Annotated in this window: 47 protein-coding genes and 1 pseudogene; 14 read left to right on the top strand and 34 right to left on the bottom strand. The window is 59.4% G+C overall.

Translation table 11 applies throughout. The features are described from left to right. Positions 1-279 precede the first annotated feature (279 nt). The 3 genes from AB4Y87_RS22130 to AB4Y87_RS22120 form a co-directional block, all read right to left on the bottom strand. Entirely contained in the window at positions 280-1,458 is a 1,179-nt protein-coding gene (locus tag AB4Y87_RS22130) for a thiolase family protein (protein WP_442006406.1), read from the bottom strand. Between the two features lie 282 nt (positions 1,459-1,740). Further along, positions 1,741-2,628, bottom strand: a complete 888-nt coding sequence (locus AB4Y87_RS22125; protein WP_442006405.1) for an SDR family oxidoreductase — start codon at positions 2,626-2,628, stop codon at positions 1,741-1,743. A 232-nt stretch (positions 2,629-2,860) separates the two neighbouring features. Next, entirely contained in the window at positions 2,861-3,649 is a 789-nt protein-coding gene (locus AB4Y87_RS22120; protein ID WP_442006404.1) for a citryl-CoA lyase, read from the bottom strand. A gap of 427 nt (positions 3,650-4,076) precedes the next feature. Here AB4Y87_RS22120 and AB4Y87_RS22115 point away from each other — a divergent pair, with 427 nt between their 5' ends. Then, complete coding sequence (locus tag AB4Y87_RS22115; RefSeq protein ID WP_442006403.1) at positions 4,077-5,060, top strand: acyl-CoA thioesterase domain-containing protein; 984 nt, start codon at positions 4,077-4,079, stop codon at positions 5,058-5,060. Between the two features lie 191 nt (positions 5,061-5,251). On the opposite strand, the gene AB4Y87_RS22110 is transcribed toward AB4Y87_RS22115, so the two are convergent. The 19 genes from AB4Y87_RS22110 to AB4Y87_RS22020 form a co-directional block, all read right to left on the bottom strand. Further along, complete coding sequence (locus AB4Y87_RS22110; RefSeq protein ID WP_442006402.1) at positions 5,252-6,655, bottom strand: cytochrome b/b6 domain-containing protein; 1,404 nt, start codon at positions 6,653-6,655, stop codon at positions 5,252-5,254. A gap of 110 nt (positions 6,656-6,765) precedes the next feature. Further along, positions 6,766-7,755, bottom strand: a complete 990-nt coding sequence (locus AB4Y87_RS22105; protein WP_442006401.1) for an electron transfer flavoprotein subunit alpha/FixB family protein — start codon at positions 7,753-7,755, stop codon at positions 6,766-6,768. A 51-nt stretch (positions 7,756-7,806) separates the two neighbouring features. Continuing rightward, positions 7,807-8,580 carry an electron transfer flavoprotein subunit beta/FixA family protein gene (locus AB4Y87_RS22100; protein ID WP_442006400.1) on the bottom strand — a complete coding sequence of 258 codons (774 nt, stop codon included), beginning with the start codon at positions 8,578-8,580 and terminating at the stop codon, positions 7,807-7,809. A gap of 166 nt (positions 8,581-8,746) precedes the next feature. Continuing rightward, positions 8,747-9,499, bottom strand: a complete 753-nt coding sequence (locus tag AB4Y87_RS22095) for an enoyl-CoA hydratase/isomerase family protein (protein ID WP_442006399.1) — start codon at positions 9,497-9,499, stop codon at positions 8,747-8,749. Beyond that, a complete protein-coding gene (locus AB4Y87_RS22090; RefSeq protein ID WP_442006424.1) occupies positions 9,499-10,674 on the bottom strand; it encodes a thiolase family protein in 1,176 nt (391 codons plus the stop codon). Before AB4Y87_RS22090 ends, AB4Y87_RS22095 begins: the two co-directional genes overlap by 1 nt. A gap of 120 nt (positions 10,675-10,794) precedes the next feature. Beyond that, complete coding sequence (locus AB4Y87_RS22085; RefSeq protein WP_442006398.1) at positions 10,795-11,520, bottom strand: nitroreductase; 726 nt, start codon at positions 11,518-11,520, stop codon at positions 10,795-10,797. A 167-nt stretch (positions 11,521-11,687) separates the two neighbouring features. After that, entirely contained in the window at positions 11,688-12,890 is a 1,203-nt protein-coding gene (locus tag AB4Y87_RS22080; RefSeq protein WP_442006397.1) for a CaiB/BaiF CoA transferase family protein, read from the bottom strand. Positions 12,891-12,953: 63 nt separating this feature from the next. After that, positions 12,954-13,751, bottom strand: coding sequence for an enoyl-CoA hydratase/isomerase family protein (locus AB4Y87_RS22075; protein ID WP_442006396.1), 798 nt, complete (start codon positions 13,749-13,751; stop codon positions 12,954-12,956). A 136-nt stretch (positions 13,752-13,887) separates the two neighbouring features. After that, positions 13,888-15,033 carry an acyl-CoA dehydrogenase family protein gene (locus tag AB4Y87_RS22070; RefSeq protein WP_442006395.1) on the bottom strand — a complete coding sequence of 382 codons (1,146 nt, stop codon included), beginning with the start codon at positions 15,031-15,033 and terminating at the stop codon, positions 13,888-13,890. Next, positions 15,030-16,100, bottom strand: coding sequence for an acyl-CoA dehydrogenase family protein (locus tag AB4Y87_RS22065; RefSeq protein ID WP_442006394.1), 1,071 nt, complete (start codon positions 16,098-16,100; stop codon positions 15,030-15,032). Before AB4Y87_RS22065 ends, AB4Y87_RS22070 begins: the two co-directional genes overlap by 4 nt. Next, positions 16,093-16,875: a TetR/AcrR family transcriptional regulator gene (locus AB4Y87_RS22060; protein WP_442006393.1), complete on the bottom strand. Its 783-nt coding sequence runs from the start codon at positions 16,873-16,875 to the stop codon at positions 16,093-16,095. Before AB4Y87_RS22060 ends, AB4Y87_RS22065 begins: the two co-directional genes overlap by 8 nt. Before the next feature lie 272 nt (positions 16,876-17,147). After that, the gene (locus AB4Y87_RS22055; RefSeq protein ID WP_442006392.1) at positions 17,148-19,325 is read right to left on the bottom strand and encodes a 3-hydroxyacyl-CoA dehydrogenase NAD-binding domain-containing protein; all 2,178 of its coding nucleotides are present in this window, start codon (positions 19,323-19,325) and stop codon (positions 17,148-17,150) included. Between the two features lie 288 nt (positions 19,326-19,613). After that, positions 19,614-20,042, bottom strand: a complete 429-nt coding sequence (locus tag AB4Y87_RS22050) for a MarR family winged helix-turn-helix transcriptional regulator (protein ID WP_442006391.1) — start codon at positions 20,040-20,042, stop codon at positions 19,614-19,616. Between the two features lie 208 nt (positions 20,043-20,250). Continuing rightward, positions 20,251-21,990, bottom strand: coding sequence for a 2-isopropylmalate synthase (gene leuA, locus AB4Y87_RS22045; RefSeq protein ID WP_442006390.1), 1,740 nt, complete (start codon positions 21,988-21,990; stop codon positions 20,251-20,253). A gap of 77 nt (positions 21,991-22,067) precedes the next feature. After that, positions 22,068-22,220, bottom strand: coding sequence for a hypothetical protein (locus tag AB4Y87_RS22040; protein ID WP_442006389.1), 153 nt, complete (start codon positions 22,218-22,220; stop codon positions 22,068-22,070). Between the two features lie 206 nt (positions 22,221-22,426). After that, positions 22,427-25,339 (bottom strand): FAD-binding and (Fe-S)-binding domain-containing protein, encoded by a 2,913-nt coding sequence (locus AB4Y87_RS22035; protein WP_442006388.1) that lies wholly within the window; start codon positions 25,337-25,339, stop codon positions 22,427-22,429. A 387-nt stretch (positions 25,340-25,726) separates the two neighbouring features. Then, on the bottom strand, positions 25,727-26,434 hold the full coding sequence (locus tag AB4Y87_RS22030) for an NUDIX hydrolase (protein WP_442006387.1): 708 nt from the start codon (positions 26,432-26,434) through the stop codon (positions 25,727-25,729). A 34-nt stretch (positions 26,435-26,468) separates the two neighbouring features. Then, the gene (locus AB4Y87_RS22025; RefSeq protein WP_442006386.1) at positions 26,469-26,963 is read right to left on the bottom strand and encodes a MaoC/PaaZ C-terminal domain-containing protein; all 495 of its coding nucleotides are present in this window, start codon (positions 26,961-26,963) and stop codon (positions 26,469-26,471) included. Between the two features lie 23 nt (positions 26,964-26,986). Beyond that, on the bottom strand, positions 26,987-27,829 hold the full coding sequence (locus AB4Y87_RS22020) for a citryl-CoA lyase (protein ID WP_442006385.1): 843 nt from the start codon (positions 27,827-27,829) through the stop codon (positions 26,987-26,989). A 593-nt stretch (positions 27,830-28,422) separates the two neighbouring features. Here AB4Y87_RS22020 and AB4Y87_RS22015 point away from each other — a divergent pair. From AB4Y87_RS22015 to AB4Y87_RS21985, 7 genes are all read left to right on the top strand, one after another. Beyond that, a complete protein-coding gene (locus AB4Y87_RS22015; RefSeq protein ID WP_442006384.1) occupies positions 28,423-29,202 on the top strand; it encodes an SDR family NAD(P)-dependent oxidoreductase in 780 nt (259 codons plus the stop codon). A 116-nt stretch (positions 29,203-29,318) separates the two neighbouring features. Continuing rightward, entirely contained in the window at positions 29,319-30,371 is a 1,053-nt protein-coding gene (locus AB4Y87_RS22010; RefSeq protein ID WP_442006383.1) for an NAD(P)H-dependent flavin oxidoreductase, read from the top strand. Positions 30,372-30,474: 103 nt separating this feature from the next. Then, complete coding sequence (locus AB4Y87_RS22005; protein WP_442006382.1) at positions 30,475-32,019, top strand: class I adenylate-forming enzyme family protein; 1,545 nt, start codon at positions 30,475-30,477, stop codon at positions 32,017-32,019. A gap of 80 nt (positions 32,020-32,099) precedes the next feature. Further along, on the top strand, positions 32,100-33,326 hold the full coding sequence (locus tag AB4Y87_RS22000) for an NAD(P)/FAD-dependent oxidoreductase (protein WP_442006381.1): 1,227 nt from the start codon (positions 32,100-32,102) through the stop codon (positions 33,324-33,326). A gap of 46 nt (positions 33,327-33,372) precedes the next feature. After that, positions 33,373-33,870, top strand: a complete 498-nt coding sequence (locus tag AB4Y87_RS21995; RefSeq protein WP_442006380.1) for a MaoC/PaaZ C-terminal domain-containing protein — start codon at positions 33,373-33,375, stop codon at positions 33,868-33,870. Positions 33,871-34,045: 175 nt separating this feature from the next. After that, positions 34,046-34,861, top strand: a complete 816-nt coding sequence (locus tag AB4Y87_RS21990) for a polysaccharide deacetylase family protein (RefSeq protein ID WP_442006379.1) — start codon at positions 34,046-34,048, stop codon at positions 34,859-34,861. A 5-nt stretch (positions 34,862-34,866) separates the two neighbouring features. Continuing rightward, positions 34,867-35,514 (top strand): adenylate kinase, encoded by a 648-nt coding sequence (locus AB4Y87_RS21985; RefSeq protein WP_442006423.1) that lies wholly within the window; start codon positions 34,867-34,869, stop codon positions 35,512-35,514. A gap of 578 nt (positions 35,515-36,092) precedes the next feature. Here the strand turns inward: AB4Y87_RS21985 and AB4Y87_RS21980 are convergent. The 4 genes from AB4Y87_RS21980 to AB4Y87_RS21965 all read right to left on the bottom strand — a co-directional run bounded on the left by AB4Y87_RS21980 (position 36,093) and on the right by AB4Y87_RS21965 (position 39,617). Further along, complete coding sequence (locus tag AB4Y87_RS21980) at positions 36,093-36,398, bottom strand: 3-methyl-2-oxobutanoate hydroxymethyltransferase (protein WP_442006378.1); 306 nt, start codon at positions 36,396-36,398, stop codon at positions 36,093-36,095. Beyond that, positions 36,295-36,825, bottom strand: a complete 531-nt coding sequence (locus tag AB4Y87_RS21975; RefSeq protein WP_442006377.1) for a 3-methyl-2-oxobutanoate hydroxymethyltransferase — start codon at positions 36,823-36,825, stop codon at positions 36,295-36,297. Before AB4Y87_RS21975 ends, AB4Y87_RS21980 begins: the two co-directional genes overlap by 104 nt. A gap of 96 nt (positions 36,826-36,921) precedes the next feature. After that, positions 36,922-37,737, bottom strand: a complete 816-nt coding sequence (locus AB4Y87_RS21970; RefSeq protein ID WP_442006376.1) for an alpha/beta fold hydrolase — start codon at positions 37,735-37,737, stop codon at positions 36,922-36,924. A 212-nt stretch (positions 37,738-37,949) separates the two neighbouring features. Beyond that, positions 37,950-39,617 (bottom strand): PucR family transcriptional regulator, encoded by a 1,668-nt coding sequence (locus AB4Y87_RS21965; protein WP_442006375.1) that lies wholly within the window; start codon positions 39,615-39,617, stop codon positions 37,950-37,952. A 360-nt stretch (positions 39,618-39,977) separates the two neighbouring features. Here AB4Y87_RS21965 and AB4Y87_RS21960 point away from each other — a divergent pair, with 360 nt between their 5' ends. From AB4Y87_RS21960 to AB4Y87_RS21935, 6 genes and pseudogenes are all read left to right on the top strand, one after another. Then, a complete protein-coding gene (locus AB4Y87_RS21960) occupies positions 39,978-41,216 on the top strand; it encodes an NAD(P)/FAD-dependent oxidoreductase (RefSeq protein WP_442006374.1) in 1,239 nt (412 codons plus the stop codon). A 297-nt stretch (positions 41,217-41,513) separates the two neighbouring features. Further along, positions 41,514-42,419, top strand: a complete 906-nt coding sequence (locus AB4Y87_RS21955; protein WP_442006373.1) for a nitrilase-related carbon-nitrogen hydrolase — start codon at positions 41,514-41,516, stop codon at positions 42,417-42,419. Between the two features lie 20 nt (positions 42,420-42,439). Continuing rightward, positions 42,440-42,820: an acyl-CoA thioesterase gene (locus AB4Y87_RS21950; protein WP_442006372.1), complete on the top strand. Its 381-nt coding sequence runs from the start codon at positions 42,440-42,442 to the stop codon at positions 42,818-42,820. 113 nt (positions 42,821-42,933) lie between these two features. After that, positions 42,934-43,296, top strand: coding sequence for a hypothetical protein (locus AB4Y87_RS21945; RefSeq protein WP_442006371.1), 363 nt, complete (start codon positions 42,934-42,936; stop codon positions 43,294-43,296). 2,011 nt (positions 43,297-45,307) lie between these two features. After that, positions 45,308-45,745, top strand: a pseudogene (locus AB4Y87_RS21940) (IS110 family transposase); the annotation flags it as partial. Positions 45,746-45,957: 212 nt separating this feature from the next. After that, positions 45,958-46,353: a transposase gene (locus AB4Y87_RS21935; protein WP_442006370.1), complete on the top strand. Its 396-nt coding sequence runs from the start codon at positions 45,958-45,960 to the stop codon at positions 46,351-46,353. 660 nt (positions 46,354-47,013) lie between these two features. Here AB4Y87_RS21935 and AB4Y87_RS21930 read toward each other — a convergent pair. The 8 genes from AB4Y87_RS21930 to AB4Y87_RS21895 form a co-directional block, all read right to left on the bottom strand. Beyond that, positions 47,014-48,843, bottom strand: coding sequence for a dipeptide ABC transporter ATP-binding protein (locus AB4Y87_RS21930; RefSeq protein ID WP_442006369.1), 1,830 nt, complete (start codon positions 48,841-48,843; stop codon positions 47,014-47,016). Continuing rightward, complete coding sequence (locus tag AB4Y87_RS21925) at positions 48,840-49,736, bottom strand: ABC transporter permease (protein WP_442006368.1); 897 nt, start codon at positions 49,734-49,736, stop codon at positions 48,840-48,842. The genes AB4Y87_RS21930 and AB4Y87_RS21925 overlap by 4 nt, the downstream gene beginning before the upstream one ends. Beyond that, the gene (locus AB4Y87_RS21920) at positions 49,733-50,740 is read right to left on the bottom strand and encodes an ABC transporter permease (protein WP_442006367.1); all 1,008 of its coding nucleotides are present in this window, start codon (positions 50,738-50,740) and stop codon (positions 49,733-49,735) included. Before AB4Y87_RS21920 ends, AB4Y87_RS21925 begins: the two co-directional genes overlap by 4 nt. Before the next feature lie 55 nt (positions 50,741-50,795). Continuing rightward, positions 50,796-52,397: an ABC transporter substrate-binding protein gene (locus AB4Y87_RS21915; protein WP_442006366.1), complete on the bottom strand. Its 1,602-nt coding sequence runs from the start codon at positions 52,395-52,397 to the stop codon at positions 50,796-50,798. A gap of 319 nt (positions 52,398-52,716) precedes the next feature. Continuing rightward, positions 52,717-54,381 (bottom strand): carboxylesterase/lipase family protein, encoded by a 1,665-nt coding sequence (locus AB4Y87_RS21910; protein ID WP_442006365.1) that lies wholly within the window; start codon positions 54,379-54,381, stop codon positions 52,717-52,719. 292 nt (positions 54,382-54,673) lie between these two features. Beyond that, positions 54,674-55,138 carry a CBS domain-containing protein gene (locus tag AB4Y87_RS21905; protein ID WP_442006364.1) on the bottom strand — a complete coding sequence of 155 codons (465 nt, stop codon included), beginning with the start codon at positions 55,136-55,138 and terminating at the stop codon, positions 54,674-54,676. Between the two features lie 96 nt (positions 55,139-55,234). Next, positions 55,235-56,635: an MFS transporter gene (locus AB4Y87_RS21900; protein ID WP_442006363.1), complete on the bottom strand. Its 1,401-nt coding sequence runs from the start codon at positions 56,633-56,635 to the stop codon at positions 55,235-55,237. Positions 56,636-57,245: 610 nt separating this feature from the next. Next, on the bottom strand, positions 57,246-57,671 hold a 426-nt coding region (locus tag AB4Y87_RS21895; RefSeq protein WP_442006362.1), incomplete at its 5' end, for a GMC oxidoreductase.

Here is a 57,671-nt window from a genome sequence, read left to right as displayed (position 1 = left end):
TGTGAGGGCATTAAACCAGGTGGACCGAGCGATATCCCGGTCCCTCAGCTTAAAGTTGCTTGAGCGCGTCAACGCTTCTGGGCCAACGGCGCCGGCCGCTCAACCGGCAGGGATCCTTCAGTGCTACGGGAGTACAACGACCAATCCCAGCTAGGTAACTGCAGTCCACAAAGGGGATGCGGACAGCGCCGCATCCCCTCTTGAGGACAATCCGCCCGGTTACCCCGACCTTAGACCAAGGCCGCCAGGCTCGTTAGTCATGCTGGCAGCGAAAGAAACCTAGGCTACGAGGATTGAGACCACCGCTGCAGCAGAATCTCCGCCAACCTGCCCGCCAGAATTCTGCGCTACGGCGACCTTTGCCGACTCCCGTTGCCGTGCACCCGCTTCCCCGCGCAGTTGTTGAACCAGTTCAAAAATCTGAGCGGTTCCCGTGGCGCCAATCGGGTGGCCCCTGCTGAGCAAACCACCGCTCGGATTGACAGATATCCTTCCGCCAAGGTCCGTCGCACCACTGCGCAACAGTTCCGCAGCACCCCCCGGCGCACAGAACTGCATGACTTCGTAATTGATTAGCTCACCAGGGGCCGATGCGTCGTGAACCTCTGCCACATGGACGTCCTCGGGACCAATCGAAGCTGCCTCGTAAGCCACCTTCGCAGCCCGAGACGAAGCGTTCGGCTTCGTCGGATCTGCTGAGCCCGAAACAAGCGCCGAACTTGCTACCCAAACAGGCCTGAACCTTGAGAGCTTGGACGCCACACGAGCCGAACACAGGACCACCGCTGCTGCCCCATCGCCGATTGCAGAGCACATAGGAAGCGTCAACGGTTCACTGATCATCCGACTTGCCAGCACTTCCTCGACCGTCGTCTCTTTACGAAACTGCGCGAAGGGGTTGAGCGACGCAGCGTGACGACTCTTGACGGTTATTCGAGCAAAATCGGCTGGCGTCGTTCCCGTGGCGTCCATGTACCTGCGAGTACGTTCTGCGTAAATGTCCATAAAAATGGAGCCGCTGCCGGAGCCAACATGCGAGGGCAGTTCTTCTTCCTTGTCTACCGCACCTCCGAACGCTGCGATTGAGACGGTCTTGTCTGCATGGCTCAGCTTCTCCGCTCCCACTGCCAGCACAACATCTGCCTGGCCACTGGCCACTGTCTGCCACGCCAGATGGAACGCTGTGCTGCCCGTAGCGCAAGCGTTTTCCACATTGATTATGGGCTTGCCCATGAGGCCCGTGTTCCTGAGCGCGGCTTGGCCTCGAATCATCTCCTGCCCGGTGATGACTCCAGACGCCGAGTTGCCGAAGTAGACGCGGTCTACTTTGTCCGCATCGATTCCGGCATCCTCCAGCGCTATTCTCACAGCTTCCTCGGAGAGACTCTTCACCGATCGATCAAGAAACTTCCCAAAAGAAGTCATTCCAATTCCAGCGATCGCTACGCGGTCGGTCATAGTTACTCCAATTCACTCTCTCAACAAAAACGAAAAGGCTCCGCTCCAGTGCGGGTTGTTTGCTCAAGTAGCCTTTGGGTAGTCTAACACTTACTGGTTGGTAATCAAGTGTTTGGATCGACTTCCGAATCAGGCGACTCTTGCCAACGTCTCGGTCAGCAGTTTTCCACCGCGACGAAACGCACCTGTCCCCTCACCGGTGCGGGGACGCAAGCACCTGTGTGAGCAGGCGAATTCGGGCACGGAGCCTCTCCCGTTCGGCAATGGAAGGACGCGTTACGCTCAGGCTTCTTGGGCGACGGGCTCGACTGCGACGCCGACAAGTGCCTGCTCGATCTGCGGCACACTCCAGCGGCTACCGTTCTCGAATGTCTCTACGACCCGCCATCCTTCGTAGACTCCGATCAGATCACCCACCACACGGAACATATGGCCGGAGAGGGCGCAGCGCTCGGCCGCCAGGAACGCGACCAGCGGCGAGATATTTCCGGGGTGCCAGCTGTCAAACTCCGTCTCGGATTCGGGCTCCGCAACCCGTTCACTGAGCCCCGGCGTAGACAGAGTCAAGTGGGTCCGCGCAGCCGGCGCAATACAGTTGACCCGTACGCCATACCTCTTGAGCTCTTTTGAAGCGACCTGCGTCATGGCAGCGATTCCTGCCTTCGCTGCGGCGTAGTTCGTCTGGCCTGCCCCAGGCTGTAGACCCGCGGCCGAGGAGGTATTGATAATCGCCCGGTCTGCGGCCAACCCCAATTTTGATTGGTTACGCCAATACGCAGCCGCGTGCCTGCTGACAGCGAAAGTACCCTTTAGATTGACGTCCACCACCGAGTCAAACTCCTCCTCGGTCATGTTGATCAACGTTCGATCCCTCATGATGCCCGCGTTGTTTACCACCACATGGAGGTCTCCGAATTCGCGGATGGCGGTTTCGACCAGCCGCTGGGCGCCATCCCAGTCACTGACGCTGTCAGTGTTAGCCACGGCCTGCCCGCCAGCGGATATGATTTCGGCAACCACGTCATGCGCCGGACCATTGTCCGGGCTCGCTCCCCCAACGTCATTTACAACCACACGCGCACCCTCGGCCGCAAGCAGCAGGGCGTGCTCGCGGCCGAGACCGCGTCCGGCGCCAGTCACAATCGCCACTCTTCCATCCAGAACACCCATAAGCCTTCTCCCATTCATTCGATCGTTCTTTAATACTGATGCTCGAGCGAGATTGTCACGAGCCACGCAGCGATGCACTGAAATTCCACGCAGTTGTGTCGTCGCTCAACTGAACACGCAGGAACTCAGACAGCAAGACTTCACATAAGTTGATTGTGAGAAATRCGAAATGACCGCAGCGGCAACGCCAAAAACTGCCACTCGAACCCTGTCATCAGTGTTGGATTACCAATTACGATGGGCTTGGGCCAGTGTAAATTACCTGGTCGGCAGGAACGTGCCGCCAGGTGTTTCCTTGTGCAACCTCCTCCAGGTAGTGGGCTGCAAGGCCGACAGACCGCGGTGCGACCAGGAAGATTCGCGTCGTCTCCCAGGTGAACCCGAGATCAAGAATGAGAGCTGCAATCGCGCCATCGACGTTCGCTGGGATCTTGCGCCCAACCGCTTGACTCAGCTCGTGTTCCAGGTGGGCCAGCAATGTCGAGTGATGGGAGAAGACCCCTTCTTCCTTGGCGATACCCATCAGAATAGGAAAGCGCGGATCCGCACCGTGTTGCGGATGACCAAACCCCTCAAGAGGGGCACGCCTTGCCCTGCTGTCAGCCACAATCTCCTTGGCGGCTCGCTGCAGCGATTCATCGGTGACCTCGCCATCTTCGGCTATTCGATGAACAACAGATTGCAACTTCAATGCCAATTGTTGTCCAGCGCCACCCTGGATGTCGCCGAAGGTGGTTACTCCGGCTGCAATCCCTACTTGAATGGGAACCCCGTATGACGCGAGCATTCTGGTGATGGTACTCGACGGCGATATTCCGTGTTCCATCACCGAGACGAGTAGAGCATCAAGAACGCGAGCCTGACTAGGTGTTGCACGGTTCCCGGTAAGAACCAGGTACATCATCTCAGAATATGAAGTATTCCCGATCAATTGACTCAGACGGTGTCCCCGAATAATTACATCGTCCTTCTCGACTTCCCCTATGTCAGTTTCCCAAGCATTCGTATCACGTGTGGTCACTTGATATCCTCAGTTCTAGTTTTACCTGTAGTTCAATAGCTTGCGCACCGAATGTTCCGAGCGTGCACGCTGGTTTCCTATATCGCGCCTAACAGCCAACGCAGCGAGGTACCAGTTCCGCGATGCGAGCGTCGTGAGTACTGTGGCAGTTCCCCTAGATCGCCCCTTGCAACTCAGGTTGCCGACCCTCGGAGCCGGCGAGCTAGCAACCCCGTGGACTAATCGCCTCGCTTGCCAGCGTGCTGACTGGCTTGAAAGCGGTACTATGCAAGCAGAATAGCACTTACTGATCAACAATCAAGTCTTTAACGAGCGGGCGGACCAAGTTCGACTGGGAGGTTTTGCGGCAGAGACCAGCCGGACGCTCGAGGGCTCATAGATTGCTAAACGGATTCAGGCATAGCGAAGACTGCGATATGTTCGTGGAATGGCTCCTTCAACTCCGGGTATGCACAAGTCCTCCCCGCCCGCCGACCCCCGCACCGCAGCTTCCCGCGGTGCTGTGGCGCCCACGTCGGGGCGCGTCGAGCGGCTCATGCGAACCCGGCTGCGTGGCGCCGTTGACGGCGCGGTACCCGAATGCACCGGTTCCATGGTCACTGGAGTTTGGTGCCTGGACCATGAGGGGCGCCCAACGGGGTTGACGGCCGCCTCCCTGTTGGACCAAACTCTCGCAACTTCTATCCGCGCCGCCGCCCCGGACCTTACTTGGATGGTCACGACGGAGCTGCAACTGAACTTCCTGGCCCCGCTACCTGCTGACGGCACAGTACTGGAGGCTTGGACCAGAAGCGGCTTCGTAGATCCGAGGGGAGGCGTGTCCTTTGGTAGTCTCCGTGGGCCGGACGGCAGGGAGCACGTACATGCCGTTGGCTGGTTTCAAACAGTCGGACCCACCCCTGCCGGGGCACTTGACCATTTTAACCGTATGGGCGCGCTGCCCTTGGGACCCGAATCCGACGTCACGTTGGACAGGCTGCTTGGCATGCGTAGTCCGGCCTCGAGCCCTGCGGGCGGGAAGCCAGCGAATGCCGAAGGTTTCCTTCGGGGACCGGATTTCCCTGCGGTCGATGAGTTTATGAATCGCAATGGGACCGTTCACGGAGGGGCCATGACCATGATGGCGGGACTCGCTGCCCATGCGGCCACTCCGGCTCCTGATCATTTCGATCTCCAGTCCCTTCGGATGGTGTTTCTGCGCCCGTCCACTGGACCGATTGCTACACGCGCACGAATCCGACATGCAGGCCGCTCCCTGTGCAGCGTGGACGTGGAACTGTTCAGCATCCGTACAACTCCATGGAACCCGGCATCACGTGGCTCAGAAACTGCTCGGCGAGAGAACCTTGACAAGGCCTTCGAAACCAAGCCAGTCGCACAAGCCCACGCACTCTTCCGTCCGGCCCGCTGACCGACCCAGAGTGACCAGGCGAACAGTGCCGGTGACTCTGGACGTCAGCGCACCGGGCGTCTTCCGAACGGGAGGTCCCAACCGGAAATGGTCTTTGAGCGGCCTGTTATTGGGTTTGTTCCTGCAGGTCACGCAGGGATCAGCGGTGATTCCTACCCATGCTTCACTCCATCGGGCTGGAGTTCGTTGGACTATTTGGTGACCTTGCCCATACGGTTTGCGATGGGTGTGGTGAACAACGGTTTGGTCAGGAACCAGGCTGCGGCGATGACCAATAGCGAGATCAGGAAGATGACAAGGCCCCACCAGTCCACCACGTCCCGGTTGCCGTACATGTGGTTTAGGTTCTGTAAGGCTCCAGTGAAGAACACCAGGAACACATGCACCACCGTAAACGCAACGAAGTACAGCATCACCGGAAAATGCCATGCCCGCGCCCATTCCACCGGAAATATCATCGTGAGGCGTCGAGCACGTTCGGGCCACCAAGTCGACATCCGGACGCCTGTCAGAACCGCCAACGGAGCGGCGATGAACACCGTGAGGAAGTAGGCCATCACCTGCAGTGCGTTGTAGTGCACCCAGCCGTTTTCGGCCGGCCAGTCCAGCGAGGCATACTGGAGTGCTGCTGAGAGCATGTTTGGGAAGATGTCCCAACTCATCGGTACGATCCGTGTCCAGTGCCCGCTGACAAATAGCAGAGCGACGAAGATTACCCCGTTCGCCACCCAGAGCACATCCAGAGTCTGGTGCAGCCATTGGGACAGTGATACCTTTTTGGGGCTGTTGCCCTTCGGGGAGAAGAACGAGTTCTTCTTCGCCGTCCAGTAGCCGGGAGGCTTACGCTCCGTACGCACCTGAAGGCCGGTGCGGGCAATCAACACGATGAAGAACATATTGAGAAAGTGCTGCCAGCCTAGCCATGCCGGGATTCCGACTGGAGCGCCCTCCGGCTGCCAGGCGTGCCCACTATAAGACACAACGAACTGCTGCACACCCTCAAGGGTGCGCAGCCAGCGCGCGCCGAACACCACCAGTAGGCCCACAATTATCAATACGACGGCAGCGACGGCGGGCTTCCGCCATGCCGGGCCAGCCACGTTCGCCTTACTGACGGCACCGCCCCGGGCGGCTCCCTCCGTGTCGAGGAGGCGAGTCGAAGAAGTCGCTTTGGCTGGCGGCGGCAAACAACCCGTCGGAGTGGCACCAGAACCGCCCCGTAGCGCAGAATCAATCGATGGTCGCGAGACCCCCTCCCCTTCCGCCGAGTGAGGGGCAGTGCCCATCCGGCGCTTGCGTACAGGAGTATGATCAGCGGCGGACTTCGATTGCTCGCTTTCCTGTAGCGCCCGCTCCGCTGGCAAGTCCATTCCCTGAAGCTGCTCTTTGTTGATCAACGCAGTGACATCATCACTGGTTTCCRGCGGCCATGTCACGGCCGCCTCTACAGCCAGCGAATCGCCCGGCTGCTGCACATGCGTCTGTACGCGCTCTGCAGACACGGGCCCGGCATCGGTGCGCTCGGGCGCTAGCGGCGTGTATCCTGCCATGCGGCGCCGTCTGGGTGCCTGGCTGGGGTCTCGCTCGCTAGTCATAGATCTCGGTCCTTTGCCTGGGTATCAACTTCGGGTTCAAATGGCCGGAAGGCCTCCGTCAGACCATTGCTCATGGTCCTCACTGGGTAGCGGACTGCCCGGCACCGGGGTCAGCTGCGTCGGTTGTTGATCTCTTCGATCAGCTGTGGGACCACTGTGAACACATCCCCGACGATGCCGAAATCCGCGACGTCGAAAATCGGAGCATCCTCGTCCTTGTTGATGGCAACGATCGTTTTGGAAGTCTGCATGCCAGCCCGGTGCTGGATGGCCCCTGAGATTCCCAGCGCCACATAGAGTTGGGGGGTCACCGTAACGCCAGTTTGACCCACCTGGTAGGACTGCGGCACGTACCCGGCATCAACGGCGGCACGCGAGGCACCCACAGCGGCACCCAGCACGTCGGCTAGTTCCTCCACCACGCTGAACGCCTCCTTCGAACCAACACCGCGCCCGCCGGAGACGACGTTCTTCGCCCCTCTCAACATCGGCCTGCCTGCCTTCGCCGCAGCCTCGCTGACCTCATCGACCGTGGCCCCAGTCGCCGTCGTGGTTGATATCTGAGCGATCGTGACCGAAGGAGAGGGGACGGCTTCTGCCACGCCCTCGATGGAGCCCGGACGCACTGTAACTACCATTAGGCCACCTTCCACGGTCGACTCGGTCGTGAAGTCGCCGCCGAAAATTGAGTGGGTAGCTATGAGCTCCTGGCTCTCCTCGTCGAAGCGAACCGCGACCGCGTCAGCGGCTACAGAACCGCCAGCCACAATTGCGAGCCGACCTGCCACAGCGTTGGAATCGTTCGTCGCCGGTACCAACACCAAGCCCGCCCCATACGTATGTACGGCGTCTGCCAGGGCACCGACCAGCGCGGACCCCAATTCGGTGGCGGCACTCTCCGATTCGGCCAGGTACACATTGGCCGCGCCCAAGGTCCCCAATTCAGCGACTAGGTCCCCGGACCGGCCCGGGGCAGTAACCGCCACAGCAACGGGCTTGCCGAGGTCGGCAGCCAACCTAAGCAGGCCAGCGGCAGTGGACTTCGGCGACCCCTCCCGGTTGGTCTCGATCAGGACCAGAACGTTTCCGGTATATGGCATGGTGTTTTCCTTCAGCTGTTTAACTTCTGTGTCAGTAGGGTCCGCTCATGTTCAGATGAGGCGGTTCGCCGCCAGGAACTCGGCCAGCTGCGCAGCCGCGGTGCCGTCGTCGACAACCTTCGGCCCGGCTTGCTTCGCTGGGCGGGCCGACGCCGAGACCATCACCGATGCGACTTCCGGAGTTACGGCGATTCCTAGATCACTGAGCGACCAATTCGCCAGCGGCTTCTTCTTTGCCGCCATAATTCCCTTGAAGTTTGGAAAGCGGGCATCGGCGGACTTCTCCGTGACAGACACCACTGCCGGCAAGGCCGATGACAAGCGAAGAGCACCGCCGTCCACCTGCGCCCGGCCCGAGACGGCGTCGGGTTCGATGACGACCTCATCAAGTCCCGGGAGTACAGGCCACCCGAGGATCTCGGCAACCATTGCTGGAACCATTCCACCCCGACCGTCCGTGGCCGCGTTGCCGGCGAGGACCAGATCCACGCCTCCGAGCATTTCGACGGCGGCAGCCAGCACCCGCGCTGTCTGCACCATGTCGGAACCCGCCAAAGACTCGTCCGAGACCAAAACGGCGGAGTCAGCGCCCATCGACAACAGCTTCCGAATGCTCTTGCCCGCGTCCTCCGGCCCCATTGCGACCACCACAATTTCGATATCTTTACGCGAATCCTTTAGTTGAAGGGCGTTCTCCAAGGCCCGTTCATTGATCTCGTCCGGCACAGACTCGGACGCACCGCGGTCCAGCATTCCGGATTCCAGGTCGATTTTACGATCGGACCAGGTGTCCGGTACCTGCTTCGCCAACACAACTATCTTCATGGAGAACCCTCCTCGGTGGGCTAACGCTTTCGCTTTCATATCCCAATCTACGGGGAGTTAGCGAAAAATACTAGTTGCTCGACAACTATTTTGTTAGATCGCCTGTGCAGAATTGCAAAGGTGGTGCGGTTTCGCCCTTCAGAAAACGAAAGCCACAGCCGACCGGTCAGCGACCAAGGAATGCCGGAATGAGGACCTGAGCCTCGTCGGCGGCCATGCGCTCACCGATAGTCACGGACTCGCGTGCACCCACCTCCGCGCGCGAGAGGCCGAGGCCCTGACGCAACAGTCTTCGGACATCGCCGAGCGCACCCGGAGCCCCGGCAACCCAAGCTGCGACCACCTCTTGCGCTCGGTCCATCGGGTCGACGACCACCTCTGAAACAAGTCCCTGGTCGAGCGCCTGACTGGCATTCAAAGGCCGGCCGGATAGGGCAAAGGCCAGTGCGCGGTGTAGCCCCATGGCGCGGGGCAAGCTGGCGGAAGTGCCACAGTCGGGAGTCAGGCCAATGGAGGGGTAGGCAAACACAAAGCTTGTACCTTCCCCTGCGATGATCACGTCAGCGGCCAGCATGATACCAAGCCCACCACCGGCAACGGCCCCGTGAACAGCCGCCACCACGGGCTTCTCCAGAGATTCGAGAGCCTGCACAGCCGCATCAACCGTGGCCGCCAATTCAGTCAGGAACCGCCCCTGGTCTGGGGACTCCGTGAACGCAGAAATGTCTCCACCGGCGCAGAACCGCTTGCCGTTGCCGGTCAGCAAGACTGCCTTAATCGCGTCGTCCTCCGCAACCCGGCTAACCGCCTCTCCGAGCGCTACGGCTAAGGGCATATTTATAGTGTTGGCCGCCTCCGGGCGGTTGAGCTGCAGGTGTCCGACGCCGCCGACCGTAGTTAAAGTTACGGGCTTTGACATCAGATCCTCCGGAAGAGTGCTGCGAGCGCCTGTCCTCCACCGATGCACATGGTGACAATTCCGAGTTCCAGATCCCGGCGTGCCATGTCCTTGGCAAGGCGCAGCGTCAGGATCGCTCCGGTGGCACCGACCGGATGCCCTAGGGCAATGGCTCCGCCGTAGGGATTGACCTGGGCCGGATCGAGGTCGGCGTCCCGGATGACAGCGACAGCCTGTGAGGCAAATGCCTCGTTCAGTTCAATCGAACCGATATCCTTCGGGGTGGTGCCGGTCTTCTCGAACAAGGACCTCAGAGCCAGCGTGGGTGCGTACCCCATGAGTTCGGGTTCCATGGCGGCCGTGGCCACCGCCTCAAGACTAACCAAGCCCTTCAGGCCACGCTGAGCAGCGACGGACTCGCGAGCAAGGACGACGGCGGCGGCGCCGTCGTTGATACCCGATGCATTACCGGCCGTGACTGTCCCACCAGTGGCAAATGCAGGACGCAATCCCGCCAAGGTCTCCATGCTTGTCTCAGGCTTGGGGTGCTCATCCTTGTCAGCTGTGAAAGGCTTTCGACCCGCGACATTGACTGGCGTGATTTCCTCGGCGAACGCTGCCTGGGCCTCGGGCGTAGCGGCGCGGCGTTGTGATTCGACAGCGAACTCGTCCTGTTCCCGGCGTGAGACGTTGTATTTGCTGGCGACGTTCTCGGCAGTGACTCCCATGTGGATGCCGTGCAAGGGGTCGGTAAGCATCATGAGAGTGCCATCGCTGAGGGAACGGTCGCCAAGGCGGTAGCCTTGGCGCGCGCCGAAGTCGTAGTACGGCATCCTTGTCATGGACTCGTTGCCGCCGGCCAGAGCGAAGTCAAGCTGGTTCCACTGCATTTCCATGGCTGCCGACCAGATTGCCTGCAAGCCGGAACCGCACAGCCGGTTGACGTTGTAGGCCGGAACACCCGTTGGAAGTCCCGCCGTGACAGCGACTCGCCGCGCGTTATACGCGTCGGCCCCCACCTGGCCAATGCAACCCATGACGACTTCGTCGATGTCGTCGCCGGTAACATCGGCGCGTTCCAGGGCTGCCCTGCTGGCCGTCGCCCCCAACACATGGCCGGGAACATCCTTGAAGATGCCTCCGAAGCTGCCAATAGGGGTGCGTGCACCGTCCAGGACGATGATTTTCTCCACGATTCGTTCTCCGTTGCTCTTAAGATGAATTGCTGGTGTGACTTTGGCGGTGAAGACCAAGGGCCCCTTGCCAGGATGGAAAAGTCGCATTTTCCCGACTGATCAGGAACTTGACTTTCGAGTTCAAACCCACTGGGTGAAACTATCCACGGTCTCCCGCGGCGTCACGAGTGAGTTCACTGGCGCCGACTCATCGGCGTAGCCAAGTGACATACCGCAAACCAGCGTTTCGTCCGCACCAGCGCCGATGATCGGCTTAATTGTCGACTCGTAGTAGTTCCAAGCCGCCTGCGGGCACGTGTGGAGGCCCCGAGCCCGGGCCATAAGCATGATGTTCTGCAGGAACATGCCGTAATCGATGAGCGATCCTCGCCCCATGACCTTATCGACCGTAAATATCAGCCCCACGGGGGCATCAAAGAAGCGGTAGTTACGCTGTAGCTGAGCGTGCATCTTGTTCTTCTCGCCCCTGCCGATGCCGAGAAGGTCATACAAGCTCCAGCCGTTTTGACGACGCCGGTCGATGTACGGCGAGACCCATTCAGCCGGGTAGAAGTCGACCTTGTCGCGGTGCTTTTCGGCCAAGCCCGGATCAGAAAAGACCGCGTCGTCCACAGCGCACACTTGGTGGACAAGGTTATCCCGCTGATCGCCCTGAAGCACATACACCTTCCACGGTTGCGTATTCGTGCCGGACGCGGATTGGCTGGCGACGCGTAATATTTCTTGGATGTCGCTTCGGGCGACGGATTTGTCCGGAAGGAATGCCCGGCACGAGAAGCGGCTCTCGATGGCAGCTTCCACACTCGCGGGGTCCTGCACTTCAGTCGTGACGCGTGATGATATCAACGCACTTCTCCTAGCAGTGTCTCGATTTCGGTAGTTCTTGCTGAAGGCCTTCATTGGCTATCAGGTGGACTCCGGCAGATCGGCGGTAGCATCGCGCCGGCCGAACCGCCCTGCAACTTCACCTGCAGTCTTCCCAACGTTTTTGCAGCGCAGTGCCGTTCCTGCGCCTAGACGGTGCCCGCTTTGCGCAGTCCTGCGATCTCCTCGGCCGAGAGACCAATAAGTTCACTTAGAACCTCGTCCGTATGCGATCCCAGTTCGGGAGCTGGTCGCATCGCAGGCGCTGGCGTTCGGTTCAGCCTCGGCTGCGGTGCTGGCATTTTGAGCGCACCGTACCGCGGATTCTCGACGGTGGCGATGGTGCCCCGCGCTTGATACTGCGGATCGACAACGATGTCCTCGATCGAGTAAATGAGAGAGTACGCCAGGCCCTTTTCATCGAGGATCTGACAGAGTTCCGGAATGGGCCGAGACTTGATCCACTCCCCCACGAGTCGATTTATCTCCTCGATGTTGGAGATGCGATCCGCGTGAGTGGTGAACCGATCATCACCGATCAGCTCCGGTATTGCTTCGCACAGGCGGCGGAACATGCGGTCCGAGGATACTGTCAGGACGATGTGGCGCCCATCGATCGTTTCGAAGTGGTCCCCCGGCGCGGCCGCGAAATGAAGGTTCCCTGTGCGCTCGCGCCTGTCGCCAAACTTATCGAACGCGGTCACCATCACATCAGTGAATCGGAAGACCGTTTCATACAGCGAAAGGTCGATCTGCTGGCCCTTACCACCGCCAACGTCCCTGTTGTACAGGGCCACCATCGTCCCGAAAGCTGCAAGCACCGCTGTCTGGTAGTCAGCGATGGCAACGCCAACCTTCACGGGAGCCCGATCCGGGTAGCCTGTCGCGTTCAACACCCCGCCCAGCGCCAGACCCATTCGGTCATAGCCCGCTCGAGAGGCATATGGGCCAGTTTGTCCGTACCCGGAGACGCTGAGCATTACCAACCCGGGGTTCACCTGTTCTAGGTCTTCCCAGGCAAGGTTCCATCGTTCCAAAGTACCTGGACGAAAGTTCTCCACCAGGACATCGGCTTTCTTCACCAGCTCCTTCAGGATCCGTTGCCCCTCGGGTTGACGTAAGTCCAGCGTGATCGACTTCTTGTTGCGCCCCTCGACGTTCCACCACAAGCTCTCACCATCGCCCAAACTCGGGCCGATATGACGCAAAGTGTCTCCCTTGCCGGGTTGCTCGACCTTGATCACCTCAGCACCGAAATCGGCCATCAGAGTTGCAGCCACGGGTCCAGCGACCATGGTGCCGACATCGATCACTCGTATGCCTGACAACGGTCCTTTGACGTTCTGTTCCATAGATCTCATTCCTCAAATCTTGAATACGCAGGTGAGGGGCCTCGGCCCGGGACGCATCGTCGTCTATCTACCCTGAAACTGCGGAGGACGCTTTTCCCGGAATGCCGCCAGCCCTTCTACGCGATCGGCAGAGTGGCTATAAACGTTTACCAACGCCCGTTCGTAGCGCAGTCCGATTTGTGCCGGCTGATCCAGAGAGTCATTTAGCGCCTGCTTCATTTTTGCCAACCCAAACGGGCTTTTACCGGCAAGCTTGCTGGCCAGTGCCGATACCGCGTCATTTAGGCCTTCGCCAGGCACGACCTGGCTTACCAAGCCCATCGCCAGCCACTCGCGGGCGCTAGGCATATCGCCCGTGAACATCAGATACTTGGCATTGTTAAGGCCGATCTTGCGCGGCAAACGCACTGTGGCGCCCGCCCCAGGGAACATAGCGTAATTTGAATGGGCGTCGCCGAGGACCGCCGCCTCCGCCGCGATCACAACGTCGCACGCCAGCACCAATTCCAGACCACCGGCGATAGCGATACCATTAATCGCCGCGATCACAGGTTTAGTGCACTCTTCGATGAGGTTCGTGAGTTCACCAATTTTCTTCACAAAACGAGCACCCTCTTCGGTACTGCGCTTTGCACTGTCCTTCAAATCCGCGCCGGCACAGAAAGCCCTACCAGTTCCAGTGAGGACAATAACCCGCACATCTGGATCTTCATCAGCCTCCTGAATGACCTTGGTTAGATCATCAACAAGCGACGCGGTAAGCGCATTCAATGCCTGCGGCCGGTTTAGCCTTAGCCACAAGACGTGCTCGGTCTGCTGCAGATGAAGTTCGTCCGTCTCCGTTGACAGCTCTATAGACATTCGTTTTGCCCTTCTCAATTAGCTACGTTGTGTCATGCCCGGGCATTCCGTTGACGCCCCGCCTTGGGTAGTTGTTGGCCGACCTGGCTCAAGTCCATTGGACGGTGAAACCCTTTTCTTCGTGGCGGGCCACCTCTCATCGCAGTCCCAACCCCTTCGCAACGATGCTGCGCAGCACCTCTTTGGTGCCGCCGCGGATCGTGCAGGAGGGCGCGTTCAAAACCACGTAAGCCAAAGCCGCCCGATATGAGTCAGCGGCGCCCGGGTCTGGCTCGGCTTGCAGCGCGAGCCGCAGGATCTCGGGAATCTCCTGCTCGAAGCAGGTGCCCAGGTCTTTTACCAGCGCGGCGTGCAGTGCGGCATCCTGACCATCGGCGATCATCGTAGCCACACTGCGCGACATCCGCCGCAGCGTGGTGAGGTGGGCCACCAGGCGCCCGAGGGCCCTGGCTCCCACAGCAGACGGTTGGTTCTTCACGACACGAACGAATTCTTCCAACACACTGAGATGCGACAGGAAGCGCTCGGGCCCGCTGCGTTCAAACGCCAGCTCACTCGTCACCTGTTTCCATCCATCACCTTCGACGCCGATGAGCGCCTCGTCCGGGAGAAACGCATCCTGTAGATGCACTTCGTTGAACTCCTGCCCTCCAGCGATGTTTACGATCTGCCTGCACACGATTCCGGGCGTCTTCATGTCGACCAGAAACTGGCTCAGGCCCGCGTGGCGCTCGTGGCTTGCCGGCGAGGTGCGGCAAAGCAGGATCATATAGTGGCTGCGGTGTGCATTCGTGGTCCAGATCTTCGCCCCGTTTACGAGCCAGCCTCCGTCCACCTTCGTGGCGCGGGTGCGTACAGAAGCCAAGTCCGACCCAGAGTCCGGCTCGCTCATGCCGATACAGAAGTAGGACTTGCCGGCGGCGATGCGGGGCAGGATTTCTTCACGCTGGCTCTCACTGCCGAACCGGAGCAGCAGTTGGCCGCTCTGCCGGTCGGCTATGGAGTGTGCAGTGATCGGAGCCCGGGCGGCGAGCAGCTCTTCCATAACCACATAGCGTTCAACGAGGCCGTAGCCGCCACCGCCATAGCGCTGGGGAAAGCCCATCCCTATCCATCCGCGCGCGCCAAGCGCTTCGCTGAATTCAGGATCGTAGCCACCAAAAACGCTGGCTGCATGTGGGTCGCCCCGCCAATCAAAATCGTCCAGGAACTCGCGTACCTCTGCTCGCAGCCGCTCGCCGACCTCCGACTGCCGCGGTGGCGGAAAGGACAGGTTGCTCATCGCGTCGCTCCTATGTCGAGGCTGCTTCTCGTCGGCGCAACTGTGCGCCAGAGGGTCTTCTCAGATTCATTGATGAGGATGCTTTCCCCAAGTAGGTCGGCCCAGAACGCTTCGCTGCCGTATTCGTCGCGCCAGGACCAGAGTCGTTTCGTGAAGCGCTGCAATTCGTGTTCCTCAGTGAAGCCGATCGCCCCGAATACCTGGTGTGCGATGGCAGCGGCTTCTCCGGCTGCTTCCCCAGTGCGGATCTTCGCGCTTGCCACTGCAACGCTGTGCATGAGTGACTCATTCTCGCCAGCGATCCAGTCGTCAATCGCCTCACTCCCGGCTTCGGTCGCTGCACGCGCGGCTGCTGCCTGGGTCGCAAGTACGGCAATGTTCTGCTGGACCGCTTGGAACTTGCCAATCGGCCTGCCGAATTGGACCCGCATGTTGGCGTAATCCACAGTCAGGGTCAAAGCACGTTCGATGGCGCCTGCCATCAGAGCACTGCGCGTGATTGCAGCTACCGCCTGCAGCGAATTCGATTCAAACGGCGCAGGCACCACCGCATGCGGCACTACGCCTTCGAAGGCGATGTCATCGCGCGGCTCCCCTGCGAGATTGTGACCGGGCGTAATTGAGACGCCCGATGCATCGCGGGCAACTACGATCAGTTGGGCTTCCGGGCCCTCACTAATGAATACGATGTGTGTGCAGGCACTGCCCCAAGGCACCCGTACAAGTGCCCCGCCGACGTGCCATTCGTCGCCCGTGCGGGTGAGCCGGACCGGTTCCGAGAGCGACGAAAAGCCGAGAGTCGGCAGTTCCATCTCTTCAACACCTGCAAGATCAACGAGCCAGTGCCCAATCATTGCCTCGGCCATCGGCACGGCAGCTGCGTGCTTGCCTGCGATTGCCAGAAGCTCGCAGGCAACTGCCCAGCTCACGCCCACGCCGCCCTTGCTTTCAGGCACCAATGCCTTGTCAAATCCAACGCTTTTAAGGACCTCCCATAAGTCAGAGGGTCCCTCAGCGAAAATGCTCGCTGCCGTTTGATGGAGCATCTCGCGAGTTTCATCATCCATCGTTTGCTCCTTCCTTCTGTTCGCGATCGGAGGGCGCTGCGAACGTGTGTTCGACTAATCGCACTACCTGATCCTTAATTCCACGTATGTCTTCCGGCGAACCTTGTATAAGACGTTGCGATGCAAGGCCACGAAGCGCGCCCACAACGAACTCAGCTCCGAGCGCTGGATTAATATCGCGGCGCACCTCGCCCTGCTCAATTCCGATGCGAAGGTTGTCCTCCAGCCAGGCAAACATTTCGCGGTTGTATACCGCTACTACGTCGGCCGTCTCCGAGTCTTCGAGCAAGGACTCCGCCAGCAGCAACAGGAGGGTTCGGGTGTTTATCCACTTCGGATCGCTACGCCCCAGGTACACGCGGACATAGCCGAGAACCGCCTGCAGGCCGGCAGGAGGCTTTGGCGCATCTTGCATCTCCTGCGCGAACGACCGATTGATGTGCAGCGTCAGGGCACGCAACAGCGCACCTTTGCTGCCGAAGTGGTGCGCGGCTTGTCCCCGGCTGTAGCCAGCCGTGAGGCCCACCTCCGCCAAGGTCATTCCGACCCATCCTTTGCGCGAGAGCAGGGTCCGCGCTGCCGCAAGAAGCCTCATCTCAGCTTCCTCGCGCCTCTCTTGCTGAGTGCGGCGTTGGGGCGGCGAGGTCTGCGTTTCTTTGCTTGCTACGCGTTTGCTTCCCCGGACAGTCTGCCGCCGTAGCTCAGCCTCTTCTTGAACAGTCCAACTGGGTGAAGGCCATCCCGCTGCTTCTTCGACTTCTTGCCCTTTGCGCACGTCTTACTCCTTAGAACGCCCTTGCAGCATAACAACTTACTGGTCAGCAATCAAGAACTTATTTGTCGACTATCAATCAAAGAAGAATCTAGCAGCCGATCCCGGAATGCGGCTGGGTAAGCAGCGCCTGGTCCGGTGGACTTTTTAGAAGCGAATCAAGGGAGCCAGACAAACCCCGCTCCACCAACCCCCGCGGTCCCTGGTGGGCCTGAGCAGGCATTCACATTGTTGGCGCCGCAACCCGAGAAAACACTTATGACGTCGAAAGTGTCTCAAGGGGTCCCAGGGCAAGATGGGCTCTGCAGCTGGGCCTGCCGCTTGTCCAGGTGAAACCGCTGGCCATTGACTCTTTCGGAGGCGCCCGTCCGGTCCAAATAAGGAGTGATACCACCGAGGTGGAGCGGCCAGCCAGCGCCAGCGATCATGCAAAGGTCCACGTCCTCCGCCGATGCGACCACTCCTTCGTCAAGTAGAAGCCCGATCTCTTGCGCCAAGGCGTCCTGGACACGTTCAAGCAGTTGCTCCGAAGTCGCAGGGCTGTCAGTGAACTCCAGGATTTCCAAGGTGGACCGTGGGATGTGCGGGCTCCCATCGGATTCATCAGACCAGAACGAGGTGATGCCTTGGTCTATAAGTCTCTGGAGATTAGTCGAGATGGGGAACCGGTCGCCGAAGGCGAGATGGAGGGATTCGATAACATGCTGCGCCACAGGAAGACCGATCATGGCCAAAAGCCGAAATGGCGTCATTGGCAGTCCCATGGGCTTGAGTGCCTTGTCGGCGACGTCAGCAGGGGTGCCCGCGTCAAAGGCCCTCAAGACCTCCGCAACCAGCCGCAGTAGTACACGGTTGACCACAAATCCTGTGGCATCACGGATGAGCACCGAGGTCTTTTTCAGCGTGCTACCGAGGACGAACCCTGTGGCCAAGGCTTCATCATTGGTTTTGGCTGCCTGCACAACCTCCAGCAGGGGCATGGCGGCGACCGGATTAAAAAAGTGAAACCCGATGACGCGTTCCGGGTGCAGGAGGTCTGCGGCCATCTCCGTCACCAGCAGCGAGGACGTATTGGTGGCAAGAACGCACTTTTCGGAAACGACGGACTCGACTTCTGCGAGGACCTGCTTCTTGACAGAGAGTTCTTCGAAGACCGCCTCGATCACAAAGTCAGCGTCGGCAAAGGCGGTTTTGGACACCGAGCCGCTAATAAGGGTTCTAAGGCGATCGGCGTCGTCCAGGGAGATGCGTTTGCGGGTGAACAGTTTGTCCACCTGGGCGTGGACGTCACCTACACCTCTATCTACGCGGCCTTGGTCGATGTCCGTCATCACAACGGGTACCTGCAGCTGTCGGGCAAACAGCAGGGCCAGCTGCCCGGCCATCAGTCCAGCGCCGACAACTCCGACCTTGTTGATCGGGCGGGCCAGGGCCGGATCAGGCGCATTCGACGGATTCTTGGCTCTACGCTGTAGAAGTTCAAGAAACGCATACACGGAATCCTTGAACTGCGGTGTCAGGATCAGTTCGCCGAGTGCGTTGACTTCCAAATCCGCGGATTGTGCCTGATCCAGACTCCTCCCCAGTTCGAGCAGATCCAGCAGACGAGCAGGGGCAGGTGAGGCATCGGAGGTCCTGGATGCAACGATGGCCCGACCCGCAGCCACGGCCGCATCCCATTCTTCCCGAGAGGAGCCGGCAACCGAAGCCCGCCGTCGGTCAAGTTCTTCCCGGAATGCCGTATCGGTAATAACCCGGTCAGCCCAGGCCAGTGACTGACTCAGGAAATCGGGACTGTCGAATACAGTGTCTGAAATACCAAGCTCATACGCTGACCTGCCGTCAAGAACCTTGTTGTTAGCCAGTGGGTTCTCGATCATCAACTTCACCGCATTAGCGGGCCCGATGAGCCGGGGAAGTCGGTACACTCCGCCCCAGCCGGGCACCAGGCCGAGGTAGGCCTCGGGCAGAGATATCCCCTTCGCGTCCGATGAAATTGTACGGTAGCGCGCTGCCAACGCGACTTCCAGCCCACCGCCTATGGCGGCGCCATTGATGAAGGCGAAAGTTGGAACTTTTATTGCCGCGAGTGCGCCAAACACCTGATGTCCCAGACGTGCAACAGCTCGGGCCGACTCCAGGTCCTTCACGCATTTCAGCGACTTTAAGTCTGCGCCGGCCACAAAAAAGCGATTCTGGCCGGTGATGCCAACGCCAGCCACGCGTCCTGAGTCGACTCGCTTCGCGACTTCCGCAAGCATCCCGTGGAGTGCCTGCAGCGAATCGGGGCTAAAGGTGGCGGGCTTGCCGTCACCACCGGTCAGAGTGATCAGCGCGAAGTTGCCGGCTCCAGGCAGCTGGACCTCTGTCAATTGCACATAGGGCGAGAGCCCGCCGAGGGGCTTGGCATCCGGATCACCGGATTGAGCTTCCGTGCGAGTCGGGTTTGTCATATGTCATTCCTTAGTCGAGGGAGGCAGTAGTGGCGGTCCGACACCGTCAGATCGGCTCTCTACAGCAGGGCATCGCGAGGTCACCGGGAAACACGGTGGGCGACTTGTGCGGCGGGGATTGCCCGGGAGGACGAGCGCCTACCTTGCGTTAGCGTCTCCGCACCTTGGGAATATAATACTTGCTTAGCAACTATGATATTACTGCAGTTTTTGGCAAGACGAGATTTAGACCGGCGCATGCCCAGGCCCGAGGCGGAACTCTCTCAGCTGAGCATCCGGTACCAGGGCTCAGTCGCTGCTCGCCTCGGACGCCAGCTTTCTGAGAACGGGAATGACCGCCTCGAGCACCCTGCGGTCTTCCGGCGTCAAGCGCTCGCTGACTGTCCGGTCCAGCCAGCCGTACCCAACAGACACCTCCTGAGAAAGTTTTTCGCCGCCCTCCCGCGTAAGTTCGATCCAGACCCGGCGACGGTCCACGTCATCAGGTACGCGCGTCACAAGCTGCAGCCGTTCCAATTCCCGCGCAGCGAGCGAGATGCCCTGAGGGCTGACCCGTCCAGCCACAGCAAGTTCCGAAGTGGTGGCCCGTCCGTGCTCGGACAGATATCTGAGAATGCCCAGCTTTCCAGGCGAGAGGGTCCGTTCTACGTTCAAGCGCGCCAGTAGAGGGTGCAGCGCCTCAAAGAAGGAGTGTGTCATTTTCTTCTGGTCAATCATGCCTCGAATATACAACCGACTTGATCAACCTGCTTGCTCTTTCATGCGAAAAGCCTCTCTGGCAGGGCGCGTATCGACTTCTCGCCCAGAAAGAAAACGATCGCGACGCTGGCCTCATGCGGCAACCGAGCTTGAGGTTTCCGGACACGACTCGTCGGGCGTCCAGCCGTGTCCAGAATCCTGCGAGGCGGTCAACCGACTGCCGAGATCAGGCCTGAGCGTCGCGGATGGCTCGATTCACGGCGGAAATGACAGCCTTGAGAGCGGCCGTGCTTGTGTTGGCGTCGATGCCGACGCCCCACAGCACGCGCTCCCCCACTGCACACTCCACGTAGGCTGAAGCCATCGCGCTACCGCCCTCTGAGAGGGCGTGCTCGCTGTAGTCCAGCACCCTGAGGTCCACACCATCCTGCTGGAGGAGGCTCAGCAGGGCAGCGATTGGGCCGTTGCCGGTGCCGGTGCGCTGAACCTGCACGCCGTCTACGGTGAGTGAGGCGTGAAGCGTCATGCCGCCGTCGTCATCTGTTTCCGTCTTGACCGCGCCCAGCGAGTATCGGCCCCACTGCCCGTCAGCCTCGCGGGAGGGCAGATATTCGTCCTGGAAGATCTGCCAAAGCTGAGCGCCGCTGACTTCCCCGCCCACCGTGTCAGTGCGTCGCTGGATGACGCCCGAGAACTCGATCTGGGCACGTCGCGGCAGATCCAGGCTGTGCTCGGTCTTAAGCAGGTAGGCCACTCCGCCCTTGCCGGACTGGGAATTGACCCTGATGACTGCTTCATAGGAGCGACCCAGGTCCTTGGGGTCGATGGGCAGATACGGAACCTGCCAAGTGAAGTCGGAAACGTCTTTGCCGGCAGCGGCCGCGTCCCGTTCGAGTGCTTCGAAGCCCTTCTTGATGGCGTCTTGGTGTGATCCGGAGAACGCGGTGAAGACGAGATCGCCACCGTAGGGCGAACGCTCCGGGACGGGCAGCTGGTTGCAGTACTCCACCGTGCGGCGGACCTCGTCGATATTGGAGAAGTCAATCATGGGATCGATGCCCTGTACGAAAAGGTTCAGGCCCAGGGTGACAAGGTCCACGTTTCCGGTCCGCTCGCCGTTGCCGAAGAGGCAGCCTTCGATCCGCTCCGCGCCAGCCATGTACCCCAGTTCCGCGGCAGCAACACCCGTTCCGCGGTCGTTGTGTGGGTGCATGGACAGGATGATGCCCTCCCTGGGGTGCAGATGACGGCTCATCCACTCGATCGAATCGGCGTAAACATTGGGAGTAGCCATTTCCACGGTTGCGGGCAGGTTAATGATGACCTGCCGGTCAGCGGAGGCTTCAAAAACATGGGCCACGGCATTGCACACCCTCACCGCGTACTCCAGTTCCGTGCCCGTGAAGGATTCCGGGGAGTACTCATAGATGATATGCGTGTCAACGAGCGTTTCCTCGTATTTTTTGCAGAGCCGGGCGCCTTGGAGGGCGATATCCAAAATTCCGTCCTCGTCTTGGTTGAACACCACGCGGCGCTGCAACACCGAGGTGGCGTTGTAAAGATGGACAATCGCCTGCTTGGCGCCCACCAAGGATTCGTAGGTGCGCTCAATCAGGTGTTCGCGGGCCTGGGTCAGTACCTGGATGGTCACATCGTCCGGGATATGGTTGCCCTCAATGAGCTGCCGGACGAAATCGAAATCGGTCTGGGAGGCGGACGGGAACCCGAGCTCGATCTCCTTGTAGCCCATGCGGACCAGCAGGTCGAACATCTTCATCTTGCGCGCCGGGCTCATGGGATCGATCAGAGACTGGTTACCGTCGCGCAGGTCCACGGCGCACCAGCGGGGCGCCTTGGCGATGATTTTGTCCGGCCAGGTGCGGTCTGGCAGTTCCACCTTGATCTGGTCCTGGAACGGCGTGTAGCGGTGGGCGGGCATTCCTGAGGACTTTTGTGCGTTTTGCATTACGGGAGGCCTTTTCTTGAGATCTTCATTGAAGGGTGGCCGGGTAACACGAACTCCGCGACGAGGATGGCCTTGCGCTAGATTGCGCCTGAGGACTCGCCGCGGCAGCTAAGGGGCGGGAGCTCCGTGCGCACGATCTGAAGGTAGGACGAGTGCTCGGACGAAAGGGCGCTGCTGCTGTTGAGTCGGACACCAAGGGCATGCAGGTCATGGACGACCATGTCGAGCATCGCACTCCTGTCAGTTGACCTGTCGCGGGATCGGTTCCGCGGTCGTCCGCGCCGGGGAGGTGGCTTCTTAGGGCCGGCGAGTTCGGATTGCGGACTTCTGGACGGGCCGTGTTTTGTCAGCTCAACCAATGGATCGAAAAAGAGGGGCAAGCCCGGGGTGTGGGGTTCGACTGGGACCGGAAAGCTTGTTGCTGGCTCTAACTTCTTCACTGCATTTCACCTCCAGGCGCGCGTTGGTCGAGCAGTTCCGCTAAATGCAGGCTCTTGCGGTCCGGGTCCAGCTGCTTGACCTGCATGGCGCAGCTGAAACCGTCGGCCAGAACGGGGACGTCGGAGGCTGTTTTAGACAAGGCCGGAGCCAAGGCCTGTTCGGCCACCTTCATCGAGATGGCGTAGTGGTTGGCTTCAAACCCGAAGTTCCCGGCGACCCCGCAGCAGCCTGTGGCTTCGTTGACGTTTGCGACACCGAGGGCGGCCAAGGCCTTTCGTTGGACGGTGGCCCCGAAGGTGGAGTATTCGTGGCAGTGGGTTTGCACGGTGACGTCCGTCGGCACGGCAGGTGGTGTCCAGCCGCCGTCGACCCATTCCTTCACGGCCTCCGCGAAGCTCCGGATCCTGTGGGAGACGCGTTCGGCCGCTTCGCTGCCGAGCAGTTCGGGTGCGTCCTTCTTCAACGCCGCGGCGCAGCTAGGTTCAATCACCACGATGGGGGTATCGGCCCCGTCGTCGAGCTTCGCGACCGCATTGCCCATGAGCTTCTTGGCGGTGTCCAACTGGCCGGTGGAGATCCAGGTCAAGCCGCAGCAAGCATCGGACTCGCAGCCGACAGTGCGACCTGTGCTTTCCATGACCCGGGCCGCAGCCCCGGCAACCTCAGGCCTGAAGCCCTTGGTGAACGAGTCCACGAAAAGGACCGCATCTGCCGGGGCCGATGAATCCGCGTAGGGCGCCAATTCCTTGCGGAGCATGGCCCGGGAGGCAAACTTCGGCATCTTCCGGTGCGTAGTCAGCCCGCCTGCTGCGGCCACCACCTTGCCCAGCGGACTGGCAAGGACCAGGTTCACGAGCGGGCTGATCAGGGTGGTCAGTTTCAGCCAGCGCGGCAACCAGCCAAGGGAGAAATGCGACATGGGCCGCAGTTTGCCCTCGTAGTAGTGGGAGAAGAACTCCGACTTGTACGTGGCCATGTCCACGCCGGCAGGGCAGTCGTTGGAGCAGGCTTTACACGCCAGGCACAGATCCAGTGTTTCCCGGACATCCTTCGACTTCCAACCTTCGTCGATGCTTTTGGCACCTCGGACCATGTCCTGCAGAGCACGGGAACGACCGCGCGTTGAATCCTTTTCGTCCCCTGTGGCTCGGTAGCTCGGGCACATGACGCCACCGGCATCAGATCGGCACCTGCCCACGCCAATGCAGGACTGGACGGCATGAACCCACGGGTCAGCACCGGCGGCCGCGGCCTCGACCGGACGGAGCTCAAAGTGAGTTCGCCACTCGCGTTGGGGAATACCTTCGTGCGCCAAGTTGGCATCCATGGGGTCCGCATCTGTCATGGATCCTGGGTTCAGGATGCCGGCAGGGTCCCAAAGTCCACGGTAGGTCTCAAATGCTGCGATCATTTTTGGGGAATACATGACCGGCAGAAACTCCGAGCGGGCGCGTCCGTCGCCATGCTCACCAGACAATGAGCCGCCGTGCCGCACTACGAGGTCAGCTGCGGCGTGGGTGAACTTACGAAAGACGCCCCGGCCCTCCTCGCTACGCAGGTCATAAGTGATGCGGATGTGCATGCAGCCTGCACCAAAGTGCCCGTACATAATTCCGGTCAACCCGAACTCAGCCAAAAGGTCACGGAAATCGGACAGATATGCGGCCAGGTTCCGCGGCGCAACAGCTGAGTCTTCCCAGCCTGCCTGTGATTCCCCGCCGCTGGCCGGCCGGGAGGAAAGACCCGCCCCGTCTTCCCGGACCCGCCAGAGGGTGGCGCGCTGGACGAGGTCTGGAACCGCGCGCCCGTCCACCATCCGTCCGTTTGCCGCCAGCCGTTCGAGGAGCCGGGACGCTTCCCCCGCTACCTGCTCGGGGTTGTCCCCGTCCAAGTCCACATAGAGGAAGGCCTTGCCTTCGGGCAGGCCCAGAACTGAATCAGGTCCGCGTCGCAACTTCATTGTGTCCACGATGGCCTCGTCAATGCCCTCGACGGCGGCGGGCGAAAATTCCAGGATGGTCTCGATATCCTTGGCGGCGTCCACGACATCGGCGTACCCGAGACACACGAGGAGGGCGCTGGGTGCTTTAGGGACGAGTTTCATGCGGGCCCGCACGACGATCGCGCAAGTGCCCTCGGTTCCCACGAGGGCTCGGGCCACGTTGAAACCATTTTCAGGCAGGAGGTTGGCCAGGTGGTAACCGGAGACCTGGCGCTGGATACGGCCCAGCTCTACCCGGAAACTTGCCAGGTTGTCCTGGGCGAGTTGCTTAAGCTCCTCCCCCAGCTCAAATGCGCGGGAGACCGAGAACGTATCGGCTGGGTCAGTTGCGCGCAGACCGGTCGCCGTGGCGGTCAACTGTGCGCCGTCGGAAGTGACAACGTCAATCTCCAGCACATGATCAGAGGTGCGGCCGTAGCGTACCGAGTGATTACCGCAAGCATCGTTCCCGAGTGAGCCGCCGATCGTGGCCCGGTTCTTTGACGAAGGGTCCGGTGCGAACGTGAGCCTCCCACCGGTGACCCTCTCTGTCTCAACGGTGAGGTGGGAGAGGACGACGCCGGGGTCGACGTCGGCGGTTTTGGTGGCCTCATCGACGCTGTTGATCCGGTTCATGTACCGGGAGAAGTCCAGAACAATGCCGGGGCCTATGGCGTTGCCGGCCATGGATGTCCCGCCACCCCGGCTCACCAACGGTGTGCCGGTTTCCCGGCATGCGGCCACCGCAGCCACGACATCCTGGACGCTTCGTGGGAAGACCACGGCAACAGGCGGAACCCTATAGTTGGACGCGTCATAGGAATACGCGGCAATACGATGGCCCATTTCTTCGGCAAGCACGCCCGCGGCTTCCAGCCGGGCAAGGACCGGTGCACGGCCCGGTGTGGAGAGGACATCTTGAGTCATAGCGTTATCAGGCTCCAGTTTCGTCCCGGTGAAGCCGGGCACGCACGTCGGATATGCAATATCGAAAAAATCTTCTGGTGACAAACCTGTCCAGTTGGAGAGGAACATCTCCCGGAAACAGCGTGGCTGCCCGCAGCGACGTTGACGCGCTCTGGAGAGCGTCCGTCATCAGAGCGTCCGGATCACCAGCGTGGGCCACACTTGCTCCTTTGTCCTCATGACAGTTTCATCCGCTCTGCGGCACATGCGTCACGCTACGACGACTGCTCCGGCGATGCTACTGGAATTGCACCAACCCCCTCACCCAAACTCTGGTGAAAATATTGGTAGTGGGTTGGCAGTGCGGCATCCCCGAATGCGCAACTGGTATAGGCACGCGAAGCTGTATCAAGAACGCTTCCGGGTATCCGTCATGCTCAGTTGCCGCAGGCGGTGGAACTCCTCTACCTCATCAAGGCGTAGGCACACCGACTCGATTGCCCGTTTCCCCGAAAGCACTTGCTCGGTGGTGCGCATTACTGCAATTTCATCCAGAATTGCCAGCGTTGGGGGGAGGAGCTTAAGCCTTCCGGCAGCTTCGTCTGAAAGGATCCTTCGCACCAGCATCCATTGCGACGATGTTGCCTCCGTCGTGACATGCTGGGGCTCCRGATCGGGCGCTACAGCAGTCACAAAAAAGAACGTATCGAAACGTTTGGGAAAGCCCTCAGGTGTGATCCAATTTGCCCAAGGGACCAAGTCTTCTGGTTGTAGGACAACATCGCATTCTTCTGCCAGTTCACGCACGGCGGCAGACAGGAGGCAAGCGGCAGTTTGGGGCGCACTCGTTGCATCCGTTCCAACCCTGGTCCGCCGCCATGCCACCGCCTGACAGTCCAACAGCGTTCTGCTCAGCGCCGATGGCAAGGAGTCAGCAGCGTCGACGCGGCCTCCCGGAAATGCGACCACACCAGCAGCAAAATCCATCGTTAGTGCCCTGCGTTGGACAAAGACTTCAACTCCGTGCAGGGAATCCCGCATCAGGACCACGCTTACCGCAAGCCGCGGAACCGGTGGGTCCATTGCGCATATCTCCTCACCAGCGGTAATGCTCATTGATTCCTCCTGCCGAGTTGCCCAACTCTCGTTGTCATGGTGTGTAAGCAGCAGACCGATACAGGAGAACGACCCAGAAACCCTCTTGGCAGACTTCGCCTCGCTGATTGAGTATCTGAAGTCTGGTTTTCACAATGCCCCGGTCCGGCTTAGTCGCAGAAGGCCGGAGCTCTACTACCTCTTCCCGCACAGCAATGGTGTCGCCGATGCGAACAGGTGCAATGAGGTTCCAGTCATGAATGCCGAGAAATGCTATGGCCGAACGTTCCTTCCACCCCATTCCCATTTCCAGGCCAAAAGCGATCGCAAGTGTCCCAGGACCGTGGAAAACCCGTTCTCCAAACTGAGTACCACGGGCATACTCCTGGTTGGTGTGTAGGGGGTGCATGTCCCCCGACCACGTCGCGAAGGTAACCAGGTCCGTCTCTGTAATCGTTCGCCCTTGAGACGACCACGAATCTCCTGTTTGGAGATCCTCAAAGAATCGGGTTGCTGAAGGGATCAGATGATTCCCGGCCCCTGCATCCATCTTTGCTCCTGTTCGGTTACCGCCTAGGCCCCGGAAGGGCCCCAGCCGGCTTCGAGTCGATCCGCATTAAAATCACGGCCAGTAGCCCCCTCATAGGATGCTGAATCTCTCGGGACGATTCGGATTGGCTTCCCTCCGGAGAGCTCTTCGGATACGTGGGCGATAACCCCAGGCAGCGTCGAGAGCAAGGCAATACCTGTCCCTTCTTCTGGCGTGAAGCCGAGCCCCAGCAGTATCGCGGCCATAACACCAACGTCATTTATCGGGATGTCCGACTTACCTGGGAGTTTCGTGAAGGCCCTGTGCACTGCCTCGTACACTTCAGCCGCCTGATCCCACAGACCTTCCTGCATAGCAATCGATCGGAGCCGTTCAGCGCGAGGATCAACAACCTTAAAAATGGGGTGCCCCAAGCCCGGGATGCGTTCCCTTGCTTCACGCATGCGGTTTACCTTATCCTCAGCGAAAGCTTCGAGCGTGAGGCCGGATCCCAGAAACTCCGCATGCGTAGCCCGGATGAAGCGGCCGCTGTCTTCAGTCGCCAGCGTGTGCTTCCCGACAGATAAACAGGCGGCTGACATGCCGATAGCCATACTTGGATTGGCGGAGACAGCAAACCTCGCGGCCACTGTCCCGGGCTTTTCAAGACCATAATCCAGGATTCCGCTGAGGACTGCGTCCAGCGCCCGTATCTCATGGTCCGAAGGGATCCGACCACGGATCACGAGAAATATGGCTGCCGTGAAGGGGATTTGCCCGATCAGATCCTCAAGGTCATAGCCGCGAACATAAACGTTCGTATCAGTGACTTGGCTAACAGAGGATGACCAATAAGCCCCAGACTGGTCTGCAGTATCCTTTTGCAATGTTTCTCCCGAACCGTCATGTGTTTCAAAGGGCCTGCGGTGCTAGGCAAGATGACGAGCCAAGCTCCAAAATATGTCGGCCATGTCCTTGAACTTTAGAATCAACCGCGTCATCCTGGCATTGGAGATTTTCTGAAGCCGTGACCTCCAGGCGGAAAATTACTAACGCATCTGCGCAAGTGCTGACGGATCAGTCAAGCGACGAAAACGTGGCACTGCTTGGAGCCGGGTCCCCCAGCGTACGGTCAGTTGGGGGACCCGGGGTTGGTACCGGCATAATCGTTGCCCTTCCCGTTCTGTGGTCTGGGCGCCTTGATTTGCCGGAATCTGGTGACGGTTTGTCGTACCCGCCACCTTAAAGCGACAAGACGGGTACCGGCCCCGGAATTTTTTCAACGGCCGCCACCCGCCCCTAGTCAAAGTACAAACGCAGGGCGCCAGCGCCCATCCTCATCCCTCGCTTGCGAGTCCATGAGTGGGCGGCCCAGATACCGAACCTCCAACCCGGCTCCTGTAGCTTCCACGACAACGTCGACAAAAAGCCGTGAAGATGACAGTTTCACTCGGAAGATCCCCAACGTAGTTTGTAGGGCATGGGAAGCAAAAGCGTAATTATCACCGGATCCGGCTCTGGCATCGGCCGGGCCATTGCCCAGGCATTCGTCGAAGCAGACTACGAAGTCTATGCGAGTGACGTTTCAGAGGAACGTTTGGCGGAGACCCGGCAAGAGCTCGGCTCTCCGGACTCACTGCACACACGGGTCGTAGATGTTAGCGACTACCACTCGGTGTCTGCCTTGGTGGACGAGGTTGTCGAGAAGACCGGCAAACTGGACGTCATGGTCAACAGCGCGGGAGTCTTCGACGGGTATGCCGACGTGCTCGAAACGACGCCCGAGTTGTGGGCCAAGATTATCGGAGTCAACCTGACAGGAACGTTCTACGGCTGCCGTGCAGCGGCGCAGGCAATGACGAAGCAGAACTCGGGTCGCATCATTACAATCGGCTCCGTCGCGGGCCAAAGGGGCGCAGCAGACGGCATCTCCTACGTCGCGTCCAAGGCGGGCATAGAGGGGCTGACCCGTCGTCTCGCCATCGATGTTGCTCCACACGGGGTAACCGCCAACGTTGTCGCCCCGGGCGTCATCAAGACAAATCTTCGTGCGACTTCTGAGGAGATCTTGGGTGATCTCGTTTCGACGCAGCAGCGAGGCATCGGGGTGTCGCCTGAAATTATGGACTTCCTCATTCCGGCAAAGCGATCGGGCGAACCCTCAGAGGTGGCGAGCGTAGTGCTGTTCCTCGCGTCCGACGCTGCTGGTTATGTGAACGGGCAAACGATCCAGGTCGACGGCGGCTGGAACGCGACGTAGTCCTGCCGACCGTGTGGCCTGCTAACAACAGGTACCCCACCAACTCCCCCTTCGGGGCAAACATGAACCAACCGGAAACCAGGATGATCTTGGGCTCCGAAGTGAAAGGTGTATAAGTGATCAAGACAGCATTGACGGAAGCCTTGGGCCTCCAATACCCCGTCTGCTCCGCCGGCATGGCGCGTGTGGCGCAGGCCGAACTCGTCACCGCGGTCAGTAACGCTGGCGGCCTGGGATGCCTGGGCGGCGTCAGCTTCATGCCCGATGACCTTCGCGCCGAAATCAAGAAGATCGAAGCTGGAACCGACAAGCCCTATGCAATTAATCTCCTGCTACCGGACTCACTCACCACTGAAGATGAAGCACAGTGGGCGCCAGTGCGCGAACTGTGGCAATCGCTTTCGGGTGCAGACCAAGAAAAGCTTGCAGGTGTGGAGGCGCTTTTGACGCCTGGGGCCGTTGCAGACCAGGTGCAGATTGTCCTGGATGCCGCACCCTCGGCAGTTGTTTTGACGTTCGCTACACCGGACTGGTTCATCAAAGAGTGCAAGGACCGCGGAATCACGGTCTTCTCTCTTGTCGGCTCCGTGGGCAAGGCCCAGGAGGCCAGCGCAGCGGGTGTCGACTTTATTGTCGCTCAAGGAACTGAGGCCGGCGGCCACACCGGATACGCATCCACTATGACCCTTGTCCCTGCCGTTATTGATGTGGTGGATCAGCCAGTCCTGGCCGCCGGCGGGATCGCCGATGGACGCGGCCTGGCCGCCTCCCTGGCTTTGGGCGCGGCGGGGGTCTGGGTGGGAACGCGATTCATTGCCAGCCCCGAAGCATATGGGCACGACAATTTCAAGAACCGAGTGGTGGAAGGATCCTTCAAGGATAGCACTATCACTTACTCGTACAGCGGTAAGCGTATGCGTGCATTCGAGAACAAATGGACCTCGGAATGGGAGTCTTCTGACAAGAAACCCGCAGGATTTCCTGGACAATACGCCGTCGCCGGCACGCGGGTCGAAACCGGATATCAGGATGGCGACATGGACTTCGGAATGATGCCCGTGGGCCAGACCATGCAGCTTGTCCACGAAATCCTGCCCGCTGGGGAGATCGTCAAGAATATGGCAACGGATGCAGAAAAGATTCTGCGTGGACTCGCCGCCGGCAAATAGCAGGCATCGCCAATAAAAAGGCAAAGGGCCCGTTGAGTTAGACGAGTCCGACTCAACGGGCCAGTTGGAATCTTCCAACTATCAAAAGAAAGTGAAAGCGTAAATGAATGAATCGTCGCCGGAGCTAACGGATCGTGTCTCCGCAGCGCTGGAATCCATCGCCGAGCAATACCCCGATAAGACAGCGATTGTCGACGGCGACACCTTCATGAGCTACAAGGATCTCCAGACATCAATTGAGCATCGCTCAGCCGTGCTGCTTTCGGCCGGGCTCAAGCCGGGTTATCGGGTGGCCCTCGTCGCGGAAAGCTCAGCGGACTATCTCTCCACAGCCCTCGCTGTATGGCGAAGTGGCGGCGTATTGGTTACTGTCTATCCTTCTTCGGGTCCAGAGGACCTTGAATATGCCATCGCCACAAGTGACCCGGCGCTGATAGTCATCTCCGAAAGCGTTGATCGTGCGCATATCGCCCCTGCCTCACGAAATGCCCCGATTGTCGATATCGTTGACTTCCACGTAACCGAGGTTCGGCACGACGCTCTACCCAACCCCGAGGGTCTTCGCGAACCCCTTTCCATGATCTGCTTCTCGTCAGGCACCACGAGCCGCCCGAAAGCGATCATGCTTTCTGCTACAGCCATTTATAACTGCGCGGACACCTACGGCGAAGTCTGGCACCTTTCGTCCGAAGACAATGCCATCATCTGCCTGCCGATGGCATGGCTCTATGGGCTTGCCAGCACATCCCTGGCCGTCCTGCTGCGCGGCGGGACAGTGGTGATAGTCCGGAGGGCTCGCCCGGACATGATAGCTCCGGCCATTGAGGAGCATTCGGCCACATTCCTTGCCGGCGTGACGGCGACTTTCGGAAAGCTGGCCCAATACGCTGAAGCCCGGGCCGGGGATCGGCCGGCTTTCCCATCACTTCGACTGTGCATCTCAGGCGGAGAGCCCAGGAACGAAGCAGCGTTCAGCCGCTGGGAAGCCCAGACTGGACTACCCGTCCTGGATGCGTATTGCGCCTCCGAATGCCTCCCACTGGTGACTTACGACCCCATCGCGAACCCAACCCCTAAGCCAGGGTCGGCGGGCAAGCTTGTGCCCCGGTCGAAGCTAAAGGTTCTCGACGCCGACGGAGCGGAAGTTCCACCCGGGCAGGTTGGGGAGGCGTACTCGACTGGACCGGGGCTTATGCTCGGCTACTGGCGTGATGAAGAACAAACGCGGACAGCCATCACTGATGACGGCTGGTACCGCACAAAAGATCTTGTTCGGGTGGATGAGGACGGTTTCGTCTACGTGGTTGGGCGGCTCTCAGACGTCATCATCCGTGGTGGGACAAACATCTCGCCGGCGGAAGTTGAGCGTGTACTTCAGGAGCACGCCTCCGTTGGTGAAGTGGCCGTTGTTGGTCTTCCCGATGACGTCTACGGCCAGCGCGTGGTTGCTGCCGTCGTCCCCAGGGGCATAGAGCCCCTCGACGAAGCCGACCTGAAGGGATTCGCTGCCGCCCGCTTGTCATCATACAAGGTTCCAAGCGAGTTCATCGCCGTCGACTCGCTTCCAGTGAATTCGACAACCGGCAAAGTCAATAGGCGGGACGTGGCGACACTGTTGACAGCTGAAAAGAGCCAGGGCAGGGCTTAGCAGCCGGCTCCTAGGCCGACAAATCACGAGACGGCCACCCTCATACGTGTTGCATCAAGACGAAGTTAGGACATGACGAAATGAAGCTCGACAAGGCCGGTGTGGTTGTTGTAGGCGGCGGAATAGTGGGTGTATCAACTGCCTATTTTCTTGCTTCAAAGGGGCACGATGTTGTGCTTCTCGAACAGCGGGAACTTGGCCACGGCGCTTCCGGGCGAAATCTCGGCTTCCTCCACATGCAGAATCGCCACGGCGACTACGCCGTCGAACTGACCCGCGCAGGGAGGGCCCTGTACGACGACTTTGCAGACATCCTCGGGCCATCCTTCGAATACAGAAGCAACGGTGCCATGACGTTCTTCTACACGGACGATCAGCGGCGAGTCTATAAGGAATTTGTGGAAGCCCGGATCGCAGACGGATTCAAAGCCGAGCTCCTTGACGACCAGGCCGCTCATGAAGCCGCCCCGATATTGCCGCCCGATGTTATTGGAGCCACGTTCAGCCCCGAAGATGGCCAAATTCGTACCCCGAAGTTCGTCCGTGCCTTGGCGCAGGAATGCCGCAGGCTCGGTGTTCGAATTCATGAAAACACGCCGGTCCTCGGACTCCTGCGGAATGGCTCGAAAGTCGTCGGAGTACGAACAGCCGGCGGCAGCGTTTCAGCGGACAACGTCGTTTGGGCGGGTGGTGTGTGGTCTACAATGCTCGAATCAGAGGGCGTAACCGTACCCATCAAGCCGCACAGGCTGGGTGCTGTCCTACTGGCTCCTGTAGAGGAGAAGCTCGATAAAATCCTCAATGGACCGCTTGCTGCGAAGCAATACGCCCACATCCGGAACCTCCCCAGTTACCGGGACGAGTACTTCACCTCCCCTTCAGAGGACCAATCACAGGGCCTCGAACACATGGAATGTGTGGCCAAGACCGAGGACGGGAATCTATTCATTGGCTGCCCAATGGACTACCCCGACCAACTCGACGACAGGATGCCTGCCGCCGGTCTAAAGCTGGCCATCGATTCATTGCTCAAAACCTTCCCGAACTACAGGTCTCTCGGTATTGAACGTGCCTGGGCTGGCCTCGTCCCCGCCACGGCTGACTCCCTCCCGATCGTTGACGAGGTGGAGGAACTTCCCGGGCTGATTCTGGCCACCGGGCACGTCTACGGCAACTTGGCCGGGCCGATCACGGGAAAGCTGGTGGCCGAACTCATCTCAGGCGACCGCCTCAGCCACTCCCTCGACGAACTTTCCCTCTACCGGTCGTCCCTGACCACCCCGGTAGACGGAGTCATCCGCTATTAGCCCCGGGCACCCGCCCTGCCACAAGAGCACCAAAAACTATACGGAAGTGAAAGAAACATTGACTACTCATCTACTCGGCACGACCAATGAGTCAGCCGTGCGCTACCTGGACGAGTTGGAACTTGGACAGCAGTGGAACTCGGCAGGACGGACCGTCACAGAGTTCGATGTCGTAACGTTCGCCACCTGGTCCGGAGACATGCACCCGCTGCACACCAACGAGGAGTACGCCAAAACGACAGAATTTGGCACCCGGCTCTTCCATGGTCCCGGCGCACTTTCAATTGCCTTTGGGCTGGAAATGGCGCTGGGATGGAAGAACGGCTCAGCAATCGCCTTTCTAGGAATTGACAACTGGAACCTCCGTGCCCCGATCCGTATTGGCGACACCATCAGTGTCCGCGAAGAAGTGATTGGCATCAAGCCGTCTGCCAGCAAGCCCGACCGGGGTGTTGTGACCACTCGGGTTCAAATTCTGAACCAGGACGGCGTGATCTGCCAGGAAGGCGACTGGATCGTCCTTCTTTCCCGGCGGCCAGCCTAGGCTGGCCGCTCGAACCAGAACATTCGGCAAGGCGAACTCCCTTGCCTGAAACAGAAAGTTGCTCGTAGTGCCTCTTCATCTACCCGACGGCAAACGCCTCGCCGTTTCTCTAAGCCCCGACTTTGATGCCCAAAGCGTATGGCTAGGCACTTTTCGATCAACGTCCCAGTCCTTGATGTCCCGAGGTGAATTCGGTGCCTTAGTCGGCGCCCCACGACTCCTTGACGTCTTCCGTCGCTACGGAATCACTACGACGTGGTGTGTGCCCACACACACGATGCAAACGTTCCGCAGCTCAGTGGATGCAATTGTCGAATCCGGCCATGAAATCGGCGCTCATGGTGTCTACCACGAATATGTGCCTTCCCTTGATCGAACCGAGGAGGAACGGCTGCTGGAACTTCAAATAGCCCAGCACGAAAAGCTCCTGGGTAAACGTCCTCGGGGATACCGCTCTCCTGCATTGGATGTTACGGACAACACCCTCGATCTCCTTGCGAAATTCGAGTTTGACTGGGATTCGTCTCTCATGGGGAGGGACTTCGAGCCTTACCGGCCCCGGATGGTGGTCGGCATTAGCGAGGAAGAAGGCAACACCTTCGGCCCGGAGAGCAGCGTACTTGAGTTCCCTGTGTCATGGTTCCTCGACGATTTCCCCGAACTCGAATCTTTCAAGGGAAACGCGCTCATGCAGAGCAACGAGACGGTTCTGGCTCGTTGGATCGACAGTTTCAATTTCGCCTATGAGCGATGTGCCGGGGGCGCAATGACGTGGACACTACACCCGCAGACCATTGGACGGGCACACAACCTTATAATGCTCGAAAAGTTCCTCGACCACGTCACTTCATTTGAAGGTGTATGGTTTCCAACGCTCTCCGAGCTCTTCAACTGCTGGCAAGACGACGCTGCGCCAGCGGCGGCATCCTCCCCCGCAGTTTCCAGAACCGTCCTGAATGACCTCGATCCGCTAGATAGGATGAGTCCGTGATCAGAATGCTTCTCATAGGTCCTCCCGGAGCTGGCAAAGGTACGCAAGCAAGCTACATTGCAAAGAGGTTCGGGATCGTCAGCATTTCAACCGGGGACATCTTTCGCGAAAATGTCAAAAATGAAACACGCTTGGGCCAAACGGCTAAATCATATCTGGATGCAGGGCAATTTGTGCCCGATTCGGTGACGAACGCGATGGTTCGTGAGCGCCTGGAACAAAACGACGCGGACAACGGATTTCTGTTGGATGGCTATCCCCGCACTCTAGGTCAGGTTGACTATCTCGACGTGATCCTTGCAACCAAGGGGCGCGAGCTTGACGTCGTACTGCAGCTCACTGCCGATACAGAAGAACTGGTCCAGCGTTTACTCCAGAGAGCTGAACGCGAAAACCGCTCGGACGACACTGCGGAAGTCATAAGAAACAGGATGAAACTGTATTTCGACCAGACAACCGCCGTTACGTCCCGGTACGGCGAACGCGGCATCTTAACGGAGGTGGATGGGCTGGGAAGTATCTCGGACGTATCCAGCAGAGTTTCGACCGCACTGGATCTTACTCTCGGATTGTCATCAAGGCAGACCACCGCAGTAGCGGCTAATGGCAGACTCGAGCCGGCGCCTGTTCTAGTTGCCACGGCACTCCCCTAAGAATTCGTGTCCTAGTCTCCTTGAGAGGCCTCAGCTCCCGGAACGAACCGAGTGGATAGGACGCTTCCGCCGACATCAACCTCTGCGTGACATTCCTGTCGCTGGTCGGGTTGACACGCCGGCAAACCGATGATCCTTCTGCGGCTGTGCCGTGCCCGCGCCAGAGCTTCAGCGAGCAGACATCGCAGGTCCGGTGYCGGCACGGCACAGCCGCGGGCCCCGTGAAGCGCTGGTGGCGACCCTCATCGGATCCACCAGGGCCATCGCCGAGGAAGTCGCTTCGTTCGGTTTCTCGTGGCGGCTGATCCAGCGAAAATTGGACCAGCGATGCTGGGTACTGATCAACACCGCTTCGAAAACGGTCGGCTCTGGCACACGGTTTGCCGGTGGTGAATAGAGATCGAAGTGCTCATCGTTGCCACCATCACCAGGAACCGTGACAAGCCAAAAAAGCCGTTGATGGGCGGGCAATGGGGGCTAAAGTCCCTCCCCACCTGGCAGCCTCCTGCTCAGAATTCGTTTCATCACTTCATCTTCGACTCTCACGCATGTGCAATCGTTACTGGCGTGGTTAGAGATCAAGTGGTGGCCAGCAAGGGATAAGTAGAACTTGGCCGGCAATTAGATTCATCGTGTTTGGAATTAGTTAGAGAAAGTGGGGCCGGGCAGTTGTTGCAAGGAGTGTTTGCTTTCGGGAAATTCGCCGGAACGAACTTCTTGTCCGAAGGTCGTTGCAGCCTGGAGTAGTCTTGATCGAAGATCTGCGTATTGCTTGACAACTTAGCAACTTTCCCACCGCGAATCCCGGCCATATCCTGCCACAGAACCTGTCCGGTGGTCGCTTTGCCAGCGCCGATGCCGATTGTGGGGATATATCGCTGCATCTACCCGTCCCGCGGTATCCGCAGGAACCATTTCCATCAGAACGCAAAAGGCGCCCGCCTCTTCCAAGGCCAGGGCGTCTTCAATCAGCCTTTGGGCGTCGTGGCTGCGGCCCTCCACGCGGTATCCGCCGAGAGCGTGCTCGCTCTGAGGAGTGAGCCCGATGTGAGCGATGACGGGAATTCCTGCCTCTACCATCGCCCTCACTGTTCCGGAGTAAAAGCCTCCGCCTTCGATTTTCACGGCATGGGCCAGCCCCTCTTTGAGGAACCTGATGCCAGTGGCGATGGTTTGCCGGGGCTGATAACCACATAGCGGCCAAACGGTAGGTCGGCGACGACCAGTGCGCGCCTGGCAGCGGGTTACCGCGCGACATAGTGGCAGGAGTTCGTCAACGGTAACGGGCAAACTTGTTTCATTGCCAAACACATTGGAGCTAGCAGTAGGAGGCGCGCAGCATGTGCACAGTTGTCAACCCGAGGGGGCAAATGCCGGAGCCCCAATCGGAAGTGTTAGCAACGATGACTAGTGTTTAGAGATGAACTCCAAGAGCTGAGAGTTGAACTCCACGTATTCGTTCAGATAGGGGTCGTGGCCGCTGTGCTCGAAGACGCTGAGCCGACCATCGGGTACCGTTTCGGCGAACCAACGCATTACGTCAACGTCGTAGAAGGGAGAATGCCTGCCTGCGACCACGAGAGTGGGGACTTTGATTCGTGGCACGACGTCTCGCCAATCTGAGAGAAAATGATCTGCGAAAAGACGGCGTGACTTGTCCCACGCAAAGTCCTTCCAAGATGGCGTAATCGAGTCAAAAAACTGCTGGACATGCTCCGGCAGATCCGGCTCTACGCCATCGTTGTCCCAATTAAGCTTAAAGTCGATGGCATCGAAAACATTCTGTTCGGTGATACCCCGGACACCCAGCTGCCAGTCTGCGGTGTTGACAATTTTTGCAGTTTGCTCAGCGGCGACAAATGCCGATATGCGATCCCATGGGTCAGCCGTAATTGAGAAGTAGGCAAGGCTTGCCGAAACTCCCATGGAGTGCCCCACGAGAACCGTATCGCGGAGGTCGAGGGCCGTGAGAAGCTCTCCAAGGTCCAGGCCTAGCCTGCTCATCCTCTGACCGTGCTCCGGCATGTCCGAGCGGCCGTGGAGCCTATGATCGTAGCGGATCACGCGGTATCCGGCTTCAAGAAGTGCGTCTCTCTGCCATACAAAGTAGGCGCTGTGAGCGGTGCCGCCGGACGCAAAAACGATGGGCCGTCCGTGTCCTTCGTCGTCATACCGAATCGATACTCCGTCCGAGGTTTGGAAGGCGAGATTAGTACCGGTCATTTTCTTTCCTTAAGTTCTGCATATGAATCTTTTTGGGCCTCGAGGCCGCGCGGTTATGACTGGTTTCTGTTGCGGAAGCAGACTGTTAGGGCCCAGTAGCGCGCAGGCGAACTTCTCCAGCGCCGGAACGAACAGCACAACGGGTCACCGTCAGGATCTATAAGCGCTCTTCATAACCACGCCCACGCTCTTAGGATCACCCGCTCCGTGTCTCACCTGGCGGGAGCACGAACTACGCCGGCTCTTTCGACGAATGGCCTCGAGTAGGGCACGACGTCGCTTGCTTCAACGTCCGATGGTTTACGGCTTCGTCCCGTATCGCCGGACGATTTGGGCCGCAGCTGTTGAATCCGTCCCAGCTCAAGGGCCGTCAGAGCTAAGAAAACGGAAGAAACAGCACCCGGTTCCCTCAAATTGATGCCCAGGATTTCTTCAGCTTTAGCTATCCGGTAGCGCAGTGAGTTGTGGTGGATTTCCAGGTAGTCGGCCGCAGCGTTGATGTTCTGAGCATGCTCAAAGTATGTCTGAAGACCCTCTACCAGCAGCTCGCGCCCCTCCAAGGGCTTCAGGAACTCCTGGGCCCATTTGATCATCTTGTCGAAACCGACGTCAGCGAAAAGCCTAGTTRCATAGTTGAAGTCTTCGTACGCCATAAGTTTAGGACCTCGCGAATTACGGCGAAGGGTTCGAACCGCCAACTGCGCGTCCTGGTATGAGTCCAGAATGTCGCCTAAGGCATGCACACTGCGGCCGATTCCAATGAGGGCGCCTGGGAGTTTGGAGCCTTCCGCCACGATCACTCGCCGGAAGGCTTGAACGCTACATTGCGCCGCTATCGTTATTGTCTTGTCCTTGGCGGTCATGAGGTACGCGATGGACTGTGACTCCAGTGCCTTGCCCAACATTTCCGATAGATCCTCAGACGCCGGCAACGAGCGCGATGCGACCGCAGGTCGAATTGGCCGGAAAACAATGGTCCGCAACTCGTCGGCAAAAGACAGGCCGAAAGCCGCTATTCGGGCCGCCAATTCGGGATTGTGAGGCTCGCGGCGCAATGCCAGCGCCTCCTCAAGCACGGCAGTGCGTATGGCTCGTTCTTGTTGTCGGGCGGCCACGGCCATTCGCTGGCTGGCCTCGACCAAGGTTGCGGCTACGTGAGCGGCGGAGGTTGAATGGCTATCCGGAAAATTCGTCCGCCGAGCCGTGATGACGAGCCAACCGAAATGCGAGTCGGCCTCGTCAGGAGCCGAAATTCTGGCTGCCACCCCCCTCCATCCGTCCACGTCCACGTTCTGTGAATCGGCCTCGGTGCGGCCGATCTCTTCAAACAAAAGTGACATGGGTGTGGGCCCGGTGGCATGGACAGTCTTACCGAATCTGTCGATGAGGACTGCGGTGGCATTACATACGTGCGCCAATCGGCTTAGTAGCGCCGGTATCGGTTCAGTTTCTGTCATCGCTTGACTGAGCGCCCTCTGCAAGGAGGCTAATCGGCGGGAAACGGATTCCTCCGGCATTTGCATCGATCGAGAAAATGACATTACGACGCTAGCGACGTTCAGGGCTGGATCAACAGCGATGACGACGTGCTGCTCCCCGACGACCTGGATCCCTTCCGAAAGAGAGGACTCGGACGCCGTAACGAAGATGACGCGTCCGGGCCCATCGAGCCGGTCCGCGACCAAGTCACTAAAGCTTGCGGCACCTGGGCATATCACGACCACATCCACGTCGGTGGGTAAGTCTTCCGGCTTCAGCAAGACAACAGCGCCACGAACTTGCCTGGACTGCTGGGAAGCGTCCCCCGCGACAAGCTTCGCGGCAGGACCCAAGTCCGCTAGAACTGCTCCCAGTGGCAAGGAGGTCGGATCAACTATCATAGGGAACTCTTTCGGGAAGAGACCGGGACGGGCGGTTGGCCTCGCCTACCGCTTTCGCCCAGACTAGACCAGAAATTTAGCCGTCCCCCTGTGAGAATTCTAACGCTATTCGACGAACGTTGGACAAGAAACAATTACACCTGTGCTGGTGGGCTCCTAACGTCGCAGGTAGAGACTCGAACACCATACGGCTGGGCATATGGGGCCTGCTTGCGTTCTCTGGCGTATAGGTCATGTTGCATGGGGCTTGACCTCTGGAAATTCAAGCGTCAAGGACTTCTCACCCTGCTATCGGATTCGTCTATCTGGAAGACTAACGAAGAGGGCCACAGGACAGCCCGAGGAAGAAGGTACCTTGCCATGAGCGCTGACACACTTGCGACAGGTGACATTGTCGTCATAGGAGCAGGAATTGTGGGGCTTTGCACCGCTTGGGAGCTGCGCAAGCGGGGATTCGACGTCGTCGTCGTAGAACAGCGGTTTCCTGCCTACGGTGCTTCCGGACGAAACGCAGGTTCCCTATGGCTGCAGACGCGGCGTACAGGGGACGAACTCTCTCTCGCTAAAGCCGGCAAGGAAAAGTACCAGGACTACTTGAGCGAACTTGGCGATGTGTTCGACTATCGCAATCAAGGCGGCCTCTTTTTCTTCGAAAACGACGCACAGGGCCGGGTTCTTGAAGATTATGCTGCCAACCGGCGGGCAGCCGGCTTGGACGCAACCATGATCAGCCGGGAAGAGGCTCAGAAGCACTCCTCCATCCTTCCGGAAAGTGCGCTCGGCGCCGTCTTTTGCGCCGATGATGCCCAAATAGATGGTGTGCAGTTCGTCAACGCTCTGGCCAGCGCCTGTGTGCGGGCAGGTATCCGAACTTTTGAAAATACGTCTGTCCTTTCAACCCTGCGAAACGGCGAAACCGTAACAGGGGTCCGCACGGTCCGGGGCGAGATCCATGCATCGGGCGTGGTGTGGGCAACGGGTGCCTGGTCAACCAACCTCCGGGCCGAGGGGATCGACGTCCCAATCAGCACTGCGAGAGTGGGTCAGATGCTGACTCAGCCCATAGACACGCGCTTGAACGCCATAATGCATGGACCCCGGGGTGTGTACGGATGCGGGGCGCTCACTGACCTTCCAACTTATGAAGCCGCGGTTTTTGCCGGCCCGAACAGTTCCAGCGCGGGAACGAGCCCCGGCGGGACTTCAGGGTCCTCGTTCGTTGACTATGACGACTCGATCGCCCAAAACCGCGGTGGGTCAATATTCATCGGCAATAGTCTTGACGGACGGGGTTCCCTCAATCCCCACATCAGCATTAATGCTACAAACGCAATGGTTTCAACAACCTTGGACAGATACTCAAGCCTTGCTGAATACGGCGTTACCGGACTTTGGGCTGGACTCGGAAGCGAAACAACGGACCATCTGCCCATCGTCGATCGGGCTGACGGCGCCTATATAAACGTCGGCCACGCGTGGGGCATCGCAAGCGCGCCCATCTGCGGCCAGGTGATGGCGGAGGTCATCGCCGGGGAGACCAGCACCTTTGCTGGTGCCTTGAAAATGAACCGGTCCGCTCTCAGAATCTCTGCCGACTAGCTCTCCAGCCTTCTTTCCAAGTCAAGAGCCGTAGCAACTGGCTCAGTAGTCCTGACCCTTTGGCCTGAGAACCAAATCATTGACTACCCTTTCAGAATCCTCCTAGTATTCAGCCCCTCGACGCTCCGTTAGCGTCTATTGCATGAGTCGCCCGGCACATGGATTGTGACAACAACCCCATGCCCCACCTGAATATTCTTTCTACGACCTGCCGACCAGCTCGTCCGCAACCGCGGGAAGAACATAAAGGAAGAATCGCCGACCAGCGACGGCCGACTTCTCAGACAGGAGATTCCTATGACCAAGGCGTCACTAAAGGTAGCCACCATTCAGTTCGAACTCCGGCCGGAGAGGACTCTCCAGCAGTATCTGGATCATGTGGAGGGGCTGGTAAAGCGCGCGGCGGAACAAAAGGCCGAACTCGTGCTCTTCCCAGAGCTCGCAAGCACGGGGCTCCTCGGAGCAGTCACAGATCACGAAGTTACGACCGCCACAATCACATCGGACTACTGGAAGTTCCTGCCGGAGTTCACGGATGACCTCGTTGAGGGCATGCGCAGGATGGCCCAGGACTACAACATCGTGGTTGCTGGTGGAAGTCACAACCGGGTCGCCGAAGATGGATCGCTGCGCAATACAGCGTTCATCGCCCACCCGGATGGTCGGATCGAGTCCCAAGACAAGATCCACCTCACACCACAGGAGCATGCTCTAGGCGCCCGGGGCGGCGATGAACTCCTGGTCACAAAGATTGGGCCGTTTACGGTCGGCCTGCTGATCTGCGCGGACATCCAGTTCCCTGAGCTCTCACGTTATCTGGTCCATAAAGGCGTTGACCTGATCCTTTGCCCTTCGCTCACGTGGAACCGGCGGGGCGTCCACCGGGTGCGTACCGGCTGTCAGGCGCGTGCTATCGAGAACCAACTGTACGTGGTGATGTCACCACTGTTCGGTACAAGCGGCATTCCCACCGATTCCCCGATGTTCGCAGTTGGTAAGGCCCTAGTCGCCGGGCCCGTGGACAAAACAGTGGGAGTCAACGACGGGATCCTGGCCACCACTGCGTCAGCCGACGAAGAAGTACTGATCGCCGATTTGGACCACGACCTGTTGGTTGCCTCACGTGCAAAACCCGAAGCACCCGGCCTGGCACTGCGGAGGCTGGATCTGTACGCCAAGCTGCAGGCAGAAATGGGCGAATGATGCCGCTGTACCAGCATCGCGTGAGGAACCACGAGGTGGACTCTCAGGGGTTTCTCTTCAACAGCCGCTATCTCGAGATCGCCGACGTAGCTATGACGGAGTTCTTCCGCAGTATTGGTTGGCCCTACCCGAAACTGGTCGCTGAAGGGACGGATCCCTCGGTTGTCAGTGCAGTTCTTTCCTTCAAATCCCCCGCTTACTTCGACGACCTTCTCGACGTTGACGTCAAGTGCCGAAACGTCGGGAATTCCAGCTTCAAGATTGACGTTTCGATTGCTCGTGGTGGAAAGGAGCTGGCGAACGTCGAACTCGTTTACGTTAACGTCGACCCAACTCAGGCCCGTTCCCGACCACTTCCGGAAGCCGTCGCGATGGCACTCGATGGCGCCCTGCAGGACTGATCCAACAACCCTGCCCCAAGTCCCAGTTACTCTCCCTCTCAAGCTCGGCCAGCAAATCGTCGAAGTACACCTTGCTGGCCATCGAATCACGAACTACAGAACATGGAGCCCTCATGACAAACGCTTTGACCCACAAACCCACTTTTGATCCGAGCAACGTTAACGACTTTGGTCCGGCAAAAATCGAACATCGAACGGCCGGAAGCAAGCTCAGGCAGCTTGGAACATACATTATGACCTTTCAGGAGGAGGGCTTCAGTGACCCGTGGACGGTTCAGTATGAAGAAACAATTTACGTGATTGACGGTCAGGCTCGCCTGATCATAATCAACGGCGACCACAAGGAAGACCTGATTGGTGACGCCGATGAACTGCTTGTTCTTCCTAAAGGAACCACTGTCCAGTACAGCGCAACCCCGGGTACCCGCCTCTTGCTTTCCATCAGCCCAGTCCACTGGCGCGACGAAGTCGCTTAGGGCGAATCCCAGCTATGGAAGCAACATGTGATGAAGGTCTCGGAGGCTCTCAAAAGGCTTGGGCGCCACCGTCAACCACCCCCTGGGATCTGGTCGAAGAAGGGCATAACGTAGTTCTCGAAAATGGGAATCACCGTTTCTCCGGAACGGTAGACGCGTTGAGTTTCGACCGGACTATTATCTGGGTTACTTCATGGGTTGGGGAACGTCGCCTCTTCCATGCAGCTGACGGTTACCAGATGTTCCTTCAGCAACCCCTTTTGCCGTCGGTGGACGCTTAGGGAGGCGACTGATACGAACGGGGAAATCACAATCTGAAAATGTTGATTTCGTCCAAATTGTGCAGTGCCCCCTATGCCTTGCTAATACCCGTATTTTGAATAAGCTTGCTATGGGCAGTGTCGCGGGGGAACGCATCGCGCGCCGACCCGACTCCCACGAGACCACTCGACTTAGTCTTCGGGCTCTGAACGATCCACTTGCTGTGGGATCCTCGGAGATCAAACGATCGGCAGCGGACGTCCCGCAAGAGTACACCTGGCCCGGGATCTGTGCGCGCGGAGGGGAATTTTGCTGGGGCCATAAGTACACTGCTCCGTGGGCAGCCAGCGAACTCCGGCGGGTGTTGCCAATCCCGGACCGGAATCGCTCGTGTGCTACTTGTCGCTGCGACATGTCGACTGCCCAAGTCTCCCTGGCCCTCATCATCCCTTGGTCAACACCGACGCCCCCTTCTCGCCAGGTGAAGCCCGGAGCTGTTCTTTGAGCCATTCCCGGGAGGCCGTCACTGACCGGCGGGCTTGCGTCCTAGGGCGGAGGGACCAAACCCGTCTCGGGTGGGTCGATGATGCCGGCGCCTCCAGTTACGTTTTTCGTAACCTGTGGCGGTTAATGAGCGTTCTAGTATATCGGCCCGGAGCGCCAGATGGGCACCCGGGCGATGAACTGACTGCCGGGAACAGGGCTCACGACCCAGTCCATGGTCCTGGAGTAATTCAATAAGTACGCCGGGTCCACCGGCCTGCGGGCGGGCGCCTATCCGGCGAGATGCGGTGTTCCGGGAGCAACAGTGGAAAGGTCCCGGTGAACCCGATTGATGCGATCTTCGCGGCACCCGGCGAACAGACCCGGCACCGTGATGGAAAGGCAAGCCGTCGAACTGATCATTCCCAGCGCCGCCCAGATTAAACTCCTCAATTACCAGTGAGCCATCTTGGCTGAAGAAGGCGAATAGCTCCTCAATGAGTCCTTCCTCCCGGGTCCGGATGTCCACATCGGGAGTGGGCAATCAGGACCAGAGCGCCAATTCTCCTGACCATGGGCGATGCCGGCACGTTCAACTCCGGCCGGTCGACCTTGGTATCGGCTGTCACGCGACTCGGGACTCCTTGACAGTTCGCCGACGGCCCAAATCGTTCGATGGACGGCATCGAATCGCGGGCCGCTTTGCAAACGTCAATTCAGACAGGTTTGTGTCGAAGGAGTGGGCTCTGCGACGAAAGGAATCAGCCTTTCGATCAGGGTGCTTTGCAATTTCCTCTCAGCCTCCACATCCTCAACGGGAAACACGGCCCTAGTTCGACGTACGCTCTCGGCAAGCCGGAATGATCAGCGGCTTCCGACGGCGCAAGTGCGACCGACAGCAGCTTCCCTATTGTCAGGTAATTTATAGATACGAACCTGGCCAGCGAGAGATGCCCCCGCGGTCTAGAGGATATGAAGCGAGGGGTTGAGGGTTCTGTCCGTCCGGGCCGTCCATTTTCACCGGGGGCGGGTCCCGCAGCGTAGGCCTGGTGATCGGTTTCTTGGTGCGGGCAAGCGGCGAAGCGGGCCCCGAAACCCCGGCGGTGATGGCCTTTGTCCCAGACGGACCGGGAACGGCCGGGAGGGGCTGGGGCCGGGGCCTTCTGTTTCACAAGGCCGTGGGTTGCCATTGGCGGCTCCCTTGGCCCGACCGGCTCGTCGGGAGTGCGATGGTAGTGCCACATGTGAGGTTTGGGAGGTCCCGGCTATGTTTGAGCATACTTTCATTGGTCTGGATGTTCACGCGGTCAACGTGGTGGGCCATGCGCTGAACCCGGCCACCGGTGAAACCAACAACCACACGATGGCCGCTGACCCGGCCATGGTGCTGGAGTGGGTCCGCCAATTCGAGCCACCCGTCAAGGCCGTGTACGAGTCCGGCCCTACCGCGTTCGTCCTGGCCCGGTACCTGCAGGCCGCGGGCATCAGCTGCGTGGTCGCGGCGTCCTCGAAACTGCTGCGAGCTCCCGGGGACCGCATTAAAACCGACCGGCGCGATGCCCGGGTTTTGGCCAAGATGCTCGCGGTGGGCTCGGCCACCGAGGTGCGGATCCCTGACCTGGACGAAGAGGCTCTGCGGGATTTGTCCCGGCTGCGGTCCGGCATGGCCAAGGACCTCGCACACGCCCGCCAGCACGTCAACGCTATCCTGCTGCGCCACGGCATCCGCTACCCCAAGGACACCTGGTGGACGAAGGAACATCGYGAGTGGCTGCACCGCCAGCGCTTTGAGGAACTGGCCCTGCAGTTCACCTACGAGGCCGACGTTGAACAGCCCGAACTACTCGTCGCGCATCTATCACGGATCGACAAACACGCCGCGGCCAGCCGCTACTCCCCGGTGCTCGAGGCGGTGATGTGCCCGCGGGGCATCCAGATGACCACGGCGTCGGGCTGGCCGTGGAGATCGGGGACTGGACCCGATTCAGCGGTTCGTCCATCGGTTCCTACCTCGGGCTGGTGCCCAGCGAGGAGTCCTCCGGTCAATCCCGGCACCAGGGCCCGATCACCAAGGCCGGGAACACCTATGCCCGCAAACTCCTCATCGAAGCGGCGTGGCAACACCGCCGCCCCTACGCCCGGCCCGGGCAACGACTGATGCGCCAGCTCGATCTCGTCGACCCGGCCACCCGCATCCGCGCCCTGGAAGGAAACCACAGACTCCACCGCAAGCCTGGCTCTCGAGTTGGCTCCGCTGCTGCCATCGCAGTCGCACCACGTCCCGGAGGCACGTTCGGGGTCAGGCCGCGTTGATGCGTTCTCCTTGCTGGAGCGGGGCGGCCAACGATCAATGAGCAGACGGGCTAAACCGTCGACGGCGCTCGATTCTAGACTCCGATACGCTCCAGCCGAACACATCGTCATGCGGCAACCAACCCGCGAATGTCAGCCTGACACTGCAGTCGAGAAAGACTCGGCACCACAAGTCACCACGACCGGCCGGCACAAGATGAACGGCCCCCGGTACAAAAGCCAGGAGCCGTTCATCTATGCCTCTTGACAACCGGAACTACATATCAGCCTCCTGAACGCGACGCCTGAGTGATGCCGCTACCAGCGCCAGCGCCCTCGATAATAAGTTTGGCCGGCTCGATCGAGGCCCCATCCAGGTCTATATCCGCCGAGCAAACCGGCGTAACAGTCCTATACAGAGCAGTTCTAAAGGAACTCAGGTGCCAACCGCTACTCGACGACAGCAACCACCGCATTTAGTTCGGTGATCCGGCACCAGGTAGCGAAATCCTCCCGGTCGGCCGACGGCCGCATCCTAAACTACATTCGCCGATTCCGGCGACAAGGAAGTGGCATGTACGGCAGGTTTCACGTCAAGGGTGAGCCGTGATGAGAACGATCCCTTGAACTCGCACAGTACAGCTTTCAACCTCAGGATCGAAGCCGTACCGTGCGTCTTTTTCAGGTAAGTGAGCTCGTAGCGTCGACTCCATACGTTTGCGGCCTGAACATCGGTATGGCGCCAACGAGTTCACGCGTGTAGTCATCCGCCGGTGAATCGAATAATTGGGTGACCGGACCGATCTCCCTGACAACGCCCTTCTGCAAAACGAGCGCGCGATGGGCTATTGCGCGTACTACCGCGAGGTCATGGGTGACGAATACTACAGATGTGCCGTACTCAGCAGACAGTCCGGACAGGAGATCGAGTATTGCAGCCTGCACGGACACATCAAGTGCTGAGGTGATTTCGTCGGCAAGAATAAGCCGTGGATTCGTCACGAATGCCCGTGCGATGGCTATGCGTTGCTTCTGCCCGCCGGAGAGCTCACTTGGGTATCGATGGACCATTGATTCGGGAAGGTTTACGTCGGCCAGGATTTTACGTGCTCGTTCTTCACGGTCGGCCTTGGATAGCTCGGGTGCAAAGAGTTGCAGTGGCCTGGTGACGAGGCTCATTACGTCGTGCCGCGGGTTCAGGGACATGTCGGGGTTTTGGAAGACTATTTGCACGTCGCGCCGCGCGGAGCGTGACCTCTTTCCCACGTCTGGGGCCAGAGTGGCGCCATCAAACTGAATTTCTCCGCTGCTGCGTGGGTGCAGTCCTGCAATGGCACGCAGCAGAGTTGATTTTCCGCTGCCTGATTCACCGACAAAGGCGAGCGTCTCGCCTGGAGCGACGCTGAATGTGACTCCCTTGACGACCGGGATCGCATGACCACGCGAGCCGTACTCGCACCAGACATCATCAACAGAAAGCAGCGAGGCTGAATCCTCGACTGTTCCCAGGACTCCAGGTCGGTCACTGATCGAAAGGGTTTCGTAATTGCCAGCCCGGAGGCACCGAACGTTGTGGGTTGGTCGCAGCGGCAACAGCTTGGGGTTGGATTCCGAGCAGCTCTTGATACTGAACTGGCATCGTGGTGCGAAGGGACAGGCCCCAGCTACAACCCCTGGAGGCGGTGCCCCGGGGATCCCTGATAATGCGCGAGTGCCGGTTGCATCCGGAACAGCCGCCAGCAGCGCCCTGGTGTAGGGATGCTCCGGACGTGACATCAATTCACCCGCTGGACCGGACTCGATGACTTGGCCCGCATACATGATTGCGATTCGGTCGGAGATTTCCGCGAGGAGAGGCAGGTCATGGCTCACGAACAAGGCAGCGGTCTGGTGTTCCTCCACTACGCGTCGGAGAAGTTTGACGATCCTTGCTTGGGTCGTAACGTCCAACCCAGTCGTCGGCTCGTCGAGGATCAACACCTCGGGATTGCATGAGATAGCAATCGCCAGATTGATCCGCTGTTGCTGACCACCACTGAACTGATGCGGATAACGTCGAAGCGCGGCCTCCGGATTAGGAACGCCGACCTCCTTCAAAAGTTCCACTTGCCTGTCATGGTTGGCTTGTCCGGTTAGTCCGAGGTGGATCTTCAGGGGCTCGGCCATCTGACGCCCAATAGTCAAGGCCGGAGTCAATCCATTCGACGATGCTTGGGGCATGTAAACTACCTTGCTCCCCCATATGCGTCGAAGTTGTGCAAGGGGGATGTTCAGCAGATCAATGTCGCCGAGCTTTGACTGGCCAGCGGGCACTTGCATGGCGCCCGGCCGATAACCGATCGCTGCCAACGCCGTCGTGCTCTTGCCGCAGCCGGATTCGCCCGCCATTCCGAGGATCTTTCCTCGCTCCAGCACGAAATCGACGTCGCTCACGACCTCTTTCAGGACGCCGTTCCGCAGGCCGTACCCCACTGAGAGGCCTCGCACTTCCAGTGCGACCGAGGTACTCATAGCATGAAGTCCTTAGTAGTGTCTTTGTTGACATAGGAGATGATCGCATCTGCGATCAGGTTGAGGCCAACCGACAGAGCGGCGATGCCGACTACCGGTGCGAGAGCCGCCCAGGGCTGAACCTGCACGTAGCCCAAGCTGGTCGCGATAGAAAGGGCCCAGTCCGGGGAGGGTGGCGTCGCTCCAAGGCCAAGGAAATTGAGGGCTGCGACGAAGAGCACCCCGTAGGTGATCCTGAGGGCAAGATCCGAGACGAGCGGTCCGACGATGTTCGGGGCGATCTCCCGCACGACAATGGAAACAGCATGCTCGCCGCGTGCCCGAGCGGCTTGGACATAATCGGCCGTGACAACTGCGAGCGTTGCACCCCGGGCGACTCGTCCGATGGGCGGTACAAAGACTACAGCCACTGTAATCAACAGGACTGTCGCCGACGAGCCGAATCCAGCTATAACCGAGAGGGCAATGAGCAGTGGCGGGAGAGTCAGGAGAATGTCGAAGACTCGGGCAACCACCTTATCGAACACTCCCCCGGCATATGCAGCAACCATCCCCAACAAACCCCCGGTGATAGTCGCCAGTGCGACGGCCGCCAAGGGAATCAGCAACACCATCTGGCCGCCCAGTAGGAATCTGCTGAAAACGTCCCGCCCCAAGTGGTCCGTTCCGAACGGCAGACCACTGCTGGGCGGCGAGAGCGGGCGCCCGACAGCAAGCTGATCGTACGCATGTGGAGCCAATGCCGGACCGAGAATGAGGACTAGCAGGACGGCGCTGACAATAACCAGTCCGAAGCGACCCGACCAGGTGTGGGTAATGGGTCTCAGAGGACGAAACTTACGTACTGGTCTGCGATGAACAGCTGTGGCTTGAGGTATGGAATCAACGCTCATCGGGCTGCCTTCAATCGTGGGTTGAGATACGTGACGAAGATATCCGCGATGAAACTAAGCGCGATAAATACCGCCCCCAGTAGCACGGTTATCGATAGAGCGGAGTTGGTGTCACCCTGGGTGATGGCCTGAATCAAAAGACGCCCCAGCCCTGGGAAACCGAATACGTTCTCAACGATGATGGCTCCTCCCAGAAGGTAAGTCATGACGAGCGCGACAGCGTGCACGAGCGGGACGGCAGCAGACCGGGTGGCGTGACGCCATACGACTAGTCGTCTGGGCAACCCCCGCAAAACGGCGTTCCTTGTGAACGGTGCGTTCAATGCCTCCGAAACGGACGCACGTGCTATTCGTGAAACGTAAGGCACGACACTCAGTCCCAAAGTCAAAGCGGGGAGGACGAATGCCAGGAACCAGGCAGCAGTGACCTCCCCCGCGGCGGCAGACGAGCCAACGGGCAGCCAGCGAACCTGAACGGCCAACAGGATCATTACGCCCAATCCGATGACGAACTCCGGGAGCGCGGCCAGCACTGTCATCACCACGAATGCAACTCGATCAAAGAACCCTCCTTTTCGAGCCATGAACACTCCCAGGAGGATGGCAACGGGAAGGGACCAGGCCAGAGATGCCAAAGCGAGCTCTGCCGTATGGGCGAAAGCAGGAAGTACCAGCGGCTTGATCGGTACTTTTGAGATCAGAGTTGTTCCCCAATCACCCTGGATATAGTGACCGAGCCAGTCGAAGTATCGAACCAGCAACGGACGATCCAGTCCTTGCACCGTGATGAACGATTGCAACTGCTCGTCGGTGACGTTGATCCCGAGGGCGTTGCGTGCGATTTGCTCACCTGAACGGTTCATTGCTACGAACGCTATGAACGAAATCAGCAAGAGCGTCAGAACCGACATCAGAAGCTGACGGCTCAACGCCAAAACGCGAGTCATGCTCCTGCCGCCAGCTACCACCGGGTCGGCTACCGGTTCAGCTGCCACGATAGTCATGTCATTACCCTTCTCAGTTGCGAGTCATCGATCGTGTCTGCCCGTCCCCGGGCTTTCAGGCCAACCACGTCTTCCTGAAGTCCACTGTGTCAATGGTGATGAAGAGTCCGTTGACTTTGGAAGACCGCGCATAAGCTGCGTCGGCCCAGACAGGAAGGAGAATGCCGTAGGTCTTCCGGGCTTGAAGGTAAGCCTGCTGGGTCAGTTCGATCTGCCGGCTCTGATCTGTTGTGGCGTAAAGCTCGTCAACGATCTTGTCCAGAACTGGATCTGAGAAGTGGCTATAGGGCCAAGCCGCGTCCTTCCGGTAGGAGGCGTCAAACCGGGACACGGGGAAGACCTGGGGACAGTAAGACATAAAAGCAGGAGTGACCATATATCCCTTGGACCAGTACGTGTCCGGCGAGAACTGGTCCAGTGTTACGTTGATCCCCGCGCTCTTTACGGCCTGCTGCCATGCTTGAGCAGCGTCCAACATCCCAGGCACTGAATCGGTGACACTCAACTTGATGTCGAGGCCATTCGGGAAACCGGCCTCGGCCAGCAGCGTCCTTGCCTTGTCTGGTGCGTACTCGGGCTTGAGGCCGGCCGGATACCACGAAGAGTCGGGGGCGATGAATACGTCTGCTGCTGCCGCACCGTGGCCTTGCAGCGCGGTTTCGACCATCTTGTCGCGATCGGTTGCCAGCTTGATGGCATCGAGAACCCGCGGGTCGTTGAACGGCGCGACGCGCTGATCGAATGCAAAGATCCATTGTTGCCGGTTCTTGATCGTTTCGAGTACCAGGTCATTGCGGCCTTGAATCCCGGCCCACAAGGAGATCGGAATCAGGTCGGTGAGATCTGCCGCTCCTGACAGTGCTGCCTGCAGCTTTGCGCCCTGATCCGGCGTAATCGTTGCCTCGATCCCATCCAGGTACGCCGCGCCACCCCAGTATGCGTCGTTGCGGACAGCCTTCCAGCTTGTGCCCGGGCTCCAGGCCGTCAACTTGAACGGCCCCGTGCCTACGACGTTGGTACCGCTGAAATCAGTGGTTCCGTCCTTGACTATTTGACTAAGAGAATTGCCCATAGTCTGCATCAGGACACTGTTGGGCTTCTTAAGCTTGAGCACAACCGTCGAGGCGTCCGGTGCCGAAACCCCGCCCATGTCGAGGTAAGGCGACAGGAATGCGTTCATCGAACTCCCTGTCTTTGGATCGAGCCAGCGGCCTATCGTGTAAACGACGTCCTTTGACGTGAAGTCACTTCCGTCATGCCATTTAACGCCTTCCCGAAGGTGGATTGTCCACTGTGTGGCACCGGAGTTTACTTCCCACGCGGTCGCCAGAGCTGGCTGCGCCACAAAATTGGGGTCGGTCACCACAAGCATGTCATAAACCACTTTTAAGACCGTGGACGCATTTCCCGTGAGGGCGGTACCAGGGTCCAGGGTGTCCGAACTGCTACCGTCACTGATCGAGAAGCGCAGGGTACCGCCCTTCTGAGGCGCTCCGCCGGACTGCTCGGAACCGGTGCCGGGCGAGCTGGTGCAAGCAGCTAGCAATAGTGCGCCAAGGCTGATGCCGCCGACCGCGAGCACCTGCCGCCGGGAAGCCTCCAGTTTGAACGGATTGACGGGCCTTGCTGCGGACGACTCGTGACTGCTGTGATCCATGTGGTACGCCTCCATGTTCGGTGCATCGGACAGACCGATAACGATTGATAAAGAACTTATCTGTGAAAAAGATCACCGTTAATTGTTGATTTTCATAAAAGGGAGATCGCCGTTGGTGGATCCCACAAGCCCGACACATCGAGCGGCCGCGGCCCGCCCTTGTCAGGTTGTTTGGACAGAGAAGTTGCGTCCTTTTAGGCCAGGCGTGCCGAAGCCCCATCGACGAAGGGAGGTCCCAAAGCGCCGTGAGGGACGTCGACGCCCCCACTTGGCTGCTTTAGGACAGGGACGGGGCGGGTAACCCGCGCTTGCGGTGCCCTCACCAGATCGTGAGCGCAATGATGTGCGGCCGGAGGTCCCCGCGGAGGTCGCTGACCACTCGGGTGTGCGCATCGAACACCATAGTGGGGCGCGAGGTCGTGTTGTAGGCCGGCCAGTCCAGGCTGTCCGTTGAGGGGTTGCCCGTCCTGGCGAAGTTCATCCAGGCATCGAACATCTTGTTGCCTACATGGAACCTGTCGCCATTCGGGTCCGCGGCGATGCGTGACTCGTTGGAGTCCTCGCCGTCCCAGGCCACACCGTAGTCCTGACGGTTGAAGACGAACGGAAGCTCGACGCCGTGCGGAGACCACCTGCCGTCGAAACACGGAGTCCTCCATTGGCATTCATACGCGAAGACCGGGGCCCCGCCCTGTTCGGCCTTGGCAGAGCTTTGCCGCACTGCACTGTTCCAAAAGCCGATGTCGGTCGTGATCCGCAGCAAAAGCTCCGTCTGCGGCAGCGACGGCATGGCCCGGCGGTATTCAGCAATCAGGGGGACGAGCTCCTCAACCTTGACGTTGCTGACGATGGCGTACAGCGCCAGCCTCCGCGCGAACTCGAGATCGTCGGCGGGCGGTATCTCCAGCTCCCGTGGGACGAAGCCGGCAAAACCCACCGTCTCGTGCAGATCGGTACCGATCATCATCGGGACGTGGCGGGCAGACTCCGGAGCACCATCTGCCCAAGAGTTACCCCTCAGGATTCTGCCGTCGATTACCGGGCCGTATTTCAAGGAGGCCGTCAACCCGTCCGGGGTCAAAGGCGGGTCAGTCACCCTCTCTACGTAGCGCACTATCGCCCTCGCCGGGGCCGCCTGCAGGGCTTCAAGGTCACCCTCGCGGATGCCTAGTTCCCTGTAAAGGCCTGCCGTCACGGCGGAGGCATCCTCAGCGGTGTTGGAACTGAGCAGGGAGCCGCTCATCACGATGGCCTTGTGGAAGAGGCCTTTGGCTTCTTCCATCGCCATCAGAGTCATGACCTTGGCGCCTCCCCCGGACTGGCCGAAGATTGTGACGTTGTCCGGATCGCCGCCGAAGGACGAGATGTTCTCCCTCACCCAATGCAGCGCGGCAACGAGATCGAGCTGGCCGACATTTCCCGAGGTAGCGAACCGCTCGTCGGCAGACTCACCGAGATACGTGTATCCGAATGCGTTTAGCCGGTGGTTGACGCCGACGGCGATGACGTCGCCGCGGCGCGCCATGCTGCCCCCGTCGTAGAACGGCGCCCCCGCCGAACCCCAGATGAAGGCCCCGCCGTGCAGCCAGACCATGACGGGCAGCTTCGAGGACATGGTCGCGTGGTCCGGCGCCCAGACGTTGAGAACGAGGCAGTCCTCGTTTTCAACGCTAGGGTCCACCCAGTCAGGAAAGTCCGGGTTGATCTGGGGACATTGAGGACCTAGCTCGAGCGCGTCCCGCACCCCCGCCCAGGGCGTGACTGGCCGAGGCGGCAGGAAGCGATTGGGCCCCGCCGTCGATGCACCATAGTGGATGCCCTTGAACACGGCCAGCCCATCGGCGACCAAGCCGCGCAGTCTGCCTGGTTCCGTCTCGACTGTCCGGTAGCCTGTCGAGGTTCCGGCGGCAAAGCCCGGCTCAAGAGGTTGCACCACGGCGATACTGTTGCTTTCGCCCGTTCCCGCGTAGTTGTCAGTCCTCATGGTGGTTCAGGCTCCTGTACTTTGGCCGCGGTTGATTCCCGGTCACAGGAGTCAAATGCGGCAGATTTCGAGAAAATTCGAACGTTAGGAAGCTTTCGCTCGGCACATACGCATGAGCGAGTTGCCGCTCGTATCCCGACAGTGGGGGCGTAGCCCTACTTAGGGTCCCGACCAGGCAGAGGGATTCCTCCGGGAGCTGCGTGGCTAAATGGCTTCCGATTTCTTCAGGGAGAGTTGAGAGGAATATATGAGAAGGAGCGACAGAGTGGAAAGTGGAGAATGTACGGCAGACTCAGGTGCAGCTCGGATACTCTCCAACGCGCGCTTCGGCCTGTTCCCGCTGCCGGGCAAGGACGCCTGCGTCTGAGCAGTATCCTGTTCCGCTTCGTTTGAGGCAGAGGAGGCCCCTCAGATGGCCATCGGCGTCGACAACGGCGAGCCGGCGTCGTCCTAAGGACTTGAGCCACGCGGTCGTCCGACTGATCGGCCACCACTCCGAGGCTGTCCTATCCTCAAGCCTTCCCAAGTGGACTGCAGGCGCTTCTTCGGGCGCTTCCGCCGCAATGTCAGAGCGTTCGATGGTGGTCAAAAGCTGTCCGTCTGCCGCGACCACTAAGGCCAGCTGCACGTGTTCGTCAGCGAAGAGGGAACGAACTTCGCCAACGGTCGAGGTCCGGGGTAACGTCTTGGGGAACTTCACCATCGCCGCCCCGACTGTGCCGCTGGCAGCTGGCCGAGTGCCCTGCTGACGGTCCAAGCCTTCTCCCCTCCGCATATGTTGTCGAGTATGCACTCCCCGCCTCACCGCAGACTACACGTCCCAGCCTGCGCAGCTAAGCCATGAAATGAACGGTCACCCCTGGCCGATATGGCGACGACGACCGGCGAATGCGTGGATAAGCAGCGCTATGAACACCGCCATGCAGAGCAGCGCACCGATCGCGAAGGTTGCCCGGATTCCGTCCCCGGTTGCGTGGAGGTCAGGTGCCATATTCGCCGCGAGTACAGCGCCAGAAACGGCGGTGCCGAAGGAAGCGCCAACTGATCGTAAGACCTGGTTGAAGCTCACGGAACTTCCCAATTCTGCCCTAGCCACACTTCGTGCAATGAGAGCAGGCATTGCGGCGTAACTGGCCCCCATACCGACACCGAAAGTGACCATCCCCGCCAGAATCTCCCAGAGTTCATCGTGGGCAAACCAGAGCAACATTCCAGCCCCGGTCATAATACCGGCACCAATCGGCAGAAGCGTTGTTAGCTTTATTCGTCGTGAGAGCCAGCGGACCAGCCGGTTGGCCGCGAAGCTTCCCACGGAGAGCGGCAGCATCACGAATCCAGCCCAGAAGACCGGAAGGGCGATGCCATACCCGGTAGACAGGGGAGCTTGTGCGACGAGACTTGAAATTGAGAGGCCGATGTACAGTGCGGCGCCTAATCCGGTTCCAGTGGCATTAGCGAGCAAGACCTCACCGTGCCGGAATACTCGTAGGTTGATCAGGGGGTCCCGCAGTCGAAGCCCGGTCCTGACCCAAAGGAACAGAAAGAGAGCGGCCAGAGCAAAGCTGCCCATAGTCCACGGAGACGCCCACCCCCACGTTGGTGCCTCGCTCACACTGAGCAGTAGTCCGCCCAGACCTAGGCTGAGCAACGCGGCTCCGCAGTAATCGAACGGTAACCGCGCGGCTTGCGTGTCAGGTCCTGCCGGAACTGCAACGAACACCACTACGATTGCGGAAACTACAAAAAGCACGGCAAACCAGAACGCGACACGAAAATCCGTCAGGCCCGCGATCACTCCCGTCAAGGGGTACCCAAGTCCCAGGCCGGTAGCCACCGTCACAGATAGGCTCGAGATAGAAACCTGCACTTTGTCGGCCGAAGCGTAGCGGCGGGCAAGAGCGATCGTCACCGGTACTATTCCATAGGTCAATCCCTGAAGGGCTCGACCGATGAGGAATAACGTAAAGTTTGGCGCCAAGGCCGCCACCGCGGAGCCAACAAGGATGACGGTCAAGGAGACCAGGAGAAGCCGCTTCTTATGGGGGCCATCGCTTAGACGTCCCATTATTGGTGTTGAGATCGCTCCAAACAACAGGTTGACGGTGAGCATCCACTGCGCGTTGCTGACGGAAACATCCATCTCGCGAGATATGGCAGGCACCAGCAACATGCCGAGCGAACTCACGATCGACGTCGAAAGGGCTGCATAAATCAGCGCCGGAACCAAGCGGGAGGGCGCAGGCGAGTCAGTCATCGAACGAATCCGATGCCAGTGTCCTTCGGGACAGATACTGCTGCTTCAATAGTCGCCCGCTCTTGGAACGTCGATGTCCTTTTCCCGACACCAGACACTCTTTCGTACCCTCCGGCACAGTCCTTGTACAGCCGCTGGCGTGCGGCCTCGGTGGGCCCGATCCGGCTCGGCCGACAGGCCACGCTGTAGCCAATCCCCGAGACGGGCTCGCCTGGCTTAAGTTCACGGACGGCACAGGTGATTCCGTGTGAGCTGGCGTGCAATATGCCCTCCCCTTTGGAAATCGTTGTCCGCCGAATATCGGCAGGATGGTCCAACGTTCCATTCTTGTCTAGGGGCATCGTCCGCTCCGGATGCAGTGTGTGAAGTAGCGGATTCAGGTTCTCAATAGAGGAATACACTATAACTTCGCCCATTCGTATAATATACACAAGCAACTTGATAAAGTTGCTTGATCTTTCTTTCGCCGGGAAGCATGCGACATTTTCGCAGTCAGCACGACGGCGGGGTGCCGCTTCCACGCGAAGCCGCACCCCGCCGTCGTAGTGACTTTGAAAAAAGGCAGACTGCTGCGGACACTCGCAACCCGCGGGCGGGCCGAATGCTCGGGCTAGAGGCTGAGACCCTCCGCCGCAGCATGCCGGTAGAAGTCGACGTGCTCAGCGGGAAGTGGCGCCTTGCCGAGGATGACGTCGGCTGCTTTCTCGGCGATCATCATGACCGGCGCATAGAGGTTGGCATTCGGAATAGACGGCATCACCGACGCATCGACGACTCGAAGGCCCTCAACTCCGTGCACTCGGAAGCTGTGGGGGTCAACGACGGACAGGTCATCGTTCCCCATCYTGCAGGTCCCGCACGGATGGTAGGTCGTCTCGGCATCCTTTGAGACCCAGTCGAGGATCTCCTCGTCCGTCTGGACTTCCGGGCCGGGCGAGAGCTCACCGCCGTTGAATGCTGCGAAAGCGGGCTGATTCATGAGCGCCCGCGTAGTGCGAACACCGTCAATCCATTCCTGGCGATCACGCTCGGTAGA

The organism is Paenarthrobacter sp. RAF54_2, assembly GCF_052113945.1.
Lineage (GTDB): Bacteria > Actinomycetota > Actinomycetes > Actinomycetales > Micrococcaceae > Arthrobacter.
This window is presented reverse-complemented; position numbering and strand designations above follow the sequence as displayed.

Coding starts and splice junctions, on each gene's coding strand:
- AB4Y87_RS22040 (WP_442006389.1), bottom strand. CDS start 22,220: ATGCTCGACATGGTCGTCCATGACCTGCATGCCCTTGGTGTCCGACTC.
- AB4Y87_RS22130 (WP_442006406.1), bottom strand. CDS start 1,458: ATGACCGACCGCGTAGCGATCGCTGGAATTGGAATGACTTCTTTTGGG.
- AB4Y87_RS22115 (WP_442006403.1), top strand. CDS start 4,077: ATGGCTCCTTCAACTCCGGGTATGCACAAGTCCTCCCCGCCCGCCGAC.
- leuA (WP_442006390.1), bottom strand. CDS start 21,990: ATGCAAAACGCACAAAAGTCCTCAGGAATGCCCGCCCACCGCTACACG.
- AB4Y87_RS21915 (WP_442006366.1), bottom strand. CDS start 52,397: ATGGATCACAGCAGTCACGAGTCGTCCGCAGCAAGGCCCGTCAATCCG.
- AB4Y87_RS21990 (WP_442006379.1), top strand. CDS start 34,046: ATGTCCCGAGGTGAATTCGGTGCCTTAGTCGGCGCCCCACGACTCCTT.
- AB4Y87_RS21985 (WP_442006423.1), top strand. CDS start 34,867: ATGCTTCTCATAGGTCCTCCCGGAGCTGGCAAAGGTACGCAAGCAAGC.
- AB4Y87_RS21945 (WP_442006371.1), top strand. CDS start 42,934: ATGACAAACGCTTTGACCCACAAACCCACTTTTGATCCGAGCAACGTT.
- AB4Y87_RS21930 (WP_442006369.1), bottom strand. CDS start 48,843: ATGAGTACCTCGGTCGCACTGGAAGTGCGAGGCCTCTCAGTGGGGTAC.
- AB4Y87_RS21910 (WP_442006365.1), bottom strand. CDS start 54,381: ATGAGGACTGACAACTACGCGGGAACGGGCGAAAGCAACAGTATCGCC.
- AB4Y87_RS21925 (WP_442006368.1), bottom strand. CDS start 49,736: ATGAGCGTTGATTCCATACCTCAAGCCACAGCTGTTCATCGCAGACCA.
- AB4Y87_RS22035 (WP_442006388.1), bottom strand. CDS start 25,339: ATGACTCAAGATGTCCTCTCCACACCGGGCCGTGCACCGGTCCTTGCC.
- AB4Y87_RS22005 (WP_442006382.1), top strand. CDS start 30,475: ATGAATGAATCGTCGCCGGAGCTAACGGATCGTGTCTCCGCAGCGCTG.
- AB4Y87_RS21955 (WP_442006373.1), top strand. CDS start 41,514: ATGACCAAGGCGTCACTAAAGGTAGCCACCATTCAGTTCGAACTCCGG.
- AB4Y87_RS22105 (WP_442006401.1), bottom strand. CDS start 7,755: ATGCCATATACCGGAAACGTTCTGGTCCTGATCGAGACCAACCGGGAG.
- AB4Y87_RS21900 (WP_442006363.1), bottom strand. CDS start 56,635: ATGACTGACTCGCCTGCGCCCTCCCGCTTGGTTCCGGCGCTGATTTAT.
- AB4Y87_RS22070 (WP_442006395.1), bottom strand. CDS start 15,033: ATGAGCAACCTGTCCTTTCCGCCACCGCGGCAGTCGGAGGTCGGCGAG.
- AB4Y87_RS22065 (WP_442006394.1), bottom strand. CDS start 16,100: ATGGATGATGAAACTCGCGAGATGCTCCATCAAACGGCAGCGAGCATT.
- AB4Y87_RS22125 (WP_442006405.1), bottom strand. CDS start 2,628: ATGGGTGTTCTGGATGGAAGAGTGGCGATTGTGACTGGCGCCGGACGC.
- AB4Y87_RS21960 (WP_442006374.1), top strand. CDS start 39,978: ATGAGCGCTGACACACTTGCGACAGGTGACATTGTCGTCATAGGAGCA.
- AB4Y87_RS22025 (WP_442006386.1), bottom strand. CDS start 26,963: ATGGATGCAGGGGCCGGGAATCATCTGATCCCTTCAGCAACCCGATTC.
- AB4Y87_RS21920 (WP_442006367.1), bottom strand. CDS start 50,740: ATGACTATCGTGGCAGCTGAACCGGTAGCCGACCCGGTGGTAGCTGGC.
- AB4Y87_RS22015 (WP_442006384.1), top strand. CDS start 28,423: ATGGGAAGCAAAAGCGTAATTATCACCGGATCCGGCTCTGGCATCGGC.
- AB4Y87_RS21970 (WP_442006376.1), bottom strand. CDS start 37,737: ATGACCGGTACTAATCTCGCCTTCCAAACCTCGGACGGAGTATCGATT.
- AB4Y87_RS22075 (WP_442006396.1), bottom strand. CDS start 13,751: ATGTCTATAGAGCTGTCAACGGAGACGGACGAACTTCATCTGCAGCAG.
- AB4Y87_RS22000 (WP_442006381.1), top strand. CDS start 32,100: ATGAAGCTCGACAAGGCCGGTGTGGTTGTTGTAGGCGGCGGAATAGTG.
- AB4Y87_RS22055 (WP_442006392.1), bottom strand. CDS start 19,325: ATGACAAACCCGACTCGCACGGAAGCTCAATCCGGTGATCCGGATGCC.
- AB4Y87_RS22100 (WP_442006400.1), bottom strand. CDS start 8,580: ATGAAGATAGTTGTGTTGGCGAAGCAGGTACCGGACACCTGGTCCGAT.
- AB4Y87_RS22050 (WP_442006391.1), bottom strand. CDS start 20,042: ATGATTGACCAGAAGAAAATGACACACTCCTTCTTTGAGGCGCTGCAC.
- AB4Y87_RS22080 (WP_442006397.1), bottom strand. CDS start 12,890: ATGGAACAGAACGTCAAAGGACCGTTGTCAGGCATACGAGTGATCGAT.
- AB4Y87_RS21980 (WP_442006378.1), bottom strand. CDS start 36,398: ATGCAGCGATATATCCCCACAATCGGCATCGGCGCTGGCAAAGCGACC.
- AB4Y87_RS22095 (WP_442006399.1), bottom strand. CDS start 9,499: ATGTCAAAGCCCGTAACTTTAACTACGGTCGGCGGCGTCGGACACCTG.